This window comes from Streptomyces sp. NPDC048171 (genome assembly GCF_043202655.1).
In the GTDB taxonomy this organism is placed as follows: Bacteria; Actinomycetota; Actinomycetes; order Streptomycetales; family Streptomycetaceae; genus Streptomyces.
This window is the reverse complement of the sequence record NZ_JBIDAU010000011.1, coordinates 190,631-247,127: the sequence shown is the minus strand read 5'-3', so window position 1 is coordinate 247,127 and position 56,497 is coordinate 190,631. Positions and strand designations below refer to the sequence as shown.

Below are 56,497 nucleotides of genomic sequence, written 5' to 3'. Positions count from 1 at the left end.
GTCGGCGATCTCCTGCTGGGTGTACCTGCGGCCGTTCGGCTTCAGCCGGGTGCGGCGCAGCAGGTCGAGCCGTTGCAGGAAGCGCGTCTGCACATCGGGCTCACCCGCGGGCCGCCCGCCGAGCAGGGCACCGACCACGGGCTCGGGGACGCCGGAGGCCGCCGACAGCCGGCCGACGTCGAAGACCTCGGCGTGCGGCACGCCGAGCCGGTCCGCGAGCGCGGCGACCCGGGCGACTACGGCGGCCGGCGCGGTGGCCGGCATGGCGCCCGGATCCTCGAAGCCACCCGTCACCGACAGCTCCCCTATGTCTCTCACAGGCCTCACAGGCTTCTCACAAGCGGTTGCCGTGAACTCCCGGAGAGTAGCCTGCCGCTCGAACTCACATCCAGGTCTCGCCACAACTGTGGCCTATTTCAGCCGTCAACAGGCACGAAATGCCACGATAGTTGACACGCCTCGCGTCGGGGCACCAGGATCGGGACGCCGCGAGAAGGCCGCATAGGCAAGAGGGGTGACCTCCCGATGGCATTTCAGGCAGGAGGGCAGCGGCCGGCGCCGCCGCCCGGCCCCGCGACCCCCGAGACCCAGGCGTATCTCCAGGACTACACCGCCCTCCTGGACGCCGTGCCCTTCCCTTCTCTCGTCGTCGACCACCGCTGGGACGTGGTGCTGGCCAACGGCGCCTTCCGGACACTCTTCCGGGGCGCCGGACCGCACCCGACGGCCATGCCGGACGACAACTTCCTACGCTTCGTGCTGTTCCACCCGGACGCCGCCGAGGTGCTCGGTGAGCACGAGTCGAGCTGGTGCCTGCCCATGCTGGCGCACTTCGCCGCCACCCTGGAGCGGTACGGCCACGACCCCGGCCTCCAGGCGGTGCGCCGCGACATCGCCCAGGACCCGATCATGGAGGCCGCCTACCGCCAGGGCCTGCCCCACTGGATCCGCGCCGTCGGCGCCCGGGCGGTCGAACACGACGGTGCCGTACGGCCGCTGCACCACCCCGACCCGCGCCGCGGCACCACCGAGTGCCGGGTCGTGGTCGAAACGCCCCCGGCACTGGAGGAGTTGGGGTACACCCGGCTGACGCTCGTCCTGCGCGAGCCGCGCCGCACCCCGCACCGTCCGCAGCGCGCCCGCCGCACCGGCGCCTCCCACCTCAGGGTCGTCCCCGTAGCCGAGTGAACGGCGGTACGGCCGCCCGCGGCACTGTTCCCAGACAGTGTGGTGTGTGACATAGTACTGACGTGACGGAGTCGCTGACCTGCGATGTCGTAGTGGTCGGAGCCGGGATGGTGGGCGCGGCCTGTGCCTTGTACGCCGCCCGCGAGGGGCTCGACGTGATCGTGGTGGACCGTGGCCACGTGGCCGGCGGCACCACCGGAGCGGGGGAGGGCAACCTCCTCGTCTCGGACAAGGAGCCCGGCCCCGAGCTGGACCTCGCCCTGCTCTCCGCCCGCCTGTGGACCGCGCTGGCCGGGGAACTGGGCCGGGAGGTCGAGTACGAGCCCAAGGGCGGAGTCGTCGTCGCCCCCACCCCCGAGGCGCTGGCCGGCCTGGAGACGTTCGCCGCGGGGCAGCGGGCGGCCGGGGTGGAGGCGGTGTCCGTGTCCGCCGACCGGCTGCCCGACCTCGAACCCCACCTCGCCCCCGGCCTGGCGGGCGCCGTGCACTATCCGCAGGACGCCCAGGTCATGCCCGCCCTGGCCGCCGCCCACCTGCTGCGGGCGTCCGGCGCCCGGCTGCACACCGGCCGCACGGTGACCGGCTTCCTGCACGCCCCGGACGGCGCGGTGCGCGGGGTGCGCACCGACCGGGGCGCACTGCACGCCCCGGCGGTCGTGAACGCGGCCGGGCCGTGGGGCGGCGAAGTGGCCGCGCTGGCGGGCGTACGGCTGCCGGTCCTGCCCCGGCGCGGCTACGTCCTCGTCACCGAACCCCTGCCGCCCCGGGTGCGGCACAAGGTGTACGCGGCGGACTACGTCGCCGACGTGGCCAGCGACTCGGCGGCCCTGCAGACCTCACCGGTGGTCGAGGGGACCGCCGCCGGGCCGGTGCTCATCGGCGCCAGCCGGGAGCGGGTCGGCTTCGACCGCTCCGTCTCCCTCCCCGCGCTGCGGGCCCTGGCCTCCGGCGCGACCCGCCTCTTCCCCTTCCTCGCACGGGTGCGGGCCCTGCGCGCCTACGCCGGGTTCCGGCCCTACCTGCCCGACCACCTGCCGGCCATCGGCGCGGACCCCAGAGTGCGCGGCCTCTACCACGCGTGCGGGCACGAGGGCGCCGGCATCGGCCTGTCCACCGGCACCGGGCACCTGATCGCCGGGCTGCTGAGCGGCGCGCGGCCCGCCCTCGACCTCGCCCCGTTCCGCCCCGACCGCTTTCCCGAGGAGGTCCGGTGAATCCACTGCGGCTGGTCCGGGCGCGGCCCGCGCCCCTCTTCACGGTCACCGTCGACGGCAGGCGGACCGAGGCGCTGCCCGGCCGGACCGTCGCCGCCGTGCTCTGGGCGGCCGGCGTTACCTCCTGGCGCACCACGCGGGGGGCGGGCCGCCCGCGCGGGGTGTTCTGCGGGATCGGGGTGTGCTTCGACTGCCTGGTCACCGTCAACGACCGCCCGAACCAGCGGGCCTGCCTGGTGCCGGCGCGGCCCGGCGACGTGATCCGCACCCAGGAGGGCACGGGCCATGCGGACTGAACTCGTGGTGGTCGGTGCGGGTCCGGCCGGACTCGCCGCGGCGCTGGCCGCGGACGCGCGAGGGGTGCGGGTCACCGTCCTGGACGGCGCGGACGGGCCGGGCGGGCAGTACTTCCGGCAGCCCGCCGCCGCACTGGACGCGCGTCGGCCACGGGCGCTGCACCACCAGTGGCGCACCTGGGAGCGGCTCCGGGACGGACTCGCCACCAGCGGCGTGCGCGTCCTGCCGGACCATCACGTCTGGTACGTGGAGCCGGGGCCCGCCACCTTCACCGTGCACGCGCTGCTCGGCCCCGAGCAGGAGGAGCCGGTCGCCGTGCGCGCCGACGCGGTGCTGCTCGCCACCGGCGGCTACGAACACGTCCTGCCCTTCCCCGGCTGGACACTTCCCGGGGTCGTCACGGCAGGCGGCGCCCAGGCCATGCTCAAGGGCGGCCTCGTGGTGCCCGGAGCGACCGCCGTCGTCGCCGGGACCGGGCCGCTGCTGCTGCCCGTGGCCACCGGCCTCGCGGCGGCAGGCGTGCGGGTCGCGGCGCTCGTGGAGTCGGCCGGCCCGCGCCACGTCGCCCGGCAGGCCCGCGACCTGGCCGGCAAGTTCCCCGAGGCCGCCGGATACGCGGCCCGGCTGCTGCGCCACCGCGTCCGCCCCCGCACCCGGCACACCGTCGTCCGCGCCCACGGCGACGACCGCCTCACCGGTGTCACCGTCGCCGCCCTCGACACCGACGGACGCGTGCGGCGCGGCACCGGACGGTACCTGCCCTGCGACACCCTGGCCGTCGGCCACGGCATGCTCCCGCACACCGACCTCGCCGACGGGCTCGGCTGCCGCCCGGACGGGCCGACGGTGGCCGTCGACGCCGAGCAGCGCACCAGCGTCCCCGGGGTGTGGGCGGCGGGGGAGGCCACCGGTGTCGGCGGCGCCGAACTCGCGCTCGCCGAGGGACACATCGCCGGGCGTTCGGTCGCCGCCCGGCTGCGCGGCACCGAGCCCGACCCCGCCGGATGGGCGCAGGCCGCCGGCGCCCGCGCCCGGCTGCGGCGGTCCGCGGACGCCCTCGCCGCCGCCTTCACCCCACCCGCCGCCTGGACCGGGCAGATCACCGACGACACGCTCGTCTGCCGCTGCGAGGAGGTCACCGCCGGTGCCGTCCGCGAGGCCGTCGACGAGCTGGGCGCGGGCGACGTCCGCACCGTGAAGCTGCTGACCCGGGCCGGGATGGGCTGGTGCCAGGGCCGGATGTGCGGCGCCGCCGTCGCGGGCCTCGCCGGATGCGAACCCGCGCCCTCCCGGCGCGTCTTCGCCCGCCCCGTACCACTGGGCGTCCTCGCCCGCCCGGAACCCGGACCGCGAGACGAGACCCCCGAGCCGCGAGAGGAGACCCCCGAGCCGCGAGAGGAGACCCCCGACCCGCGAGACGAGAACCCCGACCCGCGAGACGAGAACCCCGACCCGCGAGACGAGAACCCCGACCCGCGAGAAGAAGACCCCCAGCAGCCCAAGAGAGGAACCTCATGACCGACCACCGTCCCTGGCGCGGCGTCCTCGTAGCCACCGCGCTCCCGCTCCACGACGACCTCTCCGTCGACTACGACGCCTACGCCGAGCACTGCGCCTGGCTCGTCGCCAACGGCTGCGACGGCGTGGTCCCCAACGGCTCCCTCGGCGAGTACCAGGTGCTCACCCCGGAGGAGCGCGCCCGGGTCGTTGAGACCGCCGTCGCCGCGGTCGGCGGTCAGCGCGTCATGCCCGGCGTCGCCGCCTACGGGTCCGCCGAGGCCCGCCGCTGGGCCGAGCAGGCGGGCGAGGCGGGCTGCGGGGCGGTGATGCTGCTGCCGCCCAACGCCTACCGGGCCGACGAGCGTTCCGTCCTCGCGCACTACGCCGAGGTCGCCCGGACCGGTCTGCCGGTGGTCGCCTACAACAACCCCATCGACACCAAGGTCGACCTGGTGCCCGAGCTGCTGGCCCGACTGCACGGCGAGGGACACGTCCACGGGGTGAAGGAGTTCTCCGGCGACGTCCGCCGGGCCTACCGCATCGCCGAACTCGCCCCCGACCTGGACCTGCTGGTCGGCGCCGACGACGTCCTGCTGGAGCTGGCGGTCGCCGGGGCGAAGGGATGGATCGCCGGATTCCCCAACGCGCTGCCCGCCGCCTGCGTCGAGCTGTACCGCTCGGCCGTCGCCGGCGACCTGGCCACGGCCGAGCCGCTCTACCGGCAGCTGCACCCCCTGCTGCGCTGGGACTCGAAGGTCGAGTTCGTCCAGGCCATCAAGGTCTCCATGGACCTGGCCGGACGCCGGGGCGGCCCCTGCCGTCCACCCCGCGTGCCCCTGCTGCCCGCCCAGGAGGCCGCCGTCCGCGCCGCCACCGAGAAGGCCCTCGCGGCCGGACTGGCGTAGCAAGAGCGCGAGGAAGGGAGCATCATGCGCAGCAAGCTCGTCCTGCACGCCGTCGACTCGCACACCGAGGGCATGCCCACCCGGGTGATCACCGGCGGCATCGGCACCGTCCCCGGCGCGACCATGAACGAACGGCGGCTGTACTTCCGCGAACACCGGGACGACGTCAAGCGGTTGCTGATGAACGAGCCGCGCGGGCACGCCGCCATGAGCGGTGCGATCCTCCAGCCGCCCACCCGGAGCGACTGCGACTGGGGCGTCGTCTACATCGAGGTCTCCGGCTACCTCCCCATGTGCGGCCACGGCACCATCGGTGTGGCGACCGTCCTGGTGGAGACCGGCATGGTCGAGGTCGTCGAACCCGTCACCGCCATCCGCCTCGACACCCCCGCCGGGGTCGTCGTCGCCGAGGTCGCGGTGGAGGGCGGCGCGGCCAGGGCGGTGACCCTGCGGAACGTGCCGTCCTTCGCCGTCGGCCTCGACCGCGAGGTGACCCTGCCCGACGGCCGGACGGTGACGTACGACCTCGCCTACGGCGGGAACTTCTACGCGATCCTGCCGCTGGAACGGCTCGGACTGCCCTTCGACCGGTCCCGCAAGGACGACATCCTCGCCGCCGGTCTGTCCCTGATGGCGGCGGTCAACGCCGAGGGCGAACCCGTACACCCCGAAGACCCGTCCATCCACGGCTGCCACCATGTCCAGGTGACCGCACCCGACTCCACCGCCCGCCACTCCCGCCACGCCATGGTGATCCACCCCGGCTGGTTCGACCGCTCGCCCTGCGGCACCGGCACCAGCGCCCGCATGGCCCAGCTGCACGCTCGGGGTGAACTCCCCACGCACACCGAGTTCGTGAACGAGTCCTTCATCGGCACCCGGTTCACCGGCCGGCTGCTCGGCACCACCGAGGTCGCCGGCATCCCCGCCGTCCTGCCCAGCTTCGCGGGCCGCGCCTGGATCACCGGCACCGCCCAGTACCTGCTGGACCCCGAGGACCCCTTCCCGGCGGGGTTCGTGCTGTGAGCGCGTCCGGTCCCGCGCTGCCCGTCCTCGGCGGCCGCAAGCCCAGCCACCGGGAGCGGGTCGTCGAGGCGCTGCGCGCCGCCCTGATCGCGGGCGAACTGCGCCCCGGCGAGGTCTACTCGGCGCCCGGCCTCGCCGCCCGCTTCGGTGTCTCCGCCACCCCCGTCCGCGAGGCGATGCTCGACCTGGTCCGGGAGGGCCTGGTCGACACCGTGCCCAACAAGGGGTTCCGGGTCACCGCCGTCTCCGAACGGCAGCTCGACGAGTACACCCACATCCGCTCGCTGATCGAGATCCCGACCACGGCCGGGCTCGCCACCACCGCCGACACCGTCGCCCTCGAGGCACTGCGCCCCGTCGCCGAGGAGATCGTCACCTCCGCACTGGCCGGTGACCTCATCGCCTACGTCGACGCCGACCTCCGCTTCCACCTGGGCCTGCTGGCGCTCGCGGGCAACGCCCACCTGGTGGAGGTCGTACGGGACCTGCGCCGCCGCTCCCGGCTCTACGGGCTGACGGCGCTGGTGGAACAGGGGCGGCTCCAGGCGTCGGCGGAGGAGCACCTGGAGATCCTCGACGCGCTGCTCGCCCGTGACGAGCAGGCCGTGCGCGCGGTGATGACACGGCACCTGGGACACGTACGAGGTCTGTGGACGGCCCCGGGTCAGTGAGGCGGCGGCGCGTCGGTCTTCACGGGAGGGGGCGTCCCCCGTTTCGCCGCCTGGATCTGCTCGTACACATGGGTGCGCAGCTCGGCGAAGCGGGGCGCGACCCGGGTGTGCACCTGGTCCCGCTCGGCCGGCAGGTCGACCTCGAGCTGCTCGCGCACGACCGTGGGGGAGGCGGACAGCACCACCACCCGTTCGCCCAGGTAGACGGCCTCGTCGATGTCGTGGGTGACGAACAGGACGGTGATCCCGCGCTCCCGCCACAGCCCTCGCACCAGGTCCTCCAGGTCGGCACGGGTCTGCGCGTCGACCGCCGCGAACGGCTCGTCCATCAGCAGCACCCCGGGCTCGTACGCCAGCGCCCGCGCGATGGCCACCCGCTGCTGCATGCCGCCGGAGAGCTGCCAGGGGTAGGCCCCGGCGGCGTCTGCGAGGCCGACCGAGGCCAGCGCGTCCGCGACCAGTTCCCGGCGCCGCGCCCTGCCCAGGTCCTTCTGTCTCAGGGGCAGTTCGACGTTCTCGCCGACCCGCATCCACGGGAAGAGGCTGCGCCCGTACTCCTGGAAGACGAACGCCATTCCGGGCGGCGGGCCGTCCACCCTCCGGCCCGCCAGGAACACCTCCCCGGCCGTCGGTTCGAGCAGCCCGCCCACGCACTTCAGCAGCGTCGTCTTGCCGCAGCCCGACGGGCCGACCAGACAGACCAGTTCCCCCGCCGCCACGGTGAAGGTCAGGTCGCGCACCGCCTCCACACGCCGCCCCGATCCCTCGTACACCTTCTTCAGGCCGCGTACGTCGAGCATGGACCGTCCTTTCGACAGACGTCACGGGGACCGCCGGGCGGCGGCGCGCAGGCCGTGGTACCAGCCCAGCGCCCGCCGTTCGACCAGCTGGAAGAGGACCGAGAGCACGAAACCGAGCAGACCGAGCAGCAGGATGCCGGTCCACATGCCGGGGATCGCGAAGGACCGCTGGAACTGCACGACGGTGAAGCCGAGCCCGTTGCTCGCCGCGAACATCTCGCTGATCACCATCAGGATGATGCCGATCGACAGTGCCTGCCGCAGGCCCGCGAAGATCTGCGGACTCGCCGCGCGCAGCACCACGTGCCGCAACCGTGCGACGCCCGTGACGCCGTAGCACCGAGCCGTCTCCGCCATCACCGCGTCGACCGCCCGGACGCCCTCCACCGTGTTGAGCAGGACCGGCCAGACGCAGCCGGCCGCGATGACGACGATCTTCATGGTGTCGCCGATGCCCGCGAACAGCATGATCACCGGCACCAGCACCGGCGGCGGCACCGCGCGCAGGAACTCCAGTACCGGCTCGCACACCGCCCGCACCCGCCGGTGGGAGCCGACCAGGGTGCCGACCGCCACGCCCGCGACGGCCGCGAGCGCGTAGCCCGCCGAGAGCCTGAGGACGCTGGGCAGCACGTCACCGCGCCAGCGCTCGCCGGTCCACACCTCGGGGAAGGACTCCAGAATGGTGCGCAGCGGCGGCCAGTACACGTCCTGGCTGCCGGCCGACGACACCCACCAGACGCCCACGAGTACCAGCGGCAGCGCGAGCGCGAGGACCACCCGCGACAGCACCCGCCTCACACCGCCACCTCCCCGCGCACCGACTGGTGCCAGGCCAGCGCCCGCCGCTCCACCGCCCGGGCCCCCACGTTGATCAGCAGCCCCAGCAGACCGGCCACGACGATCAGCGCGTACATCTCGGGCACCGCCTGCGAGGTCTGCGCGACGGCGATCCGGGCCCCGAGCCCCGGCGCGCCGATGACGAGTTCGGCGGTGATGGCGAGGATCAACGCGACCGCGGCCGCAAGCCGCACCCCGGTCATCACATACGGCAGCGCGGTCGGCCACAGCACGTGCCGGATCCGTGCCCAGGTGCCCAGACCGTAGGACCGCGCCGTCTCCTCGGCGACCGGGTCCACGTCCCGGACGCCGTACAGCACCTGGATCAGCACCTGCCAGAACGCCGCGTACACGACCAGGAGCAGTACCGACCGCAGTCCGGTGCCGTACAGCAGCACCGCCAGCGGGATCAGCGCGACCGACGGGATGGGGCGCAGGAACTCGATCGTGGACGCCGTGGCCTCGCGCAGGTACGGCACCACGGAGAGGACCACGCCGGTGACGATCCCGGCGACGGCCGCGACCGCCAGGCCCAGCGCCCAGCCGGTGAGGGTGTCGCCGAGCGCCGTCCAGAAGGCGCCGTCCGCGACCTCGGCGCCGAGCGCGCCGGCGATGCGGCTGGTGGGCGGGAAGTACTCCTCCTTCACCAGACCGAGCCTCGGCACCGCCTCGCCCAGCGCGAGGAAGGCCGTGAGCCCGGCCGCACCCAGTACGGCGTCGCCACCCCTCACGGCAGCAGCTCGTCCAGGTCGGGTGACTCCTTGAAGAGGCCGTCCGCCTCGCCGAGCCGCGCCAGTTCCTCGATGGCGGCGCGGTTCGGCTCGGCCGGCCACTTCGGCAGGGTCACCTTCGCCAGCACGTCCGCCGGGATCCTGGTGTACGTGGTGACGATCTCGCGCACCTCGTCCGGGTGGGCGTCGGCGTAGGCGAGGGACTCGGCGGTGGCCTCCTGGAACTTCTTCACCACCTCCGGGTTCTCCTGCGCGTACCGCGTGGAGGTGAAGTACATGGCGACCGTGAGCTTCGGAGCGATGTCGATCATGGGAGAGGCGATCTCCCGGCCGCCCTGGCTCTTGACCGTGGCCAGCGCCGGTTCCACCACCATCGCCGCGTCGATCCGGCCGGCGTCGAGCGCGGCGGGCATCTGGTCGAAGGCCAGCTCCACCAGCTCCACCTTGTCCGGGTCGCCGCCCGCCTCGCGCACCGAGGCCCGTACCGCGGTCTCGTTGATGTTCTTCAGCGTGTTGATGGCGACCTTCTTGCCCTCCAGGTCCTTCGGCGACTTGACCGGGCTGTCGCCCTTGACGGTCAGCGCCTCGAAGTCCGCGCCCACCTCTCCGGTGGAGGCGATGCCGTTGGCCACCGCCTTCACGGGCACGCCGTTGGACTGCGCGATCATCAGGGACGTCATGTTGCTGAAGCCGAACTGGAACTGACCGCTGACCACGCCGGGCACGATCGCCGCGCCGCCCTGCGCACTGGCGAACGACAGCTTCAGCCCTCGCTCCTCGAAGAAGCCCTTCTTCTGCCCCAGGTACAGGGGCGCGACATCGACGATCGGGATGAGGCCCACCTCGACCGAGGTGGTGGAGCCGGACGAGCCCGCGCCGTCCGGCCCTCCGGAGTCGTCGGACGAGCCGCACGCCGTCGCGGCGGCCAGGACGGACACGGCCGTGAGGCCGACGAACAGACGACGCATGGCTCCTCCTGTGGGACCGGACCGGGTACTCCGACAGGTTGTGCGCAGACAGCACGAACGTGCTCAGCGGGAACGTAGGGCCGCCGGGGAGTCCGGGTCAATGGGCTTGGCACGATGGGCCGTTGAGGATTCAACCGCGGCTCGTTGACACCTCGCGCGGCGCACTCGTAGCGTGCGCAGCGCGTACGGTCGTTCGTGCAGCCCGTCCCGCCGCGCGGCTCGCCGTGCGGCCTTCGCCGGAGGCCAGATGTCCGAAGACGCGCCCCGCGCCCCGCACTTCGTGAAGTCCTTCGAACGCGGCCTGGCCGTCATCCGGGCCTTCGACGCCGACCATCCCGCCCTCACTCTGAGCGAGGTCGCCCGGGCCTGCGACCTGACCCGCGCCGCCGCCCGCCGCTTCCTGCTCACCCTGGCCGACCTCGGCTACGTCCACACCGACGGCCGGCGCTTCCGCCTCACCCCGCGGGTGCTGGAGCTGGGCTACTCCTATCTGGCGGGCTTCACCCTGGCGCAGATCGCCGAGCCGTACCTGGAACAACTGGTGGCGCAGGTACGGGAGTCGTCCTCGCTCTGCGTCCTGGACGGCGACGACGTCGTGTACGTCGCGCGGGTCCCGACCAGCCGCATCATGACCGCGTCGATCACCGTGGGCACCCGCTTCCCGGCGCACCTGACCTCCGTGGGCCGGGTGATGCTCGCCGATCTGCCCGACGCCGAGATCGAGAGCCGGCTGGCCCGTGCCGACCTGCGCCCGCTCACCGCCCGCACCCTCGCCTCCGTGGACGCCCTGCGCGCCGAGCTGCGCCGGGTGCGCCGCCAGGGCTACGCGCTGGTCGACCAGGAGCTGGAGGACGGCCTGAGATCCGTCGCCGCACCGGTGCGCGACCGGGACGGCGAGGTGCTGGCCGGGGTGAACATCGCGGTGCACGCCGGCCGGAACTCCCTGGAGTCGGTGCGCCGCGACCTGCTGCCGCACCTCTTGGCGGCCGTCGCCCGGATCGACGCCGACCTGCGGATCACAGGTCCAGCACGAGCCGCCGGCCACGACAACGGGACACGCAGATGAGCATCGTCTCCCCGGCCGCCCGCTCCTCCTCGGTGAGCACCGAGTCCCGGTGCTCGGGCTCGCCCGCCACGACCTCGGTCTCACAGGTGCCGCAGGTGCCCTCCGTGCAGGAGAAGAGCACCTCGACGCCGGCTCCGCGCACCGCGTCCAGGACCGACACGTCCGGCTCCACGACGACCGTGCGGCCACTGCGGGCGAGCACCACCTCGAACCCCGGGTCCGGGCCCGCCGCTCGCGCCGGCGCGGGGGCGAACCGCTCCACGCGCAGCCGTCCCGCCGGGCAGCGCTCCCCTGCGGCGTCCAGCAGCGGACCGGGCCCGCAGCAGTAGACGAGGGTGTCGCCGGGCACGTCGTCGACCACCGGGCCGAGGTCCAGCCGCCCCAACTCTTCCTCGGGCACCAGCGTGACCCGCTCGCCGTACCGCTCCAGCTCGCCGGTGAAGGCCATGCCGGCCCGGGTGCGTCCGCCGTACAGCAGGCTCCACTCGGCGCCCGCCTCCTCGGCGGCGGCCAGCATCGGCAGGATCGGGGTGATGCCGATGCCGCCGGCGACGAAGCGGTAGCGGCGGGCCGCCTCCAGGCGGAAGTGATTGCGCGGCCCGCGCACCCGCACCCGGTCACCCACCTTCAACTCCTCGTGCACATGGGCCGATCCACCCCGGCCGTCGCGCTCGCGCAGCACCGCGATCCGCCACGCCGCCCGGTCGGCCGGGTCGCCGCACAGTGAGTACTGCCGCTCCAGGCCCGGGCCGAGGACGACGTCGACATGGGCGCCCGGCTGCCAGCGGGGCAAGTCCTCGTCCCGGGGGTGGCGCAGGGTCAGGGCGAGCACGCCCTCCGCCGCCATCTGCCGCCGCTCGACGACGAGTTCCGTCTCGGGCGAGGTCATGAGCCGCTGCCCACGGGCTGGTGCCCGCGCGGGTGCGCGAGCATCCACTCCCACATCGCGACCGGATCCCCGGCCGTGTGCTCGGCGCCGCAGTGACAGGTGCCGTGCAGGACGTCGGTGCCGGGCAGCCAGTCGACGCGGTAGACCTCGCCGGGGCGCGCGCTCACCGGGCCGCCCGCTCCGCCGGCCGCTCGCCCTCGTCGGCCAGCCGGGCCAGGATGCGGCGGGCGGCGAGGCCGCCGGTGTCGATGTTGATGCTCAGCTCCTGGTAGCCGGTCCGCTCGGTGCCGAGCGAGCGCTGGAGCAGGTTGAGCGCGTCCACGTCCTGCATGACGACCGTGTGGTTGTTCTTCCGCAGGAACTCGGTGACCTCGGCGTCATCCGTCGCCCAGTCCCGGGAGACCGCCCAGAAGTCGTACACCTTCCCGTCGGCGGACGGTGTGATCGCGTAGGTGATCTCGGTGTGGAAGCCCTCCGGGTCACCGCCGTCGGGCGCGGGCGGTACACCGGTCGGGGCGACCCTGCTGTGCAGCAGGTACAGGCAGGGCGCGTGGTACTCGATGTCCTGCCAGCGGTCGATGCGGCCCCGGACGCCCGTGGACTTCGCGTAGAACGGCGGGCACTCGGCGTCGTCCATGTGCCGGCTCACCCGGACGATCCCGGCGCCCTCGTCGACCTCCGTGGTGATCGGCGTCTCGGCGACCTCGGGCGTACCGATGTAGCCGCCGTGCAGATACGTCTCGTGCGAGAGGTCGAGCAGGTTGTCGACCAGCAGGCCCCAGTCGGCGTCGATCGGCTCCATGCCGCGGACCGTGACCCAGCCGGGGGAGTCGAGGTGCCGGGCGCGCGGTATCGCCTCCGGGTCGGCCGCGTCCCGGTCGCCGATCCACACCCACACCAGGGAGTCCCGTTCGGCCACCGGGTAGGAGGCGACACGGGCCGTGCGCGGGACGCGTTTCTGGCCCGGCACGTACACGCAGGTGCCGGTCGGGTCGTAGGTGAAGCCGTGGTACCCGCACACGATCCTGTCCCCGTCCAGCCGTGTCGGCGCCTCGGAGAGCGGAAAGCGGCGGTGCACGCAGCGGTCGTGCAGGGCGACCGGGGCGCCGTGCCGCGTGCGGAAGAGGACCAGCGGCTCACCGAGGACCGTGCGTCCCAGCAACTCCCGTCCCACCTCGTGGCGGTGGGCGGCGACGTACCACTGGTTCCTGGCGAAGGCGGTCGTGTGCGGCATGGGCGCTCCCGTCGTCGACGTCGTGTGGCTCACACCATGGCGACGTGCCCCCACCCCGGCAAGGAGCCTTCCGTCCAGCGGAAACCTTCCGCCCGGCCGCCCGTCCCGCGAAGTTACCCGTGCGTTCCGCACGTCGGAGTCATGACAGCGGTAACTGTCCGGAGCGGTACGCCGCGTGACAGCGTCATCCCCGTCAGCGACCGGCGGAGGGAGAAGGCGTGAACAAGGGCTATGCCGTCTACTGCGACGCGGATCCGTCGTTCTACGACGCTCCGCACCGCACGGCCCTGCGCGGCGGCTCCCGGCACGCCCGGTACGCCGCGGCCTCGGCCCCCGTGCCGGACGGGTGGCAGCGCAACGAGAGCGGGGACTGGCTCGCCCTGCGCCCCGTCGAGACCGACCTGCCCGACCAGGGGTGGAAGATCCACGTCTCCGCCTGCCTCGACAACGCGGAGTCCGTGCTGGAGCGCGTCCTGCGGCACTGCGTCGACGGCGGCACCGCCTTCAAGTTCGTGCCCAGCCGCTACCTGCTGCACCAGCGCAACGCGAAGTACGCGGACCGCGCCGGCAGCGGCAAGTTCATCACCGTGTACCCGGCCGACGAGGCGGACTTCGAACGGCTCGTGGGGGAGCTGTCCGACCTGCTGGCCGGCGAACCCGGACCGCACATCCTCAGCGACCTCCGGATCGGCGACGGCCCCGTGCACGTCCGGTACGGCGGCTTCACCCGCCGCAACTGCTACGACGCGGACGGCGAGCTGCGGCCGGCCGTCACCGGCCCCGACGGCGTCCTGGTGCCCGACCTGCGCGGCCCGGTCTTCCGGGTACCGGACTGGGTCACCCCGCCCGCCTTCCTGGGCCCGCACCTCGAAGCCCGCTCCGCGGTCACCCTGGCCGAGCTGCCCTACACCGTCGAGTCGGCGCTGCACTTCTCCAACGGCGGCGGGGTCTACCTCGCCCGGGACAGCCGCACCGGCGAGCAGGTCGTCCTCAAGGAGGCCCGTCCGCACGCCGGTCTCGCGGCCGACGGGGCGGACGCCGTGACCCGGCTGCACCGCGAACGCCGGGCGCTGGAGCTGCTGTCGGGCCTCGGCTGCACGCCCGAGGTGCGCGACCACCTCACGATCGGGGAACACCACTTCCTCGTCCTGGAACACCTCGACGGCAAGCCGCTCAACACGTTCTTCGCCCGCCGCCATCCGCTCATCGAGGCCGACCCGGACGAGCGAAGACTGGCCGAGTACACCGCCTGGGCCCTGGACGTCCACGCGCGGGTGGAACGCGCCGTCCAGGACGTGCACGCCCGGGGCGTGGTCTTCAACGACCTGCACCTGTTCAACATCATGATCCGCGAGGACGACAGCATCGCCCTGCTGGACTTCGAGGCCGCCCACCACGTCGGTGAACTGGGCCGGCAGATCGTGGCCAACCCGGGGTTCGTGGCCCCCGCCGACCGGCGGGGCGTGGCCGTGGACCGGTACGCGCTGGCGTGCCTGCGGCTCGCGCTGTTCCTCCCGCTCACCAGCCTGCTGGCGCTCGACCGGCGCAAGGCGGCCCACCTCGCCGACGTGGTGGCCGAACAGTTCCCCGTGGACCGGGCCTTCCTGGACGCGGCGGTCGACGAGATCACGGCCGGTGCCGACGGCGTCCCCGCGGCGACACGGCCGGCCGGACCGGTGGCGCCGGTCCGCCCGGACGACTGGCCCCGCAGCAGGGACTCGATGGCCGAGGCCGTCCGCGCCTCCGCGACGCCGTCCCGCACGGACCGCCTCTACCCCGGCGACATCGCGCAGTTCGCCACCGCCGGCGGCGGCCTCGCCTTCGGCCACGGAGCGGCGGGAGTGCTGTACGCCCTGGCGGAGAGCGGGGCGGGCAGGGACGAGGACGGCGAGCAGTGGCTGCTGGAGCGGACCAAGCAACCGCCCTCGGGCATGCCGCTCGGCTTCCACGACGGGCTCGCCGGAATCGCCTGGACCCTCGACCGGCTCGGTCACCGCGACCGCGCGCTCGACCTCGCCGAACTCCTCCTCGACCAGCCCCTCGACGACCTGGCCCCCGACCTGCACAGCGGCACCGCCGGACTGGGCCTGGCCCTGGACTCGCTCGCCGCCACCACCGGGGAGACGGCGCTGCGCACGGTCGCCCTGCGCTGCGCGGACCTGGCGGCCGGCTCCCCGCGGACCACGGCGGAGAGGTCCGGCCGGATCCGCGCCGGGCTGCTGTACGGCGCCTCGGGACGCGCCCTGCTCTTCCTCCGGCTCCACGAACGCACCCGGGACGGCGCCCTGCTCGACCTCGCCCGTGACGCGCTGCGCCAGGACCTCGCCCAGTGCGTGCGCGGCGCGGGCGGCGCGCTCCAGGTCGACGAGGGCTGGCGCACCATGCCCTACCTGGGCGCGGGCAGCGTGGGCATCGGCATGGTCCTCGACGACTACCTGGCGCACCGCGAGGACGAGGAGTTCGAGCGGGCGCGCGGCGAGATCGTGGCCGCCGCACAGGCCATGTTCTACGCCCAGCCGGGCCTCTACCGGGGCGTCGCCGGAATGGTGCTGCACCTCGGCCGCACCACGGCCACGGCACCCGGCACCGGCCCCGAGGCCCTCCGGCGCCAGCTCGACGCGCTGTCCTGGCACGCCATGTCCTACCGCGACCGGCTCGCCTTCCCCGGCGAGCAGATGATGCGGCTGTCCATGGACCTCTCCACCGGAACGGCCGGATGCCTGCTGGCCGTCGCCTCAGTCCTCGGCGACGAGCCCGTCGGTCTGCCGTTCCTCCCGCCGCTGCGCACGAGCAGCGGCCCCGAGACTCGGCCCCGCCCGGGGTCGTGAAAAAGCACACCCGTTGCCGTACGAAGGGAAAAGTCATGAACCTGTTTGACCTGCAGTCGATGGAGACCCCCAAGGAAGAGGCCATGGGGGACGTCGAGACCGGCGGCAGCCGCGCGAGCCTGCTGCTCTGCGGCGACAGCAGCCTGAGCGTCACGACCTGTAACTGACGCCGGAGTTGACCGCCGCGGCGACATGGTGAGCCGTGTCGCCCGGCACTGGCGCCCCGGGTCTCTCCCGGGGCGCCGACGCCTGCCCGCGCACCCCACGGCCCCACGGGGTGCGCGACCGGCGTCCCGGCACGGTGGGACGGACGGAAGGTCTTGGCTGGTGCGAACGAGCAGGTCCCGGGCGCGGCGGGCGCCCGATGCGCGGGACGGGACCGGCGCCGCGGGTCCCGGGCGCGCGCCGGAGGCACTGGTGCTGCTGTGCTCGGTCGCGGCCGCCCTGACGGCGGTGGCCCAGCCGGTCGTTCTCGGCCGCACACTCGACCTGATGCTGCGCGGCGGCGCCGACGACGCCGGCCCCTGGCTCGCGGCGAGCGCCGGGCTCCTCCTGGGGGAGCTGCTCCTCGACAGCCTGACCGCGCTGTTCACCGGAGGCTGCAACGCCGCATGGACGGCCTCCGTCCGCGCCCGGGCCCTCACCGGCCTGCTGGGCGCCGTTCCGGACCGCGTCCGGCCCTTCCCACCGGGGGACGTCGGCACCCGCCTGACCCTCAACGCCGCCGACGCGGGCGGCGCCCCCGCGGCCCGGGCGGCACTGGCGGCCTCGCTGGTCACCCCGCTGGGCGCCCTGGTGGCGCTGGCCTTCGTCGACGTGTGGGTGGCGGCCTGCGTGTGCGCCGGTCTGCCCGCCCTGGCCCTGGTGCTGCGGACCTTCGCCCGCGACACCGGCGCCTCGGTCGCCGCCTACCAGCGCACCCAGTCCAGGATCGCGTCGGGGCTCCTCGAGGCCCTGGAGGGCACGGCGACGATCGGCGCCGCGGGAACCGCTGACCGGGAACGCGCTCGGGTGCTGGCGCCTTTGACGGAACTCGCCGCCCAGGGCCGGGACATGTGGGCCCTGCACGGCCGGGCGCTGGGCAGGAGCGGTGTCCTGGTGCCGCTGCTGGTCCTGGTCGCCACGGGGGTCGGCGGACTGCGCCTGGCCTCCGGGGACCTGAGCGTCGGGGAGTTGCTCGCCGCCGGCCGGTACGCACAGCTCACGGCCGGCGTCGGCGGCGCGGCGTCCCTGCTGGGCGCCGTCGTGCGGGGCCGCGAGGCACGCAAACGGACCCTGGAGCTGGAACGGCTGCCCGCGCTGTCCCACGGGACGGCTCACCTGCCCCCGACCGGCACCGGCGAACTCGAACTGCGCGGTGTGCGCGTGGTCCGCGACGGCAGGGAGGTGCTGCGCGCCGACCACGTGCGCGTGCCCGGCGGCTCCACGGTGGCGGTGGTCGGCCGCAGCGGCGCGGGCAAGTCCGTCCTGGCAGCCGTGGCGGGGCGGCTGACCGACCCCGACGAGGGCCAGGTGCTGCTGGACGGTGTCCGCCTCGACCGGCTGACGCGCGAGGCGCTGCGCACCGAGGTGTCGTTCGCCTTCGAACGGCCGGCACTGAGCGAGGGCACCGTCGCCGAGGCGGTCGCCTCCGGGGCGCGGCGGGCCTCCCCCGAGGAGGTACGGCGAGCGGCCCGGGCGGCGGGGGCCGACGGCTTCGTACGCCGGCTGCCGCACGGCTACGACACCCCGCTGCCGGAGGCGCCGCTCTCCGGCGGGGAGCACCAGCGGCTCGGCCTGGCACGGGCGTTCGCGCAGGCCGGACGGCTCCTGGTGATGGACGACGCGACGTCCAGTCTGGACACCGCGACGGAACACGAGGTCGACCTCGCCCTGCGCCGCTCGGTGCGGCCCGGGACCAGGCTCGTGATCGCGCACCGCCCGTCGGTGGCGGCCCGGGCCGATCTGGTGCTGTGGCTGGAGGAGGGGAGCGTGCGGGCCGTCGGGACGCACCACGACCTGTGGCGGACGGAGGACTACCGGGCCGTCTTCGGCGCCGCCGGCGCCACGGTCCCGGCGCCGCGCGTGGGGTCCGCCCGCCGACCCGGGGCGGACCACGGGGCCGAACTCGGCTCCGAACCCGCTTCCGAACCCGCCTCCGAGTCCGCTTCCGAGCCCGAGGAGGCACGGTCGTGACGTCAGCGTCCGCCGGGGACCCCCGCGCGCCCGCACCGGCCGACGACGGGTCGGGGGCGCTGCGCCGTGTCGTCCCGCCGGCGCGCCGCTTCCTCGCCCGGCGCAAGGGCGTGCTGGTCCGGCTCGGGCTCTGGTCGCTGGTGGAGTCGGCGCAGGCGTTCCTGGTGGGGTTCGCGGTCGCCCACGCCGTCGACGAGGGTTTTCTCGCCGGTGACACGCGCCGGGGGCTGCTGTGGCTCGCGGCCGCCCTGGTGGCCGTACTGTCCGGCGCTCCGGTCGTGCGAGGGGTGTTCGCGCAGCTCGCCGGGTTGACGGAGCCGCTGCGGGACGCACTGGTGCGGCGGGCGGTGGACCGGTCCATGGCCCTGGCGGCCCTCGGCGGGCCCGGCGGGACGGACCGGGCGGCCGTCTCCCGGCTGACCAACCAGGTCGAGATCGCCCGGGACAGCTTCGCCGGTCTCGTCCTCACCCTGCGCTCGTTCGTCTTCACCGCCGCGGGAGCCCTGATCGGCCTGCTCTCCCTGCATCCGGCGCTGCTCGTGGTGGTCCTGCCGCCACTGGCGGCCGGCCTCGCGCTGTTCCTGGCGACCCTGCGGCCCATGGCGGCGGCCCAACGCCGCGCCCTGGCCGCCGACGAGGCACTCGGTGACCACGCGACCCGCTCACGCGCCGCCCTGCGGGACCTCACCGCCTGCGGGACCGGGCCCGAGACGGAGCGGCGCGGCGCGGAACTGGTCGCCGAGGCCGCCGCGACGGCCCGGGTCCTGGCCCGCTGGGCGGCGGTGCGCACGACGGCGCTCGGCGTCGCGGGCAACCTGCCCGTGCTCGCGCTGCTCGTGGCGGTGCCGTGGCTGCGCGGGCGGGGCGTGACGGCGGGAGCGCTGCTCGGCGCGTTCACCTATCTCGTGCAGTCCCTGCTGCCCGCCCTGCACACGCTGATGACCGCCCTGGGCGCGGCGGGCGCCCGGCTGCTCGTCGTCCTCGACCGGATCCTCGGCCCCGGGCCGGTGCGGGAGGCCGCACCCGCGTCCGCCGCCCGCGCACCCGCACCCGGCGGACCCCCGGCTCCCGGCGCCCGGCCGGCCCCGGCGGTGGAACTGCGGTCGGTCACCCTCTCCTACGGCGTCCGCGCGGAGCCGGTGCTCGACTCACTCGACCTGTGCGTCGCCCGGGGCGAGCACCTCGCCGTCGTCGGACCGAGCGGCATCGGCAAGTCGACCCTCACCCGCCTCGTCGCGGGAACACTCGCGCCGAGCGGCGGGGAAGTCCGGGTGTCCGGCCGAGCGGTGACCGGACGCGCCGCCGCCGAACTCGCCGCCCTGCGCACGCTGGTCCCGCAGGAGGCGTACGTCTTCACCGGCACCGTCGGCGACAACCTCGCCTATCTCCGCCCGGACGCGGACCGGGCGGACCTCGACGCCGCCGTCCGGGAACTCGGGCTGCGGCCGCTGGTCGAGCGCCTGGGCGGGCTCGACGGTCCGGTGCGGCCCGCCGAACTGACCCACGCGGAGCGGCAACTCGTCGCGCTGGCCCGCGCGTACCTCTCGCCCGCCCCCCTGCTGCTGCTCGACGAGGCCACCTGCCACCTCGACCCGGCCGCGGAGGCCCACGCGGAGGAGGCCCTGGCCCGGCGGCCGGGCACGCTGGTGGTGGTGGCGCACCGTCTGTCGTCGGCGGTCCGGGCCGACCGGGTGCTGGTGCTGGACGGCGTGGCCGCGGTCTGCGGCACCCACGAGGAGGTGCTGGAACGGTCGCCGCTCTACCGCGACCTGACGGGCCACTGGCACGGAGAGCCGCTGCGGCGGCCGTGACGGCGGACGTCCGTGCGGGACACGGCCGGCGGACGGCGCGGCCGCGTCACGTCCAGCCGGCGCTCTGGACGATGCGTATCGCGTCGACCCGGTTGCGGGCGCCCACCTTCCGGATGGCCGTCGCCATGTAGTTGCGGACCGTTCCCCGCGACAGGTGCAGCCGGGCGGCGATCTCGGCGATCGGCGCTCCCTGGGAGGCCAGGGACAGCACGCCCAGTTCGCGGGTGGTCAGCGGCATCTCCGCGCCCTTCAGCAAAGCCACGGTGAGGGTCTCGTCCAGGAAGCGCTCCCCCTTGGCCACGGTGTGCACCGCCGTGATCAGCCGGTGCGCCGGGGCGTTCTTGTCCACCAGCCCGAGCGCGCCCCCCTCGAACGCCCGGCGCAGCACCCCCGGCCGCTTGGCGGTGGTCAGGACGACGAGCCGGTCCCCGTACCGGCCCCGCAGGCGCTCGCCCCGGGCTTCGTCCGGTCCCTGAAGGCACTCGCCGTCCACGACGCACACGTCCGCCGGTAACGCCTCGGTGTCCGGTGCCTCGTTGTCCGGACACAGCGCCGAGACCTCCAGCGTGTCGTCGGATCTGAGCAGTTGTGCCAACGCCGACCGCAGTAGTGCCTCGTCGTGCACCACGACCGTACGGACCATCTCCCCCACCCCTTGTCTCGGCCCGTCCGGTTCGGACAGCCGATAGTCACTCGTCCCCGCGCCACGAGGCCATCTGCCCTGATCCGTGCGGGTGGAACACGGAGCGTACGCACGTGCGAACGACACCCGAGTCAATCCGCCGTTGTCGGCGCCCCGTCAGGGGCGGAACAGCGGCCTCCGTCCGGGCCAACAAGGCGGAGAACACACCCATCCGCACCGGGTTCCACTCCGTAGGGAATCCGGCCGTCCGCCCTGTTGGGCGCGCCACCGGCCCTGTCATCCTGGCCACGGTGGCACACCACCCCCACGGGGCCGCCCCGCCCGCGAAACCGGCCGGGTCGAACGGACGTCCGTTCGGGTGGGAGTCGGCTGGAAAACGTCGTTGTGCAATCTGGCGCGAAATCCACCGCCCCGTTCGGGTGTTTCCCTTGACCGCCCGGACGAGGAGGTGCGCGCGGGGGGCTGTCGGTGGGTGCCCCTAGTCTTTCGCCAACGTCGCAGCGGGGCGCGCCGATCCGGGCCGCCGGAGGCGCTGTGCCGTGTTCCCGGCAGCGGAGAGGCGAAGGACCCATGGGGTGGCTGGCAGCGGGCGACGAGTACGAGGTCGCCCTGGTGGAGGGCCGGGTGGTGGCCCGCTCGGCGGTGGCGAAGTCCGCGGACGGGCGGGAGGGGAAGCGGGAGAGGTCCCTGCCGGAGGAGATCCGGGACCGGCCCGAAGTGCTCGAACTCCAGCGGTTCGCCGAATGGCTCGACCGGCACGCCGCCGAGTGCGCCGCCCAGGTCGACCGGTGGATGGTGTCCACGCTGCCGGTGCCGACGGGACTGCTGGGACGGGTCTGGCCCGACGAGGCGTGGCGGGCGGCACTTCAGGACATCGTTGTCGTCGGCGACCACCCCGACGAGACCGGATTCCTGCGCGACGCCGCCGAGTCGGGCGAACTGCGGCTGGTCGGCCCGGACGGCGCGACCGTCCGCCTGAGATCGCGCACGGTGACCATGCCCCACCCCGTCCTCCTGCCCCGGCTGGAGGAACTGCGCCGGTTCGCGGCCGAGTCGGGCCTGGTCCAGGGCGTCGAGCAGATCCATCGCCGTACCTGGACCCGGCCCGGCGGGAGCGGTACCACGGCCCACCACGTCACCGAGTTCGCCGGCGCCGAGTACCGCTCGTGGTTCCACCTCTCCGCCCGCGCCACCTCCCTCGGCTACCAGGTCTCCGGCAGCAGCGTCGTGGACCGGATCCGGGACGCCGGACGGGTCGTCACCGCCTCCGTCGGCATGAGCGACCCCTTCACCGAGGAGAAGGCCTGGACCGGCGGCCTGGCCTGGAGCGTCGAGGACGGCCGACGGTACCTCCCCCTCGCCGAGATCGGCCCCGTGGCCTGGTCCGAAGGCATGCGTATGGCAGCCGCCCTGCACGCCGGCCGCACCGCGCCCACGGACGGCACCCGGTGAACGGCACGGCGGTACGCACCTCCAGGAAAGGCACGAGAGCATGAGCGACGGCACCACTGAGGGCGGAACGACGGCGGAGGTGGCGGAACTGCTCCGGGCCGGAGCCGTCCTGCCGCCGGGCACCACCGGGGGCGGCGACCGGGCGGTGCCCGTCTTCACCCGGGCCTACCGCCATCCGGGCCTGGACGGCCGGACCGTCGTGCGGCTGATCGCCGAGGACCCGTCCGGGGACACCGGCGCCCCCTTCCTCGGACTCAGGCCCGAGGGCGGACCGGTGGAGGTCGGCATCGGGCAGCACCGGGCCATGGGCTTCCCCGAATGGGTCCTGGTCCGGCATCCCTCGGACGGCCATCTGGCCATGTCCCTGGTCGAGGAGATGAAGAAGGTCGCACGGACGGTGCGCTCCCGCGCCAAGAAGGCACGCGCCACGTACGAGTCGATCGGCGAGCGCCTCGCCGGCTCCGTGCCGCACTTCCTGCCGACCTTCTACGAGGAGGCCGGCCGGGTGTTCCTGGCCGCCGGGGAGCGGTCGTACGCCGCCCAGATGTTCGTCAACGCGCGCAAGGCCGAGACGGCGTACGCGCTGCCGTTCGACGAGGCCCGCATGGACGCGGTGTTCCTGGAGTTTGCCCTGGCCGACGCCGTGCCGACCAAGGTCCTGTCCGGATACGCCAAGGGGCTGTCCTCCCGGGTGCCGGCCGCGACCGCGTTCCGGCACCTGCGCGGTCTGTTCACGCGGCTCGCGGCGCACGGGCTGCCGCCGTCCAGCCCGGGCGCGGCCGACCTGCGCCGGCTCGCGAAGGCGGCCGCGGGCGGGAACGCGCGGGCGGAGGAGATCGCCTACCTGCGCGAGATGCTGTCGCTGCCCGGCACCGTCAAGGCACCGCCCGGCTGGTGGAAGGCCCACCGGGCCGCGCTCCTCGAACTGGCGGGGCGGGAGCCCGCCGTGCGCGGCACCCTGCTGGGACTGCTGCCCGCGGAGTGGGAGCGGGAGGACCTGCCCCAGTGGCTGGAACTGCTGGAGAAGTCCGGCGCCACCGCCGGACTCCGCGACGCCGCACGGCCCGCCGAGGAGCGTTCCCCCGACGGCACGGCAGGGTGGGCGCGCAGGTTCCTCGCACGGTGCGGCGCCGACAGCCGGTCCCTGGCCCCGGCGGAGCTGTACCCGCTCGTCGACCGCATGGCCGGCCCGCTCCGCGCCGAACTCAAGTCTTACGGCGCCGCGTTGCCGCCTCCGGTCGGCGACGTCGACCTCCTCGACCAGCTCCTGGCCCTGCGGATACCCGTCGCGGACCCCGAGAGCGGCTCCGGGCTCGGACTGAAGGCATGGGCGGCCCGCGACGAGCGGCGCGACCTGCTCGCCCTGGCGGCAGACCCGCGGTTCCACGCGGCCTTCCGGGCCGGCTGCCCGGCCCATGAGCACAGCGACGACGACCGGCGAACCGTCACTGTCCTCGCCGAGTCGCCCGGCGGGCGCCCCCTGCTCGCCGAGTGGGTGGCCGAGGTGAGCCGCCGGTATCTCACCGCCGAACTGGGCGGCTTCACCGGGTACCTGGAGCCCCTCACCACACTGAGGTGGCTGCCCGGCGAGGTCCTGGCCACCGCCGGGCAGGCGGTACGCGAAGCGCTGGCCCCCGGCATGGCCCCGGCGCTGGCCCGCACCCTGAGCACCGGCATCCTGGACGAACTGGGCTGGCCCGCCTGGGACGAGGCGGTCGGCTCGCCCGAACCCCCGGAGGCGGCGCGCAAGACGATGGTGGGTGAGGCATGGCCCCACCTCATCCTCCTCAAGGGCACCCACGCCCGCGTGATCGACGCACAGGGCACGGTACTCGGCCACGAACTGCGCCTCCCGGACGGGGCGGACCGCTGGCGTCCCGACGTCCGCTACGTGGACGGCGGCCTGCTCGTCACCTGGTACAGCTTCTCCACGTCCGGCTCGCACGGCTACTGGCACGACGGCGACCCCTCGTCACCGACGGCGGTGGACGGCGACGTCCGCTACTCCCAGGCCTGCCAGGCGGACGGGAGCGGCGGGAGCGGAGGGGGCAACGGCCTGCCACCCGCCTCCCTCCCGCTCCCGGAGGGCGGCCGGACCACCGGCCAGGGCATCCTGCGGCGGGGAGACACCCACGTCCCGTCCGGGCGGCCGGTGATCGGCGACGGTACCTCGTACTGGGTGTGGATCAAGGACTGGTCCGACGAGACCAACAGCGCGTGGCACGCGTACGACCCGTACGGCGCCGCCGTGGGTGAGCGCGCCGTGCCGGACTGGTTCGCCGAGGGGCTGCGTACCGCGCCGGAGGGCAGCACCCTCGGCACCGCCTGGCTGCTGCCCGACCCGGCCGCGGTGCCCGGCCCGGTGGGCGCGCCGGTCGACGGGGTGCTCGGCTGGCGGGTGATCAGGCTGCCCGACGGTTCGCGGCGGGGCGAGGACCTGGCCGGGCGGTCGGTCGTCGTACCGCCCGGCGTGGGGAAGGACCCGGAGCACGCGCTGGTCTTCCCCGGCACCGACCGGCCGGTGACCGTGCTGCGGTGGTCGGGCACCGACATCCGGCTGCTCGACGGCGACGGCAAGGTCCTCGCCGAGGTCACGCGCGGCCACACGGCCGGACCGTTCAGCGCGGGCACCGCCCTGCTGCCGCCCCTGCGCTACTGGCACCTGCTCCGGCCCCGCGACCCGCAGGGCTCCGCGGCACTGCGCCGGGTCGGCGAGGACACCGCGGCCGAACTGCTCGCGGCGGCGGTCGCGGAGACGCCCGGGGACGAGTCCGGCGACCGGGACGTGCTGCCGGGCCTGATCCGCGGCCTGCTGCCGCAGGTCGGCCACGAGGCGCTGCGCGCGGGCATCGCCGGTGTGACGCGGTACGCCGCCGAGCTGCAGGGCGTCCTCGACGCCGCGCGCGCCCGGCTCGACGCCGCCGTGGCGGGCGACGCCCCGCGGGAGGAGCCGGCCGCCGTCGGCGACCTCCTGCTGGCATCCGCGTTGAACGGTGTCGGCCTCACCGACGGCGAGCGCCGCTGGTACTACGACTTCGACCACCACCTCTTCGAACTGCCGGGCCTGCTCGCCCCGTCCGCGCGGGGCGAGGCGGAACCGGCGCCCGAGGGCCGGGTCCACCCCGACCTGCCCGGACAGCCGTCGCTCGATCGCCTCAACGCACTGGCCCTGCCGCACCTCCCGGCCGTCGTAGCCCTGCGGGCCGGCACCGAGGTCACCGTGCCGGAGCACCGGGAGGCACTGGAGGCGTTCCTCGCGGAACTGGACGCGCGGCAGCTCACGGAACTGGACCCGGGCCACTGGCGCCGTGTCCGTCTGTGCCTGGACGGAAGCCTGTTCACCGGGCCCGACGCTGTCAAGGGCCACACCAGGGCCACCGTGCTCGACCTGGCCGACGGCGCGTTCCTCGTCTTCCCCGACCGCTGGTACCGGTTCGTCCAGGAGTACGGCGCGCACGAGATCCCCGGCCGGCACTACGGCGCCCTCCACCACGACCCGGCCGGCAGATTCGAGACACCGGCCCCGTACACCGCGGTCTCCCAGGAGCCCTTCGTGCCGGAGCCGATCCGGGCGCCCGGCTGGGCCGCCGCCTTCCGCGCCACGCTCGCGGAGCGCGGTCCCGCACCCTGGTACCCGGCGGCCGCCGAGGAGTTCGCCCGGCTCACCGGCGTCACCCCGACCATGGCCAGGCTGGTGGTCGCCGGGCTGCCCGTGATCGACGACGTACGGCAGGCCGTACCCTCCGCGACGCTGAAGGCGATCGGCGTGAAGTCGGCCGACGCCCGGGTGGCCAAGGACGAGCTGAGGGCCCTCGACGCGGGCGCCCGGCAGGCCGTCGTGGCGGCGCTGCTGCCCGCCGGCCCGGCCCGGCTGTGGACCCACGGCCCCGACGCCACCCGCGCGGCCGAGGTCTGGAACGAGCGGCTGGGCCGGCGCACCCCCGTCCCGGAGGAGGTGCTGCACGATGCGGTCCGCACCGTGGAGCCCGTGGGCTGGGCGCCGGCCGCCGCGCTGCGCGGCTTCGTCGACCCGGCCACCGAACCCCGGCTGACCGAGGACCTGACCTGGAGCTTCGGCCGCTACTACCTGCAATCGGCCGAGCGGACACCCGGTTTCGACGGAGGGGTCCTCAAGGGCGCGGTGGCGATGGCCGCGTGGCTCGCCCACCGGCTCCCGTCCGGCGACCCGGTCCGGGCCACCCTGCCCGGCGTACTGACCGCGCTGCGCGCCCGGCTGGCCGCTCCCGGGCTGCTGATCGGCCTGGAGCGGAAGGCCGACTGGCAGGCGTTCCGGCGAGCCGCGGGCGAACCGGAGGAGACCGGCCCGGACTTCGTCCGCCACGGCGCCGTCGTGCTCGGCACCGAGCGGCTGGAGTCCGCGCCCGTGCCCGCCCTCCGCCCGGCGCTGCTCGGCGCGGCCGGCGACGACCCGCACCTGGCGGCACTGTCCGGCGGCGGACGCCCCAACGCGCAGGAGACCGCCCTGCGTCTGGTCCACGACGGACCCTTCGCCGAACTGCTCGCCGACCCCGGCAACCCGGTGGCCGGCGAGCGCGACGCAGACGGCCTCTGGTGGCCGCAGGACCCGGCCCGGTCCGTGCCCGGCCTGGTCGCCGAGGCGGCCGCACGGCACGGCATCGGCGAGGACGCCGCCGTCCTCTACCTGATGCTGCTCGCCATGCCGGACCCCACCGACCGCAACACCGCGCGCTGGACCGGCTGGGGGGACCGGCGCGGGGGCGCCGCGCGGCTGCGGGCGGCCCGCGCCGAACTCGCGGACACCGGCCTCGTACTGGAGGGCAGCCGCGCCAAGGCCGGACGCTCGCTGTTCCTGCCCGGCGGCTGGACCCGGCTCGCGAACCCGCACCTCCCGCTGGAGCGGTGGAAGCTGCCGCTGTACGGCCTGCTCGACGGCGAGTCGCCCGTCCTGGGCGTCGTCGTCCCCGCCCGGCCCGTGGCCGACGTGTACCGCGAGGCGTGGCGGCGGGTCGTGGCCGGGCAGGGCCCGAGGCCGGAGGACATGGAGGTGCCGCGACCGCGCGGGCGCCGGCGCTGAGGCGGGCCGGGGCGCTGCCGCCCAACGGCGTCAGCGCTCCAGCTCCTTGTGCGCCGTCTCCGGCAGCCGCAGGTACACCAGCGAGGACAGCAGGCACAGGACGGCGACGTACCAGGGGAACAGCCCGGAATGGCCCAGGTCCTTGAAGAGCGTGCCCACGTAGGGCGCCGTCCCGCCGAACAGGGCGACCGTGAGCGAGTAGGGGAAACCGATCCCTGCCGCCCGCACCCGAGGCGGGAAGATCTCCGCGTTCACCGCGGCGCTGATGGAGGTGAAACCGGTCAGCAGGATCATCCCGGCGCACTGCACCAGCAGCAGGACGGCGAAGGAGTCCCGCAGGGAGTGCAGCAGCGGCACGCTCAGCAGGGCGAAACCCACGCCGAAGAAGAGCAGCGGGGGGCGGCGCCCGAAGCGGTCGGAGAGCATGCCGCCCACCGGCTGGAGCAGCGCGAAGAAGGCCAGCGAGACGGTGCCCGCCAGCAGCGCGTCCGACTTGGCGAGGCCCGTGTTGAGTTCGGCGTACGTCGGCAGGTACGACGTCCAGGTGTAGTAGGCGATGGTGCCGCCCGCCGTGATGCCGCAGATCAGCAGCGACTCGCGCGGATGGCGCCGCAGCGCCTCGAACAGGCCGGGTCGCGGGGCCTGCCGCTGCTCCTCGCTGCGGGTCTCCTGCGCGCCCTGCCGGATCCAGAAGCCGACCAGACTGAGCACCGCCCCGAGGACGAAGGGGACGCGCCAGCCCCAGCCGTTCATCCGCTCCTCGCTCAGCGTGTTCACCAGCACCGTCGCGACACCGGAGGCGACGAGCTGCCCGGCCGTCGTCGAGACGTACTGGAAGCTGGAGAACAGGCCGCGCCGCCCCGGTCCCGCCGACTCCACCAGGAAGGTCGTCGAGGCCGCGAACTCGCCGCCCACCGAGAGCCCCTGGAGCAGCCGTGCGACCACCAGTACCACCGGGGCCAGCAGCCCGGCCGCCGCGTAGGTCGGGGTCAGGCCGACCAGCAGGCTGCTGCCGCCCATGAGCAGGATGGTGACCGTCAGCGCGGCGCGCCGTCCGCGCCGGTCGGCGATCGCCCCCATCAGCAGCCCGCCCACTGGCCGCATGAAGAAGCCCACGGCGAACACCGCGAACGTCGACAGCAGCGGCACCAGCGAGTTGTCCGCGCTCTCGGGAAAGACCTGGTCCGCGATGTAGGTGGCCAGGAAGGTGTACGCGTACCAGTCGTACCACTCCACGGCGTTGCCGACGGAGGCGGCGAGGAGCTGGCGGACGGGCCGTCGGGCCGGGGGTGCTTCCGTGTGCATGCCTGTCATGATCGCGACCATCCCCGGGTGACCGGCCCGGCACACCTCACGTACCGGCGACTTTCACACCAGCGCCACCGGACCCTTCCCTGACGTTTGCTGCTCCTGGAACACTCCTTTCGCGCGCAATCCGTCATCATCCGGCACCGTCCCGGCCGGTTGAACCCCCCGAGGCGAGAGGTCTCCCACCCCCATGCCAGACGTCAACCGCCGCAGGTTCCTCCAACTCGCGGGCGCCACCTCCGCGTTCAGTGCGCTGTCCGCGAGCATCGAGCGGGCCGCGGCGCTCCCGGCGAACCACCGTTCCGGGACGATCGAGGATGTCGAGCACATCGTCGTCCTGATGCAGGAGAACCGTTCCTTCGACCACTACTTCGGCAAGCTGCGCGGTGTCCGCGGCTTCGGCGACCCGCACCCCGTGGCCCTGGGCAACGGAAAGTCGGTGTGGCACCAGCCGGGCAGCGACGGCAAGGAGGTGCTGCCGTTCCACCCGGAGGCCGACGACCTCGGCATGCAGTTCCTCGAAGGGCTCCCGCACGGCTGGTCCGACGGCCAGGACGCCTACCACGACGCGAAGTACGACCGGTGGCTGCCGGCCAAGGGCACCACCACCATGGCGTACCTGACCCGCGAGGACATCCCCTTCCACTACGCGCTCGCCGACACCTTCACCGTCTGCGACGCCTACCACTGCTCCTTCATCGGCTCCACCGACCCCAACCGCTACTACCTGTGGTCGGGTCACACGGGCAACGACGGCACCGGCGGCGGGCCGGTCCTCGGCAATGACGAACTGGGCTACGACTGGACCACGTACCCCGAGCGGCTGGAGGCGGCCGGGATCTCCTGGAAGATCTACCAGGACATCGGCGACGGCCTGGACGCGGCCGGCCACTGGGGCTGGATCGACGACGCCTACCGGGGCAACTACGGCGACAACTCGCTGCTGTACTTCAACAAGTACCGCAACGCGAAGCCCGGCGACCCCCTGTACGACAAGGCGCGCACCGGCACCGACGCGAAGAGCGGCGAGGGGTACTTCGACCGGCTCCGCGCCGACGTCAAGGCGGACCGGCTGCCGAAGGTCTCCTGGATCGCCGCGCCCGAGGCGTTCTCCGAGCACTCCAACTGGCCGTCCAACTACGGCGCCTGGTACATCTCCCAGGTCCTGGACGCGCTCACCGCCAACCCGGCGGTCTGGGCGAAGACCGCGCTGTTCATCACGTACGACGAGAACGACGGCTTCTTCGACCACCTGGTGCCGCCGCTGCCGCCGAAGTCCGCCGCGCAGGGCCGGTCCACCGTCGACGTCTCCCTCGACGTCTTCCGGGGCAGCGCCAGTCACCGCGAGGGCTTCTACGGGCTCGGCCCGCGCGTGCCCATGCTGGTCGTCTCGCCCTGGAGCAAGGGCGGATACGTCTGCTCCGAGACCTTCGACCACACCTCGGTCATCCGGTTCATGGAACGCCGCTTCGGTGTGCGCGAACCCCAGATCTCGCCGTGGCGGCGGGCCATCTGCGGTGACCTGACCAGCGCCTTCGACTTCTCGCGCAAGGACAGCCGCCCGGCCGCCCTGCCGGACACCGACGCCTACGAGCCGCCGGACCGCGAACGCCATCCCGACTACCGTCCGACGCCGCCCGCGGACCCGGACATGCCCCGCCAGGAGCGCGGCCGGCGCCCCACCCGACCGCTGCGCTACGCCCCGCACGTGGACGGCGCCGTGGACGCCGCGGCCGGGAAGTTCACGCTCACCTTCGCCTCCGGCGCCGCGGCCGGTGCCGCCTTCCTCATCACCTCCGGCAACCGCACCGACGGCCCCTGGACGTACACCACCGAGGCCGGCAAGTCCCTCGCGGACACCTGGAACTCGGCGTACTCGAAGGGCTCCTACGACCTGACCGTGCACGGCCCCAACGGCTTCCTGCGCGTCTTCAAGGGCCCCAACAAGGCCGCGGGACCCGAGGCCACCGCCCGGCACACCGGCGACGACGTCCGGCTGACCCTCACCAACGGCGGGACCTCGGTGGTCCGGCTGAAGGTCGAGAACGCCTACGGCGGCCGGAGCAAGACCCTCACCGTGCGTCCCGGCACCACCGTGCGCCACACCGTCGACTTGGAGCGGAGCGGGCGCTGGTACGACCTGACCGTCACCTCCGACTCCGATCCGGCGTTCCTGCGCCGCTTCTGCGGCCACGTGGAGAACGGCCGCCCCGGGGTGAGCGACCCGGCCCTCGTCACGGACTGACGACGACCGGCCTCAGAGCCGGCTGAGGTGCCCCGGCCCCGGCCCCGGCCACGGCGCCTGGGCCCTGGCCTCCGTCCCGCGTCCGGCTCGGCGGATGGCGCGGGCGGGGGCGGGCCGGGAGATGCCACGGGCGCCCATGGGCAGCCCGGCGCTCGTCGCCGACCGACCCGACCCGGCCTCAGAGCCGCGTGAGGTGCCCCGGCCCCGGCTGCCGGGGCACCAGTGTCGCCGTCGCGTCCGATGCGGGGGCCCCGGCACGGGTGTCGGGCGGGTGCGGTGTCGCGCGGCTCAGGTGGATCACGCCCCAGGCGGCCAGTGCCGCGCCGGTCAGGGCCAGGAGTATGCCGCCCGGGCCGCCGCGCAGCCGCTCGCCGAGCAGGGAGAGTCCGATCACCGCCGCGGCCACCGGATTGGCCAGCGTCACCACGGCGAGGGGAGCGCCCAGGCCGCCCCGGTACGCGGTCTGCGACAGCATCAGGCCGCCCGCCGCGAAGGCCGCCACCAGTACCGCCACCCCGACGACCTGCACGCTGAGCAGCGGGTCCGAGCGGTCCGTGACGGCGACCGTGACCGTCTGGGTGAGCGCAGAGGCGACCCCTGAGGCGATACCGGACGCCGATGCGTGCCGCAGCCCCGGCCGGGTGCCGGGCCGGGCCAGCACCCCGATCAGCGCGGCCGTCGCGCCGGACACCGCCAGCGCCTCGGCCACGCTCAGGGAGTCGTCGGGCGCGGGCCCCGACGCGGTGAGCAGCAGCGCGCCCAGCCCCAGCAGGGTCAGCCCGGTGCCCCGCCACTCGACGGCACTCACTCGCCGGCCCGCCAGCCGCGCCCCGAGGGGCACCGCCGCGACCAGGGTGAGCGCCCCGAGCGGTTGCACCACGGTGAGGGGCCCGTACCGCAGGGCCACGACGTGCAGCAGGGCGGCCGACGCGTTGAGCGCGACCGACCACCACCAGGCACCGGACGCCAGCAGCCGGAGCGCCCCCGCCCCGGCGCCGCGCCGGGCCAGCCGTTCCTGGGCGACGGCCGCGCCGGCGTAGGCGCACGCGGAGACCAGGGACAGCAGGACGGCGACGAGAGCGGCGTTCACCGGGCCGCCCCGACCAGCTCGGGCCCGGCCGCGGCCCGGCGCCGCGGCTGTGCCCGGCGCTGCGGCAGCGCGCACCGCCGCCGGTGCGGCGGGCGCAGCACCGCGAGCGCCAGACCGAGCAGCGCCGTGGCCGCGACCACGTCCAGCCAGTAGTGGTTCGCGGTGCCAACGATCACCAGCAGGGTCAGCAGCGGATGCAGCAGCCACAGCCACCGCAGCCGTGACCGGGTCGCGACGACCAGGCCGACCGCCACCATCAGCGCCCAGCCGAAATGCAGCGACGGCATCGCCGCGAACTGGTTCGACAACTCGTCCGTGGCCGGCGGCCCGTACACCGAGGGGCCGTACACCCGGGCCGTGTCGACCATCCCGGCGGCGGCCAGCATGCGCGGGGGAGCGAGCGGGAACAGCAGGTGCAGCACCAGCGCCGCACCGGTCACGGCGGCCAGCACCCGGCGCGCCCACACGTAGTGCGCGGGCCGTCGCAGGTAGAGCCAGACCAGGAAGGCCACCGTGGCCGGGAAGTGCACGGCGGCGTAGTAGGTGTTCGCCGACTGGACCAGCGCGTCGCCGTGCAGGAGCAGGGACTGCACCGAGCCCTCGTCGGGCAGCCGCAGCGCGCGTTCCCCGTCCCACACCCGACGGGCGTTGCGGAAGGCATCCGCCGTGTGCCCCGTCGCCAGCTGCCGGCCGAACTTGTACACGAGGAAGAGCCCGGCCACGAGCAGCAGCTCACGGACGAGCGGCGGGCGCGCGGGCGTGCCCCGCCCCGCCTGTGGGGGCTCCGCTCTGGCGGGCTCGCTGCGGGCGTTCATCCCCCGGCCTCTCATCGATACGACCTCGTTCCGATACGACAGTGTACCGATACGCTCGGGTACCGGTACACTGGCGTATCGATAGACACTCGAGGCACACTCGAGACGCACCGGACGAGGAGCAGGGACCATGACGTCGCAGGCCGCGGACCGACCGGAACAGGTCGTCGCCTCGCGCCGCTCCAAGATCACGCCGGAGCGTGAGCAGGAGTTCTTCGACGCCGTGCTCGAACAGATCCGGGCCTGCGGGTACGACGCCGTCACCATGGAGGGCATCGCCGCCAGCACCAGGTGCAGCAAGTCCACGCTCTACCGGCAGTGGAAGACCAAACCCCAGTTCGTGGCCGCCGCCCTGCGCTCCCACCGGCGGGTGCGCTTCGCCGGCATCGACAGCGGATCGCTCGCCGAGGACCTGCGCCAGGCGGCCCGCATCGCGGGGGAGTGGTCCGGCAAGGACACCCTGCTCCAGGCGCTCGGGCACGCGGTCATGCAGGACCCGGAGCTCCAGCGCGCGCTGCGCGAGGCGCTGGTGGAACCGGAGATCGCCGCGCTCCGGGAGATCCTGCGACGCGGGGTCGAGCGCGGCGAGGTCGACGCGGACCATCCGGCCCTGGAGTACGTGCCGGCGCAGATGTTCGGCGTGCTGCGGATGCGGCCCGTCGTCGAGGGCGAGTACGCCGACGCGGAGTACCTCGTCCGATTCGTGGAGGCCGTCGTGCTCCCGGCGCTCGGCCTCCCCTGAGACCCAGGCCGCCGTCCATGGGATGACTGGACGGTGGTCTGCCCGCGCCGCACCGTGGGGACGGGGGCGGCGCGCACCCCCGGCCGGGCCGGGGCGCCCTCTGAGCGGAGGGGCGCCCCGCCCGGCCGATCACCGTGCGGGCCGGGTCCGGTCAGACGTCCTGCCCGTTGCCGCCTCCCGCGGCGCCCGCCTCGATGCCCTTGGTGATCTCGTCGAGCACGGCCTGCTTCTCCCCGACGTCGACGCCGAAGCGGACGACGACGATGCGCTCGGGATCGGCCGGCGAGGGGAAGGCGAGCGACTGGACGTACCCGTCGGCGCCCTTGGCCGTCACCGCCTGCCAGCGGACCAGGTAGCCCTTCTGCCCGGCGACCGTGACCGCCTTGGACGCCAGTTCCTTGTGCGAGGTGATCCCGCCGTAGGACTTGCCGCCGTAGGATTCCTCGGCGTTCGCCTCGATGTCGGCCTTCGCGACCTCCTCCGCGGTGTCGCCCTCGGTGCGCAGCACCATCGCCGGGGCCGAGTAGGCGCCGCCCTTGGTGCAGTTCGCGGAGGAGTCGCCGGGGCACTTGTAGCTGTCGTCGGACGTCACCGACGCGCCGACCTCCAACTGCTGCCCGGACCAGCCGTCCGGGATGGGCAGGGTGATCCCGCTCAGCCGGTCCGGCACCGACCCGCTGTCGATCGTCGGCGGCTCCGACTCGCCCGGCGAGTCCGGCGCGGGCGACTCGCCGCCCCCGCCGTCGCCCCCGCGCGAGTCGCCGAAGGGGCCGTCCTCGCCGCCGGGGCCGCGCCGGTCCTGCTGCGAGGACCCCGCGCTGTCGCCGTCCGATCCGTCACCGGCCAGCGCGTACACACCGACACCGATGCCGGCCAGCACCGCCACCGCCGCCGCGACGGCTATGCCGGTGGTCAGCCGGCGCCGCCGCGCGGAGGGCGGCTGCACGGGCATGCCCGGATAACCCTGGTGCACGGGGTACGGCCCCGGCGCCGCGCCCGGCGCCGGCGGCTGCGCGGGAGGGGCCCACGCGGCCTCCTGCCCGGCGGGGCGGACCTGGTCCGTCCACGCCTTGCCGTCCCACCAGCGTTCGGTGGCGGGACCGTCCTGCTTCTGTCCGGGGTCCGGGTACCACCCGGGGGGAGTCACCTGCGTCATGTGCCCACCGTATGAGGCGTCGGTGAAAGCCGGATGAGAGGCCCGGCGACGATGTCCGCCGCCGGCCGTCCGCCGACCCGTCACCGCCCCGCGGCGGCGACGGGTTGACGCCGCCCGCCGGGCGCCGCCGCAGATGACGGGCCCGGCACGTCGTCCGGGCTTTACCCCAAGTCACCCGTCACGGCAACTGCTCGCCGGACCACGCACCACGTGCCCGGCCGTAGGGCTAGGCTCAGTGCTCGTACGTCATTCGGGCGACTTGGGGAGGTAGCGGGATGACGGAGGTACGGCGGGCGGTCGCCGCCTCGGCCTCCCTCTGGGAGCGCGACGAGGAAGTCGCCACCATCACGAGGGCGGTCCACACCCTCCACGCCGACCGCTCGTCCCCCGGCCTGCTGCTGGAGGCGCGCGGCGAGGCCGGAGTGGGCAAGAGCGCGCTGCTCGCCGAGACCCGCCGCATCGCCGAGGGGCTCGGCTGCACCGTCTGGTCGGCACGCGGCGGCGAGACCCTCAGGTCCGTCCCCTTCAACGTCGTACGCCAACTCCTGCAGCCCGCGCTGGTGTCGATGCTGCCCGAGGAGGCCCGCGAGTACCTCGGCGACTGGTACGACATCGCGGGCCCCGCCCTCGGCATAGCGGACCCCGGCGAGCGGCAGGCCGACCCGCAGGGCGTGTGCGACGGCCTGGTCGCCGCCGTGCGCCGCCTCGCCCGCCGGGAGTGGCCGCTGGTGCTGCTGATCGACGACGCCCACTGGGCCGACCAGGAGACCCTGCGCTGGCTCGCCGCGCTCGCCGGCCGGCTCGACGAGACCTCGGTGCTGATCGTCCTCGCCCGCCGCCCCGGAGACGTGAGTGGCGACAGCGCCCGCCACCTCGACGAGGCCGCCGCGGTGGGCCGGCCCCTCGCCCCGCTGAACGCCCTCACCCCCGACGCGACGGCCGGACTGACCCGCGCCACACTGGGGGCCCACGCCGACGCCGCGTTCTGCCGCGAGGTGTGGGCCGTCACCGGCGGCAACCCCTACGAGACCGTCGAACTCCTCGCCAAGGTCCGGGACAGCGAGTTGCAGCCGGTCGAGGCGGAGGCCGCCGAGCTGCGCGCCCTGAACCGCTCCGCGCGGGGCGGCGGACTCGTCGCCCGCCTGGAACAACTCGGCGTCGACTCCACCCGGTTCGCCTGGGCCGCGGCCATCCTCGGCGGCGGCATCACCGTCGACATGGTGGCCCGCCTCGCCACCCTCGACCGCGCCGACGCCGCCCGCTGCGCCGAGCTGCTGTCCGACGCCCGCATCCTCGCCGCCGTCGACCCCGCACCCGGCCAACCGGGCGACGGCGACCTGGAGTTCGTCCATCCACTGATCGCCACCGCCGTCTACAACTCCATCCCCGACGCGCTGCGCACGGCGATGCACGGCATAGCGGCCCAACTGGTCACCGACACCGGTCTCGGCGCCGCGGCCGCCTCCCGCCACCTGCTCCAGGTCTATCCCGACGACGACCAGGAAGTCGTCGGGCAACTGCGCGAAGCCGCCCGGGAGCACCTGGCCGTCGGCGCCCCGGACGCGGCCCGCCGCTGCCTGGAACGCGCGCTGCTGGAGCCGCCGTTGCCCGACACCCACGCGCGGGTGCTCTTCGAGCTGGGCTGCGCCACCCTGCTCACCGCGCCCGCCACCACCATCGGCCACCTGCGCACCGCGCTCGCCATGCCGGGACTCGACGGCGAGCAGCGCGTCGACGCCGTCTTCCGGCTCTCCCAGGCCCTGCTCCACAACGACCAGCTGGAGGAGGCCGTCCGCACCGTCGAGGCGGAGGCCGCCCGCAACCCGGACCCGTCGGCGCGGCTGCGGCTCCAGGCCGTCCAGTACATGTGGGAGGGCATCCACGCGGGCGAGACGTCCTCGCCCCGCCGCTCCGCCCGCCTCGCCGAACTCGCCGCCACCTGCACCGGCCGCGACAACGCCGAACGCGCCCTGCTCATCCTGCGCGGCTTCGACGCGATGACGCACGGCGAGAGCGCCGAGGAGGTCGTAGAACTCTGCGACCGGGCCCTGGTCAACGGCCGCCTCGCACCCGGGCTCGGCTGGACCGACACCGAGTGGGGCCTGGAACTGCCCATGATGCTGGCCAGCTCCTACGCCTACGCCGACCGGCTCGACCGCGCCGAGGCACTGTTCACCGAGGCCCTGCGCGCCTACGAGACGGCCGGCTGGAGCGGCGGTCACCTCTCCCTCGCGCACGCCTACGTCGGCCTCGGCCACCGCAGGCGAGGACGCCTCAGGGAGGCCGAGACGTCGCTGCGCGAATCCCTGCGCATCGCCGAACGCGTCGGCCGCGGACTGCCGTTGTACTGGTCGGCGATCTGCAACCTGATCGACACCCTGCTCGCCCGCGGCCACGTCGCCGAGGCCCGCACCCTCGCCGACCAGTACGACTTCGCCCCGCCCTACCCGTCGACGATCGTGCTGCCCGACCCCCGCTCCGTGCGCGGCCGGCTGCTGCTGGCGACCGGCCGCACCGAGGAGGGCGTGGGCGAGCTGGAGGCCGCCGAGAAGGCCGCCGCCGCCCGCGGCCGGCACAACCCCGTGGTGGTGCCCTGGGCGACCGAACTGGCCCGCGCCCTCGCCACCGAGGACCCCGGCCGCGCCGCCCGGCTGGCCAGTGACGCCCGCCGCCAGGCCGAGCGCTTCGGCACGGACACCGCCATAGGAGAGGCCCTGCGCTGCGCCGCCGCGCTGGAGACCGGTCAGCGCGCGGTCCGGCTCGCCGCCCAGGCCGTCACCTACCTGGAGGCCTCCCCCTGCCAGTACGAACACGCCGCCGCCCGTGTGGAGTACGGCATCGCGGCCCGTTCGGCGGCCGAGCTGAACCGGGGCCTGGCGCTGGCCGACTCGTGCGGCGCCGACGGGCTGGTGGCGCGGGCCCGCGAGGCGCTGGCGGTGGTGCACGCGGGCTGACGGCCCGCCGCACCGGGGGGCCGTCAGCCCGGGGTGCCGTCCTCCTCGGCGAGCACCCGCTGGGCCGTCGCGAACGCCGAGTTCGCCGCCGGCACCCCGCAGTACACCGCCGTCTGGAGCAGCACCGCACCGATCTCGTCCGGCGTCAGCCCGTTGCGCCGGGCCGCCCGTACGTGCATGGCCAGCTCCTCGTAGTGGCCGTGCGCGACCAGCGCGGTCAGCGTGACCAGGCTGCGCTCGCGCCGGGACAGCGTCTCGTCGGTCCAGATCTCGCCCCACGCGTAGCGCGAGATGAAGTCCTGGAAGCGGGCGGTGAACGGGGACTGGCGGGCCTGTGCCCGGTCCACGTGCGCGTCGCCCAGCACCTCGCGCCGCACCGCCATGCCCCGCCGGGCGTCGCCGTCGAGATGCGCCCGCAGGGCGGTCAGCACCGCCTCCGGACGCTCGGCCGGCGCCAGGTGCGAGGCGCCGGGGATCTCCGTCAGCGTCGCGCCCGGCACCGCGTCGGCGATCTCCCGCAGATGCGCGGGCGGCGTGGCCGGATCCTCGCGCCCGGCGATCAGCAGCGTCGGCGCGGCGATGTCGCCGAGCCGGTCCCGCAGGTCGAAGGCGGCCAGCGCGTCGCAGCAGGCGGCGTAGGCGCCGGGGTCGGCGTCCCGGTGGTCCCGGACCAGTCGCGGCACGGTGAACCCGGGGGTGAACCACCGGGCGTCCGCGCCGTCCGCCAGCCGCCCCAGCCCCTCCGCGCGCACCCGCGCGGCCCGCTCCTCCCACGGCTTCGCGCCGTTGAAGTGGGCCGACGAGCAGACGACCGCCAGCGACGACACCCGCTCCGGATGGTGCACGGCCAGGTGCAGGCCCACCGCCCCGCCCAGCGACACCCCGGCGTAGGCGAACCGTTCCACCCCGAGCGAGTCGGCGAGGGCCAGCACCAGCCCGGCGAGGTCACCGACGGTGGCGCCCGGTCCGATCAGGCCGGCCGCCGAACCGCCGTGCCCGGGCAGGTCCCAGCGGATCACCCGGTGCCCCGTGGACAGCTCGGGTGCCACCGCGTCCCACAGGGCGTACGAGGTGCCCAGCGAGGGCCCGAGCAGCAGCGGGGGTGCGGAGGCAGGGCCTTCGGCCAGGTGGTCCAGCATGGTCAACGTCGCTCCAGAGCACGGTCGGTCAGGGCTCCCGCGGAGCCGGTGTAGCGGACGGGGTCGGTGAGGGCGTCGAGGTCCAGGTCCCGCAACTCCGGTACCTCGGCGAGCAGTTCACCCAGGGGCCGGTCCTCGGCATACGTGCGCGCCGCCAGCTCGGTGAGCAGCGCCCTGGCGCGGGACCGCCCGAGCACCGGCGTCAGTTCGGCGGCGAGCCGCTCGGACACGATCAGCCCGTGGGTGAGGCCGAGGTGCGCGCGCATCACGTCCGGCCGCACCCGGAGCCCCTCGGCCAGTTCGGCGGCGTCCCGGGCCGCGCCGCCGGCCAGCCGCAGCAGGTCGCGCAGCGGCTCCCACTCGGCGTGCCAGGCGCCCGCCGGACGCTCGTCCTCGGCGGTCAGCGAGCCGTACAGCACCGCCGCGAGCTGCGGCGCGCGCCGGGCCGCCGCCGCGATCAGCGTGGACCGTACGGGGTTGGCCTTGTGCGGCATCGCCGAGGAGCCGCCGCCCCCGCCCTCGGCGACCTCGCCGATCTCGGTGCGGGAGAGCGTCAGCACGTCGGCGGCGATCTTCCCGAGGGCCCCCGCGGCGAAGGCGAGGGCACCGGCCAGGTCGGCGACCGGGGTGCGCAGCGTGTGCCACGGCAGCAGCGGTGCCCGCAGGCCCAGTTCGCGGGCGTACGCGGCGGGGAGCGCCGTCGGGTCCGGCGCCCCGTACGCCCCGAAGGCGGCCAGGGTGCCCGCCGCGCCGGCGAGCTGCGCGGGCAGGGTGTCGCGCACGGCGGCGACGCGGTCCCGCGCGTCCAGGACCAGCGCGCGCCATCCGGCCGCCTTCAGCCCGAAGGTCGTCGGCACGGCGTGCTGGGTGAGCGTCCGGCCCGGCATCGCCGTGTCCCGGTGCTCGGCGGCCAGCGCGGCCAGCGCGCGTTCCGTACGCGTGAGATCGGGGAGCAGCAGGTCCAGGGTGCGGGCGGCGACCAGCATCGTCGCCGTGTCCATGATGTCCTGGCTGGTCGCACCCCGGTGGACGTACGGCCCGTACTCCTCACCGACCGCCCCGGTCAGGTCGGCCACCAGGGGGATGACCGGGTTTCCGCCGCCGCGGGCGCGTTCGGCCAGGGAGCCCACGTCGAACCGGGCCGGATCACCGGCGGCCTCCGTCACCGCGGCCGCCGCCCCGGCGGGCGCCAGTCCCAGCGCGGCCTGGGCGCGGGTCAGGGCCGCCTCCGCGTCCAGCAGGGCCCGCAGATACGCGCGGTCGCCGGTCGCCGACGCGACCGGCGAGCCCGCCCCGCCGGGGGCGAGCAGGCTCGTGTCGGTGTCGCCGGGATCCGCGGGTGATGTCACTGGAACTCCAGGAAGACCGTCTCGCCCTCGCCCTGAAGGCGGATGTCGAAACGGTACGTCCCACGGCCCTCGTCCACCGCGACCAGCGTGTCGCGGCGCTCCGCCGGCACCCGGCCCAGCAGCGGGTCGGCGGCGAGCAGCGCCTGGTCGTCCGGCAGGTAGATCCGGGTGTACAGGTGCACGAGGAGTCCGCGCGCGAAGACGCACACGCTGACGCAGGGCGCGCTCCGCCCGCGTGCCCCGGGCCGCAGTGTCCGCGCGTACCAGTGGCCGTTCGCGTCGGTCTGGATCCGGCCGAAGCCGGTGAACTCCACCCCGTTGCGGCCCAGGAAGCCGCCGGAGGCGGGGTCGCGCCGCATGGAGCCGTCGGCGGTCGGCGTCCTGCCCTCGGTGTCCGGAGCCCACAGCTCCACGAGCGCGTCCGGCAGCGGGGCGCCCTCCCCGTCGTACACGTACCCGTGCACGGTGATCGTGTCCGGATGGCCGGCCGGCGCGATGTCCTCGCCGCCGGGGAAGGGCAGCGCGTACCCGTAGAACGGGCCGACCGTGTGCGACGGAGTGGGCAGGACCTGCCCCGGCTCGCTGGTGTCGATCTTCGTCATGGGGGTCAGCGTCCTTCTTCGATCCAGGTGGCGTTCGGGCCGTCGAGCACGATGTCCCAGTGGTAGCCGAGTGAGAACTCGGGCACGGACAGCTCGTGGTCGTACGTCGCGATCAGCCGCTGCCGGGCGGCGTCGTCGGTGACGGACTGGAGGATCGGGTCGTACGGGAACAGCGGGTCGTTCGGGAAGTACATCTGCGTCACGAGCCGCTGGGTGAACGCCGACCCGAACACCGAGAAGTGGATGTGCGCCGGACGCCAGGCGTTGACGTGGTTGCGCCACGGGTAGGGGCCGGGCTGCACGGTGGTGAAGCGGTAGCGGCCGTCGTCGTCGGAGAGGGTGCGGCCCACCCCGGTGAAGTTCGGGTCCAGCGGCGCGTCGTGCTGCTCGCGCTGGTGTGCGTACCGTCCCGCCGAGTTGGCCTGCCAGATCTCCACGAGCTGGCCGCGCACGGGCCTGCCGTCGCGGTCGAGGAGCCGGCCGGAGACGGTGATGCGCTCGCCGACCGGCTCGCCGTTGTGCTGCCGGGTCAGGTCGTTGTCGATCCCGGTGAGGTCCCGCTCTCCGAAGGCCGGGGAGGAGAGCTCCACCAGCTCCGGGTCCTGGCGGACGTCGATCGCGATCGGCGGCTGCTTCGGATGGCGCAGCACCGAGGAGCGGTACGGGGCGTAGTCGCGGCGCGGGTGGTGCTCGACGGGCGCGCCGTCGGCGACCCGCTTCTCGTACGCGGCGTGTTCGGCCGCGATCTCCGCGTCGATGTCGTGCTGGGTGAGAGGCATGGGGATTCCCGGGGTGACAGGGGCTTGGCTAGCGGTCGAGGACGAGGGCCAGGCCCTGGCCGACACCGATGCAGAGGGTGGCGACGCCGGTCCCGCCGCCCTTGCGGGCCAGCTGGTGGGCGACGGTCCCGGCGAGGCGGGCACCGGAGGCGCCCAGCGGGTGGCCCAGTGCGATGGCTCCGCCCTGGGGGTTGAGGATCGCGGGGTCGAACTCCGGCCACTCGGCTTCGCAGCCGAGCACCTGGGCGGCGAAGGCCTCGTTGAGTTCGAGGACGTCCAGGTCGGCGAAGGTCCGCCCGGCCTTGGTCAGGGCGCGGTGCACGGCCTCGACCGGGGCGAGACCGAAGTACTGCGGGTCCGTCGCCGAGACACCGGTGGCGGAGATCCGGGCGAGCGGTTCGCGGCCGGTGGCCCTCAGGCCCTCCTCGTCGGTGAGGAGCAGGGCCGCCGCCCCGTCGTTGAGCGGGGAGGCGTTGCCCGCGGTGACCGTGCCTTCGGTCTTCCGGAACGACGGCTTGAGCTTCGCCATCGCCTCCAGCGAGGCGGTCGGGCGTACGCATTCGTCGGCGGCGAAGTCCACGGGGCCGCCCTTGCGCCGCTCCACCGGGACGGGCACGAGTTCGGCGTCGAACAGGCCGTCCGCCTGGGCGCGGGCGGCCTTGTGGTGGGAGGCGAGCGCGTACTCGTCCTGCCGCTCGCGCGTGATCCCGTGCTTGTCGGCGATCAGCTCCGCCGACTCGCCGAGCGGGATCGTCCACTGCGGGTCCATCCTCGGGTTGACCATGCGCCAGCCCAGGGTGGTCGAGTACAGCTCGGTGTGCCCGGCGGGGAAGGGCCGGTCCGACTTGGGCAGGACGTACGGCGCCCGGGTCATCGACTCCACCCCGCCCGCGAGGGCGATCGAGGCGTCGCCGACGGCGATGGCGCGCGCGGCCTGGACGACGGCTTCGAGCCCGGAGGCGCACAGCCGGTTCACGGTGACACCGGGGACGCCGGTGGGCAGGCCGGCCAGCAGGGCGGCCATTCGCGCGACGTTGCGGTTCTCCTCCCCGGCGCCGTTGGCGTTGCCGAAGTAGACGTCCTCGATGCGGGCCGGGTCGAGGGCCGGGGTGCGGGCGAGGAGTCCGCGGATCGCGTGCGCGGCCAGATCGTCGGGGCGCACGCCCGCCAGCCCGCCGTTGTACTTGCCGAACGGGGTGCGGACCGCGTCGACGACATAGACGTCCTTCACTTCGCCTCCTCCGCGATCCTCGGCTGCTCCGCGGTCTCCGGTTGCTCCGCGGTCTCCCGTGCCTTTGCCGCCACGACGAGCGCGGCATCGGTCCGGGAGGTGATCTCCTCGACGCTCACGCCCGGCGCGGTCTCGACCAGGACCAGGCCGTCGGCGGTGACGTCGAGGACGCCGAGGTCGGTGATGATCCGGTCCACGCACGCCTTCCCGGTGAGGGGCAGCGCGCACTCCTGGAGGATCTTGGGCGAGCCGTCCTTGGCGGTGTGGGTCATCACGACGATCACGGTGCGGGCCCCGTGGACCAGGTCCATCGCCCCGCCTATCCCGGTGATCATCTTGCCCGGGACGGCCCAGTTGGCCAGGTCTCCGCCCGCCGACACCTGCATGGCGCCCAGCACGGCGACGTCGATGTGCCCGCCCCGGATCATGCCGAAGGACAGCGCGGAGTCGAAGAAGGCGGCGCCCGGCAGGACCGTCACCGTCTCCTTGCCCGCGTTGATCAGATCGGGGTCCACCTCGGCCTCGGTCGGGTAGCGGCCGGTGCCGAGGATGCCGTTCTCCGACTCCAGGGTGACCTCGACGCCCTCGGGGAGGTGGTTGGGGATCAGTGTCGGCAGGCCGATGCCGAGGTTGACGTACTGGCCGTCCTTCAGCTCCCGCGCCGTCCGCGCGGCCATCTCCTCGCGCGTCCAGGCCATCAGGAACTCACCGTCCGCCGCTCGATCTTCTTCTCCGCCGCCTGCTCCGCCGTCAGCGCCACCACGCGCTGCACGAAGATGCCGGGCAGATGCACTTCGTCCGGGTCGATCCCGCCGGGCTCCACCAGTTCCTCCACCTCCGCGATCGTCACCCGCCCGGCCATCGCGGCCAGCGGGTTGAAGTTCCGGGACGACTTGGCGAACACCAGGTTCCCGTGCCGGTCGCCCCTGGCCGCCCGCACCAGCGCGAAGTCGGTACGGATGCCGCGCTCCAGCACGTACTCGGTCCCGTCGAACTCGCGGACCTCCTTGGGCGGGGAGGCCAGCGCGACCCCGCCGTCGCCGTCGTAGCGCCAGGGCAGACCGCCGTCGGCCACCTGGGTGCCGACGCCGGCGGGGGTGTAGAACGCGGGGATCCCGGCGCCGCCGGCCCGCAGCCGCTCGGCCAGCGTGCCCTGCGGGATCATCTCCACCTCCAGCTCCCCGCCGAGGTACTGGCGCGCGAACTCCTTGTTCGCGCCGATGTAGGACCCGGTCACGCGGGCGATCCGGCCGGCGGCCAGCAGCACCGCGAGACCGGACTCCATCGCCCCGCAGTTGTTGGAGACCACCGACAGGCCCTCGGTGCCGCGCTCGTACAGCGCCTGGATCAGTACGTTCGGCACACCGCTCAGCCCGAAGCCGCCCACCGCGAGCGACGCGCCGTCGGGCACGTCGGCCACCGCCCCACCGGCCGTGGCCACCACCTTGTCCATCCGAGAAGCCCCATCTCTCACGCGAATTAATCAGGGCACTGAGTATTTCAGCGAGGTGCTCAACACGCTGCCATCGACCGGCCGGGGCGTCAAGGGTCGGGATAGTGCCCGGTAGATCGATTGCCGAGGTGTCCGGCGGTTCGCGGTGGGCCGGGGTATCGTCAGTGCACCTACGAAGTAACACGGGAGAGCGCATGGCAGCGGTCGATCTGACCACCCATCCCGGACACCTGGCCCGGCGGCTCCAGCAGGCGCACTACCTGCTCTGGAACACGATGGTCTCCGAGGAGACCACCTCGCCGCAGTTCGCCGTCCTGAACGCCCTCGTCGCCGAGCCCGGCCTGGACCAGCGCACGGTGGGGGAGCGGGTGGGCCTGGACCGCTCCACCATCGCCGAGGTGATCAGCCGGCTGGGCCGCCGCGGGCTGCTCGACAAGGTCCGCGACCAGCAGGACGGCCGCCGCTTCCTGCTCCGGCTGACCGACGAGGGGCTGCGCGTCCACCGCAGGCTGAGCGTGCGGGTCGCCCGGATGAACCAGGTGTTCCTCGCCCCGCTCTCGCCCGACGAGCGGACCGTGTTCTTCGACCTGGTCCGCCGGGTCGCGGACGCCGCCGAGGGGCTGCGCAACCCGGAGTCGTCCGGCGTGCCGGGCTGACGCGGGGCCGACGGCTCAGGAGCCGCCCGCGTAGACCACCCACACCTGTCCCTCGGCGAAGTTCAGCGCGGCGCCGTCGCGGGTGGTGAACGTCGTGCCGTCGGCGGCCGAGCCGCGCGTCCAGGTGGCGTCGTACGTCCGGCCGTCGCGCAGCACCTCCGCGCGGCCCGAGCCCACCGACTCGACGTAGGGGGAGTTGCTGCCGCGGAAGTCACGGAAGGCGGAGTCGCGCACCGTCACGTGCTGCACGACGACGGTGGCCGGCGCCGGGCGTGCGTCGTCGGCCGCGCCGGCCGGTGAGCCGTCCAGGGAGACCAGCCACCGGTCCCGGCTCTCCGACCAGGTGAAGGTGAAGCTCGTCGCCGGGTAGCGCACGGTGCGGGAGGGCTCCGCCCGGCCGCCCTCGGGTGCCTTGCCGAAGGTGAACCCCGTGGTGAGGGCCCCGGCGCCCGCGGGCTCGGCCGGCAGCTCGCCGGGGTGCAGGTACAGGTTGTGCGGGGCCTGCCGGTCGTCGTCGCGGACGTAGGCGTCGGGTGCGTCGCCCGGTGTGACGGCGCGCAGCGGAGCCTCCTCGATGAGCGGCAGCAGCTTGCTCTGGGCACCGGAGAACGCCAGCGTCGGCCGGTCGAACTGGCGCAGCAGCTCCAGGTCGGACTCCCGGGCGCTGCGCACCGGCCCGACCTCCTCGGGCAGCCGGGTCGCGTAGAGCGCCATCAGGCGGCTCAGTCCGCCCTCCACCGGCTCCGCGTAGACGACGTCCGCGGCGTCCAGGCCGGTCTGGGGACGGGCCTCGGGCGCGTTGTCGACCTTCACGGCGAGCACCGGGCCGGTGGCGGGCGCCGAGGTGTGCGACCGCTCCGGCTCCGGCGCCCGTCCGTTGTCCCTGCCGCCCGTCCCGCCCGACCCGGCCGTGCAGCCCGCGGCCAGCGCGACGGCCGCCGCCATGGTCACCAGCGCCGCGCCGCGCGCCCGCCGTGCCACCCGTGTGCCCCGTCCGCGCGTCTGTTGTCGCATGCCGGTCATCCGTCCGCCCGTCCCGTGTCATTGATTGTGCGCCTTGTGCAGCATTCAGTGCCATACATGACTGATTCCGACAGGGCACGCGGAACGGGGCAGATAATCCGCTGTTCGGTCGAAACGCCCGCCCGGTTCGGCGGTGGAGCCCCGGGTACCCGGCCGCCACACGGACCGACGCGAAAGGCGACAGAGGGAGCGCGGACGATGAAGGCAGTGACATGGCAGGGCAAGCGCGACGTCCGGGTCGAGGAGGTGCCCGACCCGCGGATCGAGGAACCGACCGACGCGGTCATCCGCGTCACCTCGTCCGGGCTGTGCGGCTCCGACCTGCACCTCTACGAAGTACTCACGCCGTTCATGACACCGGGCGACATCCTCGGCCACGAGCCGATGGGCATCGTCGAGGAGGTCGGCTCCGAGGTGACCGGCCTGAAGCCGGGCGACCGGGTCGTGGTGCCGTTCCAGATCGCGTGCGGGCACTGCTACATGTGCGGCAGCGGCCTGCCGACCCAGTGCGAGACCACCCAGGTCACCGGCGAGGGCATGGGCGCCCCGCTGTTCGGCTACACCCGGCTGTACGGGGCGGTGCCCGGCGGCCAGGCCGAGTACCTGCGCGTACCGCAGGCCCAGTTCGGACCGATCAAGGTGCCCGAGGGCCCGGCCGACGACCGCTTCGTCTACCTCTCCGACGTGCTGCCCACCGCCTGGCAGGCGGTCGCCTACGCCGACATACCCGCAGGCGGCACCATCGCCGTGCTCGGCCTCGGACCGATCGGCGACATGGCCTGCCGGATCGCGCTGCTCAAGGGCGCCGACCGGGTGTTCGGCGTCGACCTCGTGCCGGAGCGGCTGCGGCGCGCCCGCGAACGGGGCGTGGAGACCTTCGACCTGCGGGCCTTCGACAACGAGAAGGAACTGGTCGCCGCGATGCAGGAGGAGACCGGCGGCCGCGGTCCCGACGCCGTGATCGACGCGGTCGGCACCGAGGCGCACGGCGGGACCGTGGCCAAGCTGGTCCAGCAGGCAGCCGCGGTGATGCCCCGGTCCCTCAGCGGCCCGCTCGCGGAGCGGTTCAGCGTCGACCGGCTCAGCGCCCTGTACACCGCGATCGACCTGGTCCGCCGCGGCGGCACCATCTCGCTGTCCGGCGTGTACGGCGGCATGGCCGACCCGATGCCCCTGCTGACCATGTTCGACAAGCAGATCCAGCTGCGCATGGGTCAGGCCAACGTCCGCCGCTGGAGCGACGAGATCATCCCCCACCTGACCGACGAGGACCCGCTCGGCGTCGACGACTTCGCCACCCACCGGGTGCCGCTGGCGGACGCGCCGCACGCGTACGAGATGTTCCAGAAGAAGCAGGACGGCGCGGTCAAGGTGCTCATGAAGCCGTGAGCCCAGGTCGCCGGGGAGCCCTCACGGTCCGCCGAGGATCTCCGCGAGGTCGTAGCGGACCGGCTCCTCCAGCTGGGCGTAGGTGCAGCTCTCGGGCGTCCGGTCCGGGCGCCAGCGGCGGAAGCGGGCCGTGTGCCGGAAACGCGCCCCGTTCTCCATGTGGTCGTACGCCACCTCGACGACCCGCTCCGGCCTGAGCGGCACCCAGGACAGGTCCTTCTTGCCCGACCAGCGGCTCGGTGCGCCCGGCAGCCGCGCCCCCTCGTGCGCCGACTCCTCGGCCCAGGCGGCCCACGGATGGCCCGCCGCGTCCTCCATGCGCAGCGGCTCCAGCTCCTCCACCAGCTCCGCCCGGCGCTTCATCGTGAAGGCGGCGCTCACCCCCACGTGCTGGAGGACGCCCCGGTCGTCGTAGAGACCGAGCAGCAGCGAGCCGACCACGGGGCCGCTCTTGTGCAGGCGGTATCCGGCGACGACCACGTCCGCCGTCCGCTCGTGCTTGATCTTGTACATGGCCCGCTCGTCCTGCCGGTACCCCAGGTCGAGCGGCTTGGCGACCACTCCGTCGAGCCCCGCGCCCTCGTACCGCTCGAACCACTGCCGGGCCACCTCGATGTCGTCCGTCGCCGGAGCCACGTGCACGGGCGGCGTCACCCCGGACAGCGCCCGCGCCAGCAGCGCCCGCCGGTCGGCCAGCCCCACGTCGAGCAGGGACTCGTCGTCCAGGGCCAGCAGGTCGAAGGCGATCAGCGAGGCCGGCGTCCGCTCGGCCAGCGTCCGCACCCGGGAGTCCGCCGGATGGATCCGCTCCGTCAGCGCGTCGAAGTCCAGATGCCCCTCCCGCGCGATCACGATCTCCCCGTCCACCACGCACCGCTCGGGCAACCGCTCCCGCACCGCCGCCACCAGCTCCGGGAAATACCTGGTCAACGGCTTACCGGTACGGCTCCCCAGTTCCACCTCGTCCCCGTCCCGGAACACGATCGCCCGGAACCCGTCCCACTTGGCCTCGTAGTGCATCCCCGGCGGAATCCTCGCCACGGACTTGGCGAGCATCGGCTTCACGGGCGGCATGACGGGAAGGCGCATGGTCCGACTCTAGGAGCGCGGTGTCGTCCCCGCCTGATATGCGAAGCCAGGGCCGTGCGCCTACCGTGGCTCGCATGGCGGAAGCGGTGGAACTGGAGGCGGGCGGCCGGACCGTGCGGCTGTCCAGCCCCGGGAAGGTGTTCTTCCCGGAGCGCGGCTACACCAAGCTCGACGTGGCCCGGTACTACCAGGCGGTGGCCCCCGGCATCCTGCGCGCCCTGCGCGACCGTCCCACCACCCTGCAGCGCTACCCGGACGGGGTGGGCGGCGAGTGGTTCTACCAGAAGCGCGCGCCCAAGGGCATGCCGGACTGGATCCCGACCGCGCACATCACCTTCCCCAGCGGGCGCAGCGCCGACGAGATGTGCCCCACCGAGGAGGCCGCGGTCCTGTGGGCCGCGCAGTACGGCACCCTCACCTTCCACCCCTGGCCGGTGCGGCGCGCCGACGTCGACCACCCCGACGAACTCCGCATCGACCTCGACCCGCAGCCCGGCACCGACTACGACGACGCCGCCCGCGCCGCCCACGAATTGCGGGCGGTACTGGAGGAGTTCGGTGGGCTGTGCGGCTGGCCCAAGACCTCGGGCGGGCGCGGCATCCACGTCTTCGTGCCGATCGAGCCGCGCTGGACCTTCACCCAGGTGCGGCGCGCCGCCATCGCCGTCGGCCGCGAGATGGAGAGGCGGATGCCGGACCGGGTGACCATCAAGTGGTGGAAGGAGGAGCGCGGCGAGCGCATCTTCATCGACTACAACCAGACCGCCCGGGACCGCACCATCGCCTCCGCCTACTCGGTGCGCCCCCGTCCGAACGCCCCGGTCTCCGCACCGCTGACCTGGGACGAGGTGGGCGTCGCGCACCCGCAGGACTTCGACATCACGACCATGCCCGCGCGCTTCGCCGAACTCGGCGACGTGCACGCGGGCATGGACGACCATCGGTACTCCCTCGACGCCCTGCTGGAACTGGCGACGAAGGACGAGCACGAACACGGACTCGGCGACCTGCCGTACCCGCCCGAGTATCCGAAGATGCCGGGGGAGCCCAGCCGGGTGCAGCCGAGCCGGGCCAGGAAGCACGCTCCCGGCCCGGACGGGCCTACAGCTCCTTGATCCGGACGTCCCGGTACGAGACGACGTCCGTCGTGCCGTGCACCTGGAGTCCGACGTAACCGGAGGCGAACCGCCGCCCGTCCGTGCCCGGGTCGTCCGAGCGCGGCGGGGTGAAGTCCTGGCCGCCGGTGTTGTCGAACTCGTTGATCAGCACGCCGTTGCGGAAGACGGAGTAGTGCTGGTCGACCACGCGGATCTCGTAGTCGTTCCAGGTGCCCTTCTCCGTCACCCCCGCGCCGGCCAGACCCACCCGGTCGAAGCCGTAGAGCGAGCCGGTCTTGTACATGTCGCCGGTGGGGCCGTCGAAGACCTGCACCTCGTGGCCGTACTTGATGGCGACCCACTCCGGCCGGGACTCCTCCGGGTGGTCGTGCACCTGCGGGAAGCGCACGAAGACGCCGCCGTTGGTGTTGGCGGTCCCCGCCGCGTCGTCCCGCCACTGGAGCTTCAGCGAGAAGTCGCCGTACTTGCGCTCGGGGAACCACAGCATGCCCATGCCGGGCGTGGTGGTGCTGGACGTGATCGACCCGTCCGCGTTCAGCCCGAACGAACCGCCGCCCACCTGCTGCCACTTGGCGAAGGACGCCTGGGTGCCGTCGAGGATGGTGCGGTAGCCCTCGGTCTGGCCGGGCTTGCCGATGCCGGACTGGCGAGCGGCCTTGTTGATCGCCTTGACCTCGCGGCCGTCGACGACCCCCTCGTCCCGGAGCGTGTCCAGCACCTCACGCACGTGCTTGAGGAAGAGCTGCTGGGACGACCACTCCTTCTCGTCCTCGATCATCTCGTTGATCCGGCACCGGTTGTTGGTGACCCGGTTCGGCACACCGGTGTCCACCGTGCCGACGATCACCGTCTGGCGCTCGTCGAACTCCGGGCAGGGCGGCCCCGGAACCTGGCCCGCCACCACCGTGAAGCTCACGGTCACCGGCTCGGAGGTGTTGCCGGCCTTGTCGCTCGCCCGGTACGCCACGGTGTGCCGTCCGACGCGGTCGACGACCACGGGAGCGGAGTACGCCAGGTAGGGCCCGGCGTCCAGCGAGTACTCGACACCGGCGACGCCGGAGCCGCCCTCGTCCGTGGCGTTGACGGTCACCTTCGCGCTGCCGACGTACGCGCCGGCGGAGTCCTTGGTGCCGTCCACGGTCGCGCCGGTCACCGGCGGGGTGGTGTCCTGCGGGGGAGCGGCGGCCACGGTGAAGGCGACGCTCTTCTCCGCGGCGGCGTTGCCCGCCTTGTCGGTGGCCCGGTAGCGGACCGTGTGCTCGCCGACCTCGTGCACCATGACCGGCGCGGTGTACGCCTGCCAGGCGCCGTCGCCGACGGCGTACTCGATGGTGTTGACGCCGGAACCGGTGTCGGAGGCGGTGACGGTCACCGTCGCCATGTCGATGTAGGCGCCGTCGGGGTTCTTCTCACCGCTGACCGTCGCCGAGGTCTCCGGCGGGGTCGTGTCGTCGGTGTCGGGGGCGACCACCGTGAAGTCGACGCTCTTCTCGGCGGCCGCGTTGCCCGCCTTGTCGAACGCCCGGTAGCGCACCGTGTGGTCGCCGACCTGGTCCACGACGACCGGCGTGGTGTACGGCTGCCAGGCGCCGTCCGCACCGATCGCGTACTCGACCCGGTCGACGCCCGAGCCGCCGGCCTCGTCGGTGGCGGCGACGGTCACGCTCGCCGAACCGACGTACTGCCCGTCGGCGTTCTGCGTGCCGCCGACCTCGGCCGAGGTCTCGGGCGCGGTGGTGTCGTCGCCACCGCCGCCCTCGGTCACGGTGAGCACGCCCGTCATCTGGCCGTGCCCGGGGATCGTGCAGTGGTACATGTACTTGCCCGGGGTCAGGGTGACCTCGGCGGTGTGCTTGCCGCCCTGGGCGTCGCCCGGGTTGGCGAGGATGTTCAGCTGGACGTCGCTGTTGTACTCCGGGTCGCTGGTCATGAACGTCAGCGTGTGCGGCATGCCGGTGGTGTTGCCGGTCGCCTCACTGTTCTCGAAGACGATCGTGGCCGGTCCGGCCACCGCCGTCTCGGGCGCTGACGTGTACTTGGTGATGTCGTCGCCGGCGGTCCAGGTCAGGACCTGGTCGGCCGCCTCGGCCCGCGGCGCCGGCCGCCCGTCCTGGGCGGACGCCGTCTGCAGTCCGAGCATCATCAGCAGGCCCGCCAGCAGCGCGGCCCACATTCTTCGCTGGCGTATCACTCGGTCCCCCTGGCCAGTTGTCCGGCGGCCGGCGTCGGCCCGCCGCCCTCGTAGGTGACGCGCCACAGGGCCGACTTGGCGTCCGAGGTGAAGAAGCCGCGGCCGTAGTCGAGGACGTACAGCGCGCCGTCCGGGCCGAACTTCCAGCCCATCAGGTTCTTGATGCCGTCGTTGCCGATCGGCACGATCTTCTTCAGGGACTCCGAGTGCACCGGCAGACCGCCGTCGCCCTGGGTCTTCGGGTCCATCAGCACGGCGTTGCGCGGCTGGTCGGAGTCGTAGAAGTCACCGACGAACCACTTGCCGTCCCAGTACGCCGGCCACTTGGTCGCACTGCTGCTGTCCGCGTCGTAGCGGTAGACCGGGCCGTTCATCGCGGCCTGGCCGCCGCCCTTGAGCCAGGGCAGCCGGTAGGTGGCCTCGTCCTGCTTGTACGACGGGATCCCGTTCGCGTCGCGCGGGAAGTCGGGGCCGCCGCCCTGCGGCGAGTACCAGATGTTGTTGCCGGTCACCGGCGGCAGGTTGACCAGGCCGTCGTTGTTCGGCGACTCGTTCTTCGGGGCGTCGCAGTCGTACCAGCCCAGCGGCTTCGACGGGTCCGGCAGGTTCCGGTCCCGGTACGGCTGCTTGTTGCCCATGCAGTACGGCCAGCCCCGGTTGCTCGCCTTGGTGATGGTGGCGAACGTGTCGTACTTCGCCGGACCCCACGTCGTCGAGGGGGCCCCGGCGTCCGGGCCGACCCAGCCGGCGTAGAGGGTGTCGGTGGCCTTGTCGACGGAGATGCGCGCCGGGTTGCGGACGCCCATCACGTAGATCTCGCCCCGCGTCTTGCCGCCGCCCTCGGCGGTCTCCTTGCCGGTGAAGAGGTTGCCCTCGGGGAGCGTGTAGGTCCCGTCCGGCTCCGGGTGGATGCGCAGGATCTTGCCGTTGAGGTTGTTGGTGTTGCCCGCGGTGCGGCGCGCGTCCGCGAAGGACACGCCCTTGAAGTTGGGCTGCGGGTTGTTGCCGGAGTAACCGTCGCTGAAGCCGCTGGAGTTGTTGTCACCGGTGGCGATGTACAGGTTGCCCTTGGAGTCCCAGGCCATCCCGCCGCCCGCGTGGCAGCAGCTGTGGATCTGCACCGGCCACTTCAGCAGCACCTTCTCGCTGCCCAGGTCCAGCTTGTTGGTCGCCTGGTCCAGGGTGAAGCGCGAGACCCGCCGCTCGGCCATGTGGGTGTCGCGGTTGATCTGCGAGTGCGGCGTGTAGTGCAGGTACACCCAGCCGTTCTCGGCGAAGGCGGGGTCCAGCTCGATGCCGAGCAGGCCCTCCTCGACCTTGACCAGTTCGTCGCCGCCGCCCTTGTTGCCGAAGACGGTCAGGGCACCGGCGAGGGTGACCTTCTTGGTCTTCGGGTCGTAGACGTGGATCTCGCCCTTGCCCTTGCCGATGTCGGGGTTGTTCCAGTCGGTGATCACCGGCTGGGAGGAGTCGGCGCCGCCGCGGCCGATGTAGAACACCCGCCCGTCGGGCGCGGTGACCAGGCCGTGCGGTTCGCCGATCTGGTCGTTCTGGCCCGCCTGGTTGGGCTGGGTCAGCCGCTCGGCCTTGTAGTTGCCGTTGATGGTGGCCTTGCAGTCGGCCTGCGACAGCCGCGACGTCCACAGCAGGGCGCCGCGCAGGTGCGCGCGGAACTCCGTCTCGTCGTACGACGACACCGTGCCGCCCATGCCGGTGTAGAAGGACCGGCCGCCGTCGTAGTCCCGGCACCAGCTGACCGGGTGGTCCCAGCCGTTGGCGCTCGCGCCGGGCGCGTACGTCGACTCGCGCACCCGGGCGACGGTGTGGACGTCACCGGACGGGTTCTTCTGCCAGTTGAGCCACTCGTCGGGCCGCTTCCACTCCGCCGGCAGGTCCTTGGTGGCCGGATGACGCCGGTCGCCGACCTCGACGGTGGCCCGCTGGACCTTGGTGGGGCTGGAGGCCGCCGGGCGGGCGCCGACCAGACCGGTGAACCAGTCCGAGTACGGCTCCGCGCGGGCCGCGTCGTGGACGCCGACGAATCCGCCGCCGGCCTCCATGTACGCCTCCAGGCCCGCCTCCTGCGCCGGATCGAGGACGTCGCCGCCCCCGGTCAGGAACACGATCGCGTTGAAGCGGCCCAGCTTCTTCTCGTTGGTGAAGACCGAGGCGTTGTCCGTGGCCTCGACCGTGAAGCGCTCGTTCGCCGGGCCGGACTGCCCGATCCGCTCGATGGCCGCGATCCCGGCGTTCACGACCGGCGACTCCTCGCCGGACGCGGCGGAACCGTAGAACACCAGCACACGCACGTTGGAGCCGCCCGGGGGCGACTTGATCGACATCGTTGTCAGGGACGGGTCCGGCGCCGGACGCGCGCTGGCGCTCGGGCCAGCCAGCAGTCCCGCGGCGACGAAGCCGGCGGTGGCGAACGCCGCCCATCCTCTTCTTCTCGCGCTCAACCCTCTCAAGGGCATGGGCACCTCCTCGGTCACGGCAGCAGCGCCAAGGAAGCTAGACCTCTTTGCGTGGTTCGCCAATAGGTATGACCGGGATCCAACGAACTTTGTCCTGAGTGTGGATAAACGCGGCGCCAACCGGTACGGTCCCACAGGCTCATCACAGCCAATCAGAAATACGGCTCCGCAAATTCCGTATCAGCGTGGGGAGTTCGGCATGGACAGGCGAGGCTTCAACCGACGGGTACTGCTGGGCGGCGCGGCCGTCGCGACATCGTTGTCCATCGCCCCGGAGACCGCGGGCGCCGTCGGTGAGGCCAAGGCAGTCTCCGCGAAGACGGCGCCGGCCGGGGGCCAGGTGAGACACATCAAGATGTACGCCGAGAAGCTGCCGGACGGTCAGATGGGCTACGGCTTCGAGAAGGGCAAGGCGTCCGTTCCCGGACCGCTGATCGAGCTGAACGAGGGCGACACGCTGCACATCGAGTTCACCAACACCATGGACGTGCGGGCCAGCCTGCACGTGCACGGCCTGGACTACGAGATCTCCAGCGACGGCACCGCGATGAACAAGAGCGACGTCGAGCCCGGCGGCACCCGCACCTACACCTGGCGCACCCACAAGCCGGGCCGCCGCGCGGACGGCACCTGGCGCTCGGGCAGCGCCGGCTACTGGCACTACCACGACCACGTGGTCGGCACCGAGCACGGCACGGGCGGCATCCGCAACGGCCTCTACGGTCCGGTGATCGTGCGCCGCAAGGGCGACGTGCTGCCGGACGCCACGCACACCATCGTCTTCAACGACATGCTCATCAACAACCAGAAGCCCCACACCGGTCCCAACTTCGAGGCCACCGTGGGCGATCGCGTCGAGATCGTCATGATCACGCACGGCGAGTACTACCACACCTTCCACATGCACGGTCACCGCTGGGCCGACAACCGCACCGGCATGCTCACCGGCCCCGACGACCCCACCCAGGTCATCGACAACAAGATCACCGGCCCGGCGGACTCCTTCGGCTTCCAGATCATCGCGGGGGAGGGGGTGGGCGCCGGCGCGTGGATGTACCACTGCCACGTGCAGAGCCACTCCGACATGGGGATGGTGGGGCTGTTCCTGGTGAAGAAGACCGACGGCACCATCCCGGGGTACGACCCGCACGAGCACGCCCACGGGGGCGGCGAGCAGACGGCGAAGGCGCCCGAGCAGACGGAGAAGGCCCCCGAGCACCACCACTGAGGGCCGCACCGAGCGACCTCTCCCCGTCCGGGGGGGGGGGGGGGGGGGGGGGGCGCGCCCCCCCCCCCCCCCCCCCCCGGGGGGGGCCGCCCGCCCCCCCCCCCCCCCCCCCCCCCGACGAGGAGCCATCGAGTGAGCGACACAGTGCCCCGCCCCACGCTGGAGGCCGTGGCCGAGCGGGCCGGGGTCTCGCGGGCCACCGTGTCCCGCGTGGTCAACGGTGCGCACGGGGTGCGCGACGCGCTGGCCGCGCGGGTCCGGCGCGCGGTGGAGGAACTCGGCTACGTGCCCAACCAGGCCGCCCGCAGCCTGGTGACCCGACGGCACGACGCCGTCGCCGTCGTCGCCGCCGAGCCGGAGACCCGGGTCTTCGCCGATCCCTACTTCGCCCAGCAGCTGCGCGGCATCAGCAAGGAACTGACGGCCCACGACAACCAGTTGGTGCTGCTGCTCACCGAGGGCCGCGAAGACCACGCCCGGGTCGGCCGCTACCTGTCCGGCGGGCACGTCGACGGCGCCCTCGTCTTCTCCCTGCACCTGAACGACCCGCTGCCCGGCCTCGTGCGCGGCGCCGGGGTGCCGACGGTGTTCGGCGGGCGCCCCGACTGGGAGGACGACGAGGACGACGTGGTGTACGTCGACAGCGACAACCGCGGCGGCGCCCGCGCGGCCGTCCGCCACCTGGCCGCCCTCGGCCGCACCCGGATCACGCACATCACCGGCCCGCTCGACCAGACCTCCGCCGCCGACCGGCTGGCCGGCTTCCGCGACGTCCGGGCCGGCGCCGACCCGGGGCTGGTCGCGCACGGCGACTTCACCCCGGGCGGCGGCGAACGGGCGATGCGGGAACTGCTCGACCGGTGCCCGGACCTGGACGCCGTGTTCGCGGCCAACGACCTCACCGCCGCCGGTGCCCTGCGCGTGCTGCGCGAGCGCGGGCGGCGGGTGCCGGACGACGTGGCGGTGGTGGGCTTCGACGACATGCTGCCCGTCGCCGAACAGACCGACCCGCCCCTGACCACGGTCCGCCAGGACATCGAGGAGATGGGCCGCCTGATGGCCCGTCTCCTCCTGCGCGGCCCGGCCCCCCGCACGGCCGCCGACGGCCCGGAGGCCGCCGACCCGGAGCCAGGCACGTCCGGTGTCATCCTGCCGACCACGCTGGTCCACCG

At 73.8% G+C, this 56,497-nt stretch carries 46 protein-coding genes (1 of these 46 only partly in view); 22 read left to right on the top strand and 24 right to left on the bottom strand.

Annotation, left to right across the window (positions count from 1 at the left end; translation table 11 throughout):
- Positions 1-294, bottom strand: partial view of a helix-turn-helix transcriptional regulator gene (locus tag ACGF3J_RS30055; RefSeq protein ID WP_161328379.1) — the 5' end (the start) only. Its footprint begins 363 nt before the window's first position; only the first 294 of its 657 coding nucleotides appear in the window; its start codon is at positions 292-294; its stop codon lies beyond the left edge, outside the window.
- Positions 295-525: 231 nt separating this feature from the next.
- On the opposite strand from ACGF3J_RS30055, the gene ACGF3J_RS30050 reads away from it, so the two are divergent.
- The 7 genes from ACGF3J_RS30050 to ACGF3J_RS30020 all read left to right on the top strand — a co-directional run bounded on the left by ACGF3J_RS30050 (position 526) and on the right by ACGF3J_RS30020 (position 6,801).
- A complete protein-coding gene (locus ACGF3J_RS30050) occupies positions 526-1,188 on the top strand; it encodes a hypothetical protein (protein ID WP_161328364.1) in 663 nt (220 codons plus the stop codon).
- A gap of 62 nt (positions 1,189-1,250) precedes the next feature.
- Complete coding sequence (locus tag ACGF3J_RS30045; RefSeq protein ID WP_393855180.1) at positions 1,251-2,402, top strand: NAD(P)/FAD-dependent oxidoreductase; 1,152 nt, start codon at positions 1,251-1,253, stop codon at positions 2,400-2,402.
- A complete protein-coding gene (locus ACGF3J_RS30040; protein ID WP_393855179.1) occupies positions 2,399-2,698 on the top strand; it encodes a (2Fe-2S)-binding protein in 300 nt (99 codons plus the stop codon). The genes ACGF3J_RS30045 and ACGF3J_RS30040 overlap by 4 nt, the downstream gene beginning before the upstream one ends.
- Complete coding sequence (locus ACGF3J_RS30035; RefSeq protein ID WP_393855178.1) at positions 2,688-4,217, top strand: FAD-dependent oxidoreductase; 1,530 nt, start codon at positions 2,688-2,690, stop codon at positions 4,215-4,217. Before ACGF3J_RS30040 ends, ACGF3J_RS30035 begins: the two co-directional genes overlap by 11 nt.
- Positions 4,214-5,104: a dihydrodipicolinate synthase family protein gene (locus tag ACGF3J_RS30030; RefSeq protein ID WP_393855177.1), complete on the top strand. Its 891-nt coding sequence runs from the start codon at positions 4,214-4,216 to the stop codon at positions 5,102-5,104. Before ACGF3J_RS30035 ends, ACGF3J_RS30030 begins: the two co-directional genes overlap by 4 nt.
- Positions 5,105-5,128: 24 nt before the next feature.
- The gene (locus ACGF3J_RS30025; protein WP_393855176.1) at positions 5,129-6,130 is read left to right on the top strand and encodes a proline racemase family protein; all 1,002 of its coding nucleotides are present in this window, start codon (positions 5,129-5,131) and stop codon (positions 6,128-6,130) included.
- On the top strand, positions 6,127-6,801 hold the full coding sequence (locus ACGF3J_RS30020) for a GntR family transcriptional regulator (RefSeq protein ID WP_393855175.1): 675 nt from the start codon (positions 6,127-6,129) through the stop codon (positions 6,799-6,801). The genes ACGF3J_RS30025 and ACGF3J_RS30020 overlap by 4 nt, the downstream gene beginning before the upstream one ends.
- On the opposite strand, the gene ACGF3J_RS30015 is transcribed toward ACGF3J_RS30020, so the two are convergent.
- The 4 genes from ACGF3J_RS30015 to ACGF3J_RS30000 are packed head-to-tail and all read right to left on the bottom strand — an operon-like array spanning position 6,795 to position 10,140.
- Entirely contained in the window at positions 6,795-7,601 is an 807-nt protein-coding gene (locus ACGF3J_RS30015; protein ID WP_161328371.1) for an ABC transporter ATP-binding protein, read from the bottom strand. The genes ACGF3J_RS30020 and ACGF3J_RS30015 overlap by 7 nt on opposite strands.
- A gap of 21 nt (positions 7,602-7,622) precedes the next feature.
- Positions 7,623-8,402: an ABC transporter permease subunit gene (locus tag ACGF3J_RS30010; protein ID WP_161328372.1), complete on the bottom strand. Its 780-nt coding sequence runs from the start codon at positions 8,400-8,402 to the stop codon at positions 7,623-7,625.
- Positions 8,399-9,172, bottom strand: coding sequence for an ABC transporter permease (locus tag ACGF3J_RS30005; RefSeq protein ID WP_161328373.1), 774 nt, complete (start codon positions 9,170-9,172; stop codon positions 8,399-8,401). The genes ACGF3J_RS30010 and ACGF3J_RS30005 overlap by 4 nt, the downstream gene beginning before the upstream one ends.
- Positions 9,169-10,140, bottom strand: a complete 972-nt coding sequence (locus tag ACGF3J_RS30000; protein ID WP_161328374.1) for an ABC transporter substrate-binding protein — start codon at positions 10,138-10,140, stop codon at positions 9,169-9,171. The genes ACGF3J_RS30005 and ACGF3J_RS30000 overlap by 4 nt, the downstream gene beginning before the upstream one ends.
- Before the next feature lie 247 nt (positions 10,141-10,387).
- On the opposite strand from ACGF3J_RS30000, the gene ACGF3J_RS29995 reads away from it, so the two are divergent.
- Positions 10,388-11,206: an IclR family transcriptional regulator C-terminal domain-containing protein gene (locus tag ACGF3J_RS29995; protein ID WP_161328375.1), complete on the top strand. Its 819-nt coding sequence runs from the start codon at positions 10,388-10,390 to the stop codon at positions 11,204-11,206.
- Here ACGF3J_RS29995 and ACGF3J_RS29990 read toward each other — a convergent pair.
- The 3 genes from ACGF3J_RS29990 to ACGF3J_RS29980 are packed head-to-tail and all read right to left on the bottom strand — an operon-like array spanning position 11,157 to position 13,329.
- Complete coding sequence (locus tag ACGF3J_RS29990) at positions 11,157-12,095, bottom strand: PDR/VanB family oxidoreductase (protein WP_393855174.1); 939 nt, start codon at positions 12,093-12,095, stop codon at positions 11,157-11,159. The genes ACGF3J_RS29995 and ACGF3J_RS29990 overlap by 50 nt on opposite strands.
- Complete coding sequence (locus ACGF3J_RS29985; RefSeq protein WP_202558143.1) at positions 12,092-12,262, bottom strand: hypothetical protein; 171 nt, start codon at positions 12,260-12,262, stop codon at positions 12,092-12,094. The genes ACGF3J_RS29990 and ACGF3J_RS29985 overlap by 4 nt, the downstream gene beginning before the upstream one ends.
- Positions 12,259-13,329, bottom strand: a complete 1,071-nt coding sequence (locus ACGF3J_RS29980; protein ID WP_161328995.1) for an aromatic ring-hydroxylating dioxygenase subunit alpha — start codon at positions 13,327-13,329, stop codon at positions 12,259-12,261. Before ACGF3J_RS29980 ends, ACGF3J_RS29985 begins: the two co-directional genes overlap by 4 nt.
- Before the next feature lie 218 nt (positions 13,330-13,547).
- Between ACGF3J_RS29980 and lanKC the strand changes: the two genes are divergently transcribed.
- The 4 genes from lanKC (at position 13,548) to ACGF3J_RS29960 (ending at position 20,143) form a co-directional block, all read left to right on the top strand.
- Complete coding sequence (gene lanKC, locus ACGF3J_RS29975) at positions 13,548-16,157, top strand: class III lanthionine synthetase LanKC (protein ID WP_393855173.1); 2,610 nt, start codon at positions 13,548-13,550, stop codon at positions 16,155-16,157.
- A 35-nt stretch (positions 16,158-16,192) separates the two neighbouring features.
- The gene (locus tag ACGF3J_RS29970) at positions 16,193-16,324 is read left to right on the top strand and encodes a SapB/AmfS family lanthipeptide (RefSeq protein ID WP_161328993.1); all 132 of its coding nucleotides are present in this window, start codon (positions 16,193-16,195) and stop codon (positions 16,322-16,324) included.
- A gap of 160 nt (positions 16,325-16,484) precedes the next feature.
- Positions 16,485-18,332: an ATP-binding cassette domain-containing protein gene (locus ACGF3J_RS29965; protein ID WP_393855172.1), complete on the top strand. Its 1,848-nt coding sequence runs from the start codon at positions 16,485-16,487 to the stop codon at positions 18,330-18,332.
- Positions 18,329-20,143 (top strand): ATP-binding cassette domain-containing protein, encoded by a 1,815-nt coding sequence (locus ACGF3J_RS29960; protein WP_393855171.1) that lies wholly within the window; start codon positions 18,329-18,331, stop codon positions 20,141-20,143. Before ACGF3J_RS29965 ends, ACGF3J_RS29960 begins: the two co-directional genes overlap by 4 nt.
- A 46-nt stretch (positions 20,144-20,189) precedes the next feature.
- Here the strand turns inward: ACGF3J_RS29960 and ACGF3J_RS29955 are convergent, their stop codons facing one another.
- A complete protein-coding gene (locus ACGF3J_RS29955; protein ID WP_161327761.1) occupies positions 20,190-20,795 on the bottom strand; it encodes a response regulator transcription factor in 606 nt (201 codons plus the stop codon).
- Positions 20,796-21,356: 561 nt separating this feature from the next.
- Here ACGF3J_RS29955 and ACGF3J_RS29950 point away from each other — a divergent pair.
- Positions 21,357-22,238 carry a DUF4132 domain-containing protein gene (locus tag ACGF3J_RS29950; RefSeq protein ID WP_161327760.1) on the top strand — a complete coding sequence of 294 codons (882 nt, stop codon included), beginning with the start codon at positions 21,357-21,359 and terminating at the stop codon, positions 22,236-22,238.
- Positions 22,239-22,278: 40 nt separating this feature from the next.
- Positions 22,279-27,294: a DNA-binding protein gene (locus ACGF3J_RS29945; RefSeq protein WP_393855170.1), complete on the top strand. Its 5,016-nt coding sequence runs from the start codon at positions 22,279-22,281 to the stop codon at positions 27,292-27,294.
- Positions 27,295-27,324: 30 nt separating this feature from the next.
- Here ACGF3J_RS29945 and ACGF3J_RS29940 read toward each other — a convergent pair whose 3' ends face one another.
- Positions 27,325-28,620 (bottom strand): MFS transporter, encoded by a 1,296-nt coding sequence (locus ACGF3J_RS29940; protein WP_161327290.1) that lies wholly within the window; start codon positions 28,618-28,620, stop codon positions 27,325-27,327.
- A gap of 172 nt (positions 28,621-28,792) precedes the next feature.
- On the opposite strand from ACGF3J_RS29940, the gene ACGF3J_RS29935 reads away from it, so the two are divergent.
- Complete coding sequence (locus tag ACGF3J_RS29935) at positions 28,793-30,847, top strand: phosphocholine-specific phospholipase C (RefSeq protein ID WP_161327289.1); 2,055 nt, start codon at positions 28,793-28,795, stop codon at positions 30,845-30,847.
- A gap of 178 nt (positions 30,848-31,025) precedes the next feature.
- Here the strand turns inward: ACGF3J_RS29935 and ACGF3J_RS29930 are convergent, their stop codons facing one another.
- Together ACGF3J_RS29930 and ACGF3J_RS29925 are read right to left on the bottom strand one after the other, a co-directional pair.
- A complete protein-coding gene (locus ACGF3J_RS29930) occupies positions 31,026-31,937 on the bottom strand; it encodes a hypothetical protein (RefSeq protein ID WP_393855169.1) in 912 nt (303 codons plus the stop codon).
- Positions 31,934-32,752 (bottom strand): phosphatase PAP2 family protein, encoded by an 819-nt coding sequence (locus ACGF3J_RS29925; protein ID WP_393855168.1) that lies wholly within the window; start codon positions 32,750-32,752, stop codon positions 31,934-31,936. The genes ACGF3J_RS29930 and ACGF3J_RS29925 overlap by 4 nt, the downstream gene beginning before the upstream one ends.
- Before the next feature lie 130 nt (positions 32,753-32,882).
- Between ACGF3J_RS29925 and ACGF3J_RS29920 the strand changes: the two genes are divergently transcribed.
- Positions 32,883-33,494, top strand: coding sequence for a TetR/AcrR family transcriptional regulator (locus ACGF3J_RS29920; RefSeq protein WP_161326524.1), 612 nt, complete (start codon positions 32,883-32,885; stop codon positions 33,492-33,494).
- Positions 33,495-33,645: 151 nt separating this feature from the next.
- Here the strand turns inward: ACGF3J_RS29920 and ACGF3J_RS29915 are convergent, their stop codons facing one another.
- Entirely contained in the window at positions 33,646-34,650 is a 1,005-nt protein-coding gene (locus ACGF3J_RS29915) for a DUF2510 domain-containing protein (RefSeq protein ID WP_393855167.1), read from the bottom strand.
- Positions 34,651-34,925: 275 nt separating this feature from the next.
- On the opposite strand from ACGF3J_RS29915, the gene ACGF3J_RS29910 reads away from it, so the two are divergent.
- Positions 34,926-37,604 carry an ATP-binding protein gene (locus ACGF3J_RS29910; protein WP_393855166.1) on the top strand — a complete coding sequence of 893 codons (2,679 nt, stop codon included), beginning with the start codon at positions 34,926-34,928 and terminating at the stop codon, positions 37,602-37,604.
- A gap of 23 nt (positions 37,605-37,627) precedes the next feature.
- Here the strand turns inward: ACGF3J_RS29910 and pcaD are convergent, their stop codons facing one another.
- Genes pcaD through ACGF3J_RS29875 form a run of 7 tightly spaced genes read right to left on the bottom strand, consistent with a single transcriptional unit; the run spans position 37,628 to position 44,157 of the window.
- Positions 37,628-38,743 (bottom strand): 3-oxoadipate enol-lactonase, encoded by a 1,116-nt coding sequence (gene pcaD, locus ACGF3J_RS29905; RefSeq protein WP_393855225.1) that lies wholly within the window; start codon positions 38,741-38,743, stop codon positions 37,628-37,630.
- A 2-nt stretch (positions 38,744-38,745) separates the two neighbouring features.
- On the bottom strand, positions 38,746-40,092 hold the full coding sequence (gene pcaB, locus ACGF3J_RS29900; RefSeq protein ID WP_393855165.1) for a 3-carboxy-cis,cis-muconate cycloisomerase: 1,347 nt from the start codon (positions 40,090-40,092) through the stop codon (positions 38,746-38,748).
- Entirely contained in the window at positions 40,089-40,694 is a 606-nt protein-coding gene (gene pcaG / locus ACGF3J_RS29895) for a protocatechuate 3,4-dioxygenase subunit alpha (protein WP_393855164.1), read from the bottom strand. Before pcaG ends, pcaB begins: the two co-directional genes overlap by 4 nt.
- Positions 40,695-40,699: 5 nt before the next feature.
- On the bottom strand, positions 40,700-41,473 hold the full coding sequence (gene pcaH / locus ACGF3J_RS29890; RefSeq protein ID WP_393855163.1) for a protocatechuate 3,4-dioxygenase subunit beta: 774 nt from the start codon (positions 41,471-41,473) through the stop codon (positions 40,700-40,702).
- Between the two features lie 28 nt (positions 41,474-41,501).
- Positions 41,502-42,704: a thiolase family protein gene (locus tag ACGF3J_RS29885; protein ID WP_161327561.1), complete on the bottom strand. Its 1,203-nt coding sequence runs from the start codon at positions 42,702-42,704 to the stop codon at positions 41,502-41,504.
- Positions 42,701-43,402 (bottom strand): CoA transferase subunit B, encoded by a 702-nt coding sequence (locus tag ACGF3J_RS29880; RefSeq protein ID WP_393855162.1) that lies wholly within the window; start codon positions 43,400-43,402, stop codon positions 42,701-42,703. Before ACGF3J_RS29880 ends, ACGF3J_RS29885 begins: the two co-directional genes overlap by 4 nt.
- A complete protein-coding gene (locus ACGF3J_RS29875) occupies positions 43,402-44,157 on the bottom strand; it encodes a CoA transferase subunit A (RefSeq protein ID WP_393855161.1) in 756 nt (251 codons plus the stop codon). Before ACGF3J_RS29875 ends, ACGF3J_RS29880 begins: the two co-directional genes overlap by 1 nt.
- A 194-nt stretch (positions 44,158-44,351) precedes the next feature.
- Here ACGF3J_RS29875 and ACGF3J_RS29870 point away from each other — a divergent pair, with 194 nt between their 5' ends.
- Complete coding sequence (locus ACGF3J_RS29870) at positions 44,352-44,813, top strand: MarR family winged helix-turn-helix transcriptional regulator (protein ID WP_122620619.1); 462 nt, start codon at positions 44,352-44,354, stop codon at positions 44,811-44,813.
- A 15-nt stretch (positions 44,814-44,828) separates the two neighbouring features.
- Here the strand turns inward: ACGF3J_RS29870 and ACGF3J_RS29865 are convergent, their stop codons facing one another.
- Complete coding sequence (locus ACGF3J_RS29865; protein WP_393855160.1) at positions 44,829-45,836, bottom strand: DUF3048 domain-containing protein; 1,008 nt, start codon at positions 45,834-45,836, stop codon at positions 44,829-44,831.
- A gap of 198 nt (positions 45,837-46,034) precedes the next feature.
- On the opposite strand from ACGF3J_RS29865, the gene ACGF3J_RS29860 reads away from it, so the two are divergent.
- The gene (locus ACGF3J_RS29860; protein ID WP_161326003.1) at positions 46,035-47,225 is read left to right on the top strand and encodes a zinc-dependent alcohol dehydrogenase; all 1,191 of its coding nucleotides are present in this window, start codon (positions 46,035-46,037) and stop codon (positions 47,223-47,225) included.
- 21 nt (positions 47,226-47,246) lie between these two features.
- Here ACGF3J_RS29860 and ACGF3J_RS29855 read toward each other — a convergent pair whose 3' ends face one another.
- Positions 47,247-48,314: an ATP-dependent DNA ligase gene (locus ACGF3J_RS29855; protein ID WP_393855159.1), complete on the bottom strand. Its 1,068-nt coding sequence runs from the start codon at positions 48,312-48,314 to the stop codon at positions 47,247-47,249.
- A gap of 74 nt (positions 48,315-48,388) precedes the next feature.
- Between ACGF3J_RS29855 and ligD the strand changes: the two genes are divergently transcribed.
- Positions 48,389-49,429 (top strand): non-homologous end-joining DNA ligase, encoded by a 1,041-nt coding sequence (gene ligD / locus ACGF3J_RS29850; RefSeq protein WP_393855158.1) that lies wholly within the window; start codon positions 48,389-48,391, stop codon positions 49,427-49,429.
- Here ligD and ACGF3J_RS29845 read toward each other — a convergent pair.
- A complete protein-coding gene (locus tag ACGF3J_RS29845; RefSeq protein WP_393855224.1) occupies positions 49,416-51,605 on the bottom strand; it encodes an OmpL47-type beta-barrel domain-containing protein in 2,190 nt (729 codons plus the stop codon). The genes ligD and ACGF3J_RS29845 overlap by 14 nt on opposite strands.
- 14 nt (positions 51,606-51,619) lie before the next feature.
- Positions 51,620-54,097 (bottom strand): ThuA domain-containing protein, encoded by a 2,478-nt coding sequence (locus tag ACGF3J_RS29840; protein ID WP_393855157.1) that lies wholly within the window; start codon positions 54,095-54,097, stop codon positions 51,620-51,622.
- A 199-nt stretch (positions 54,098-54,296) separates the two neighbouring features.
- Between ACGF3J_RS29840 and ACGF3J_RS29835 the strand changes: the two genes are divergently transcribed.
- Positions 54,297-55,325: a multicopper oxidase domain-containing protein gene (locus ACGF3J_RS29835; RefSeq protein WP_393855156.1), complete on the top strand. Its 1,029-nt coding sequence runs from the start codon at positions 54,297-54,299 to the stop codon at positions 55,323-55,325.
- 132 nt (positions 55,326-55,457) lie between these two features.
- Positions 55,458-56,497, top strand: a 1,040-nt coding sequence (locus tag ACGF3J_RS29830; protein WP_393855155.1) for a LacI family DNA-binding transcriptional regulator, incomplete at its 3' end; no start/stop codon positions are given.

What these genes read in the sequence shown, in the direction of transcription:
- ACGF3J_RS30050 (WP_161328364.1), top strand. Translation starts at nt 526, where the DNA reads ATGGCATTTCAGGCAGGAGGGCAGCGGCCGGCGCCGCCGCCCGGCCCC.
- ACGF3J_RS30035 (WP_393855178.1), top strand. Translation starts at nt 2,688, where the DNA reads ATGCGGACTGAACTCGTGGTGGTCGGTGCGGGTCCGGCCGGACTCGCC.
- ACGF3J_RS30030 (WP_393855177.1), top strand. Translation starts at nt 4,214, where the DNA reads ATGACCGACCACCGTCCCTGGCGCGGCGTCCTCGTAGCCACCGCGCTC.
- ACGF3J_RS30025 (WP_393855176.1), top strand. Translation starts at nt 5,129, where the DNA reads ATGCGCAGCAAGCTCGTCCTGCACGCCGTCGACTCGCACACCGAGGGC.
- ACGF3J_RS30015 (WP_161328371.1), bottom strand. Translation starts at nt 7,601, where the DNA reads ATGCTCGACGTACGCGGCCTGAAGAAGGTGTACGAGGGATCGGGGCGG.
- ACGF3J_RS30000 (WP_161328374.1), bottom strand. Translation starts at nt 10,140, where the DNA reads ATGCGTCGTCTGTTCGTCGGCCTCACGGCCGTGTCCGTCCTGGCCGCC.
- ACGF3J_RS29995 (WP_161328375.1), top strand. Translation starts at nt 10,388, where the DNA reads ATGTCCGAAGACGCGCCCCGCGCCCCGCACTTCGTGAAGTCCTTCGAA.
- ACGF3J_RS29990 (WP_393855174.1), bottom strand. Translation starts at nt 12,095, where the DNA reads ATGACCTCGCCCGAGACGGAACTCGTCGTCGAGCGGCGGCAGATGGCG.
- ACGF3J_RS29980 (WP_161328995.1), bottom strand. Translation starts at nt 13,329, where the DNA reads ATGCCGCACACGACCGCCTTCGCCAGGAACCAGTGGTACGTCGCCGCC.
- ACGF3J_RS29970 (WP_161328993.1), top strand. Translation starts at nt 16,193, where the DNA reads ATGAACCTGTTTGACCTGCAGTCGATGGAGACCCCCAAGGAAGAGGCC.
- ACGF3J_RS29950 (WP_161327760.1), top strand. Translation starts at nt 21,357, where the DNA reads ATGGGGTGGCTGGCAGCGGGCGACGAGTACGAGGTCGCCCTGGTGGAG.
- ACGF3J_RS29945 (WP_393855170.1), top strand. Translation starts at nt 22,279, where the DNA reads ATGAGCGACGGCACCACTGAGGGCGGAACGACGGCGGAGGTGGCGGAA.
- ACGF3J_RS29940 (WP_161327290.1), bottom strand. Translation starts at nt 28,620, where the DNA reads ATGGTCGCGATCATGACAGGCATGCACACGGAAGCACCCCCGGCCCGA.
- ACGF3J_RS29935 (WP_161327289.1), top strand. Translation starts at nt 28,793, where the DNA reads ATGCCAGACGTCAACCGCCGCAGGTTCCTCCAACTCGCGGGCGCCACC.
- ACGF3J_RS29925 (WP_393855168.1), bottom strand. Translation starts at nt 32,752, where the DNA reads ATGAACGCCCGCAGCGAGCCCGCCAGAGCGGAGCCCCCACAGGCGGGG.
- ACGF3J_RS29920 (WP_161326524.1), top strand. Translation starts at nt 32,883, where the DNA reads ATGACGTCGCAGGCCGCGGACCGACCGGAACAGGTCGTCGCCTCGCGC.
- ACGF3J_RS29915 (WP_393855167.1), bottom strand. Translation starts at nt 34,650, where the DNA reads ATGACGCAGGTGACTCCCCCCGGGTGGTACCCGGACCCCGGACAGAAG.
- ACGF3J_RS29910 (WP_393855166.1), top strand. Translation starts at nt 34,926, where the DNA reads ATGACGGAGGTACGGCGGGCGGTCGCCGCCTCGGCCTCCCTCTGGGAG.
- pcaD (WP_393855225.1), bottom strand. Translation starts at nt 38,743, where the DNA reads ATGCTGGACCACCTGGCCGAAGGCCCTGCCTCCGCACCCCCGCTGCTG.
- pcaG (WP_393855164.1), bottom strand. Translation starts at nt 40,694, where the DNA reads ATGACGAAGATCGACACCAGCGAGCCGGGGCAGGTCCTGCCCACTCCG.
- pcaH (WP_393855163.1), bottom strand. Translation starts at nt 41,473, where the DNA reads ATGCCTCTCACCCAGCACGACATCGACGCGGAGATCGCGGCCGAACAC.
- ACGF3J_RS29880 (WP_393855162.1), bottom strand. Translation starts at nt 43,402, where the DNA reads ATGGCCTGGACGCGCGAGGAGATGGCCGCGCGGACGGCGCGGGAGCTG.
- ACGF3J_RS29875 (WP_393855161.1), bottom strand. Translation starts at nt 44,157, where the DNA reads ATGGACAAGGTGGTGGCCACGGCCGGTGGGGCGGTGGCCGACGTGCCC.
- ACGF3J_RS29870 (WP_122620619.1), top strand. Translation starts at nt 44,352, where the DNA reads ATGGCAGCGGTCGATCTGACCACCCATCCCGGACACCTGGCCCGGCGG.
- ACGF3J_RS29865 (WP_393855160.1), bottom strand. Translation starts at nt 45,836, where the DNA reads ATGACCGGCATGCGACAACAGACGCGCGGACGGGGCACACGGGTGGCA.
- ACGF3J_RS29860 (WP_161326003.1), top strand. Translation starts at nt 46,035, where the DNA reads ATGAAGGCAGTGACATGGCAGGGCAAGCGCGACGTCCGGGTCGAGGAG.
- ACGF3J_RS29855 (WP_393855159.1), bottom strand. Translation starts at nt 48,314, where the DNA reads ATGCGCCTTCCCGTCATGCCGCCCGTGAAGCCGATGCTCGCCAAGTCC.
- ligD (WP_393855158.1), top strand. Translation starts at nt 48,389, where the DNA reads ATGGCGGAAGCGGTGGAACTGGAGGCGGGCGGCCGGACCGTGCGGCTG.
- ACGF3J_RS29845 (WP_393855224.1), bottom strand. Translation starts at nt 51,605, where the DNA reads ATGTGGGCCGCGCTGCTGGCGGGCCTGCTGATGATGCTCGGACTGCAG.
- ACGF3J_RS29840 (WP_393855157.1), bottom strand. Translation starts at nt 54,097, where the DNA reads ATGCCCTTGAGAGGGTTGAGCGCGAGAAGAAGAGGATGGGCGGCGTTC.
- ACGF3J_RS29835 (WP_393855156.1), top strand. Translation starts at nt 54,297, where the DNA reads ATGGACAGGCGAGGCTTCAACCGACGGGTACTGCTGGGCGGCGCGGCC.